The following is a 56,496-nucleotide window of genomic DNA, read 5'->3' on the forward strand; positions in this document are numbered from 1 at the left end:
GTGGCCGACGCCCTCTTCCGCGGTATCGAGGAGGACCGCTTCCTGATCCTTCCGCACCCCGAGGTCGCCGAGTACTACCGCACCCGCGCCACCGAACCGGACCGCTGGCTGACCGGCATGAACCGCCTCCAGCAGCAGTGGGAGGCCACCCGGTGACCGCCTCCCGCTACGCCGGCCAGCCCTGGCTGAGGGGCTGGTCGTCGAGCAGGGCCGGCCTCCGCGTCGTCGCCCGCGAGAAGGACATGATCAACGCGTCCGCCGGGGGTCTGGGGGTGTCCCCCAGAGAACGCAGCAAGGCGTGGCCGCGCGAGGTCGAGGACGTCCTCCACACGCACCCGGCGGTGCGCGAGGCCGCCGTCGTCGGCGTCCCCGACGGCTACCGCGGGGAGACCGTCAAGGCCTTCATCGGCCTGCGCCCCGGCGCCGAGGCCGACCCGGACGCGCTCGCCGCCCACCGCAGGGAGAGACTGGCCGCCTACAAGTATCCGCGCCAGGTGGAGATCCTGCCGGAGCTGCCGAAGACGGCCAGTGGGAAGATCCTCCGGCGGGAACCGCGTTCCCCGGCCCAGGAGAACCAGCAGCGACACGGAAAGGCGGGTGGCGGAAGTGCCCAGGACGACGGACGGTGACGGGACTCCCGTGCCACAGCGGCTCCTGGCCGCCGCCACCCGGCTCTTCGCCGAGCAGGGTTACGACCGCACCTCGGTGCAGGAGATCGTCGAGGCGGCCGGCGTCACCAAAGGGGCCCTCTACCACTACTTCGGCTCCAAGGACGACCTGCTCCACGAGGTGTACGCGCGCGTGCTGCGCCTCCAGCAGGAACGCCTCGACCGGTACGCGGACGCCGACGAGCCGATCGAGAAGCGGCTGCGCGGCGCGGCGGCCGACGTCGTCGTCACCACGATCGAGAACCTCGACGACGCGTCGATCTTCTTCCGCTCCATGCACCACCTCGGCCCGGAGAAGAACAAGCAGGTACGCGCCGAACGCCGCCGCTACCACGAACGCTTCCGCGCGCTGATCGAGGAGGGCCAGCGCGAGGGCGTGTTCTCCACGGCGACCCCGGCCGACCTGGTGGTCGACTACCACTTCGGCTCCGTGCACCACCTGTCGACCTGGTACCGCCCCGACGGCCCGCTCAGCCCGCAGGAGGTCGCCGACCATCTGGCCGACCTGCTGCTGAGGGCCCTGCGTCCCTGACGCCCGCGGGACGGCCCGTCAGCCGGTCGAGCAGGGCCACCGCGGCCGGGTCGCGCGGCCCCGGCCCCGGCCGGCACCACCGTGCGCCCCGGCGGCCCCGCCCGCTCACCGATCGGCCGGGGCACGAACGCCACCCCGGGCGTCGGCCCAAACCGGCTCCACCAGCAGCCCCGCCTGCGTGACGTCACACGTGACGCGACGCCGCAGCCCGCAGTGCGCGGCCGGCCGCCGCACGGCCGTCTCCGGACCGGCTCCTCCGCCGGATCCGTGATCAGGGTCCGGCCGGCCGCGGCGAGCGGATCTCACATGGCCCTGTGGACCATGCCCACGCCCATGTCCCCGAGCTCCCACCGCGGCCGGCTGCCGGCCCGCAGTCCCCTGCCGCCTGTGCGCCTTCCCGCGGGCACCGGCGCCGACGGACCACGCACCGGTCCGGCGGCTACCGGAGCCCGGGCCTCACAGGTACTTCTTCAGCTCCCGCCGGGCCAGTGAGCGCTGGTGCACCTCGTCCGGGCCGTCGGCGATCATCAGCGTGCGCGCCCCGGCGTACAGCTCGGCCAGCGGGAAGTCCTGGCTGACCCCGCCCGCGCCGTACAGTTGGATCGCCCGGTCGAGGATGCCGACGACCGTACGCGGGGTCGCGATCTTGATCGACTGGATCTCCGTGTGGGCGCCCCGGTTGCCGACCGTGTCCATCATCCAGGCCGTCTTCAGCACCAGCAGCCGCAGCTGTTCGACCGCCACCCGCGCGTCCGCGATCCAGTTCTGCACCACGCCCTGCTGCGCCAGCGCCTTGCCGAACGCGTCACGCGCCACGGCGCGGCGGCACATCAGCTCGATGGCCCGTTCGGCCATGCCGATCAGCCGCATGCAGTGGTGGATCCGGCCGGGGCCGAGCCGGGCCTGCGCGATGGCGAAGCCGCCGCCCTCCTCGCCGATCAGGTTCGACACCGGCACGCGCGCGTGGTCGAAGACCACCTCCGCGTGACCGCCGTGGTAGTGGTCCTCGTAACCGAACACCCGCATGGCGCGCTCGATCGTGACACCCGGCGTGTCGCGCGGGACGAGCACCATGGACTGCTGCCGGCGGATGTCCGCCCCGTCCGGGTCGGTCTTCCCCATCACGATGAAAACGGCGCAGTCCGGGTGCATCGCCCCGGAGATGTACCACTTACGGCCCGTGATGACGTACTCGTCGCCGTCCCGCTCGATGCGCGTGGTGATGTTGGTGGCGTCCGAGGAGGCCACGTCCGGCTCCGTCATCGCGAACGCGGAGCGGATCTCACCGGCGAGCAGCGGCTCCAGCCACTGCTTGCGCTGCGTCTCGTCGCCGAACTGCGCCAGCACCTCCATGTTCCCGGTGTCCGGCGCCGCGCAGTTGGTGACGGTCGGGGCGATCTGCGGGGAGCGGCCCATGATCTCGGCGAGCGGCGCGTACTGGAGATTGGTGAGCCCGGCACCGTACCCGGATTCGGGCAGGAACAGGTTCCACAGCCCCTGCCGGCGTGCCTCGGCCTTCAGCTCCTCCACCACGGGCACGTTCTCCCACGGCGAGTCCAGCCCGGCCCGCTGTTCGTGGGCCACCGCCTCGGCCGGGTAGACGTACTCGTCCATGAAGGCGAGCAGCCTGCCGCGCAGTTCCTCGGTGCGCGCGTCGAACGCGAAGTCCATGTCCGTCAGCCTTCCTGAAGAGTGGTCAGACCGTGCTGGATGAAGACCGGGACCAGATCGCCGATGCGGTCGAAGCCGCGGCCGACCGTCTGGCCCAGCGTGTAGCGGTAGTGGATGCCCTCCAGGATCACGGCGAGCTTGAACCAGGCGAACGCCGTGTACCAGGACACCGCGGCGACATCGCGCCCCGACCGCGCGGCGTACCGCTCGATCAGCTCGGCCGGCGTGGGGTGCCCGGGCGCCTCGGCGGTCGTGGAGACGGGGGAGTCCGGCGTGCCCAGCGGCATGCTGTACATCACCAGCAGCCCCAGGTCCGTCAGCGGGTCCCCGAGCGTGGACATCTCCCAGTCGAGAACGGCCCTGATCCGGTCGTCCGGTCCGATCAGCGCGTTGTCGAGGCGGTAGTCGCCGTGCACCACGGCCGGCGCGGGGGAGTCCGGCAGCTCGCGGCCGAGCGCCGCGTGCAGCTCGTCGATCCCGGCCAGCTCACGGTTGCGGGAGGCGTCCAGCTGCTTGCCCCAGCGCCGCAGCTGCCGGTCCAGGAACCCCTCGGGCCGCCCGAAGTCCCCGAGCCCCACCTCGACGGGGTCGACGGCGTGCAGCTCGACGAGCGTGTCCACCAGGTTCAGCACCGCGTCCCGGGTGCGCCCGGCACCGAGCGGGGCGAGCTGGCCGGCCGTCCGGTACGGGGTGCCCTCCACGAACTCCATGACGTAGAACGGCGCCCCGAGCACCTCCTCGTCCTCGCACAGCAGCACCGTGCGCGGCACCGGCACGGCGGTGGGCTGCAGCGCGCTGATCACCCGGTGCTCGCGCCGCATGTCGTGCGCGGTCGCCAGCACATGGCCGAGCGGAGGCCGCCGTACGACCCACTTCGAGGTGCCGTCGGCGACCGCGTAGGTGAGGTTCGACCTGCCGCCCTCGATCAGCCGGCCGGTGAGCGGGCCGTCGACCAGGCCGGGCCGCTCCCGTTCAAGCAGGCCGCGCAGCCGGTCGAGATCGAGTCCGGGCGGGTGGTCGGGGCTCATCGTCGCTCCTACGGGCAGGCGAACAGTACCCGCCTATGATGCCGACCGGTCGGTATGCCGTCCAGAGCGGCAGCCCAACGTGATCGGGCCCACGATGCCACGCGAATGGCGTATCTCGAGCCGTTCGGCTTGCACCGGGGGCGCGCACCCCGGAGGGTCGGACCCATGAAGGCGATCAGCTACGCACGGTACGGCGGCCCCGAGGTGCTCGGACTCGGGGAGGTCGACGACCCGGCGGTCGGTCCGGACTCGGTGCTGGTGAAGGTGCGGGCGGCGGCCGTCAACCCGGTCGACTGGAAGTGCCGCGAGGGCTATCTCGACTCCGTACTCAAGCCGGTGTTCCCGGTGATCCCCGGCTGGGACGTCTCGGGCGTGGTCGTCCGGCCCGGGCCCGCCGTACCGGAGTTCGCGGCCGGCGACGAGGTCATCGGCTACGTACGCGAGGACATGCTCTCCCGGGGCACCTTCGCCGAGTACGTGGCCGCCCCGGTCCGCACCCTCGCCCGCAAGCCGCGCAGCCTGTCCTTCGAGGAGGCGGCCGGCCTTCCGCTGGCGGGACTCACCGCGTACCAGGTACTGCACCGTGTCCTCGACGTCAAGCGGGGTGAGACCGTCCTGGTGCACGCGGCGGCCGGAGGCGTCGGCTCCGTCGCCGTACAGCTCGCCGCCCACCTGGGCGCCCGTGTCATCGGCACGGCGAGCGAACACAACCACGACTTCGTGCGCGGGCTGGGCGGCGAGCCGGTGACATACGGCGAGGGCCTGGTCGAACGGGTGCGGGGACTGGCCCCCGAGGGCGTGGACGCGGTCTTCGACTCGGTGGGCGGGGACGCCCTGAAGTCCTCGGCGAACCTCCTGGCCCCCGAGGGCCGCCTGGCCTCGATCGCCGACCCCGAGGTGGTCACCTACGGCGGCCACTACTGGTTCGTCCGCCCCGACCCCCAGGACCTCCAGCACCTGGCGGACCTGGCCGACCAGGGCACGGTGAAGATCCACATCGCGGAGACCTTCCCCCTGGAGGAGGCGGCGGCGGCCCACCGCCTGAACGAGGAGGGCCGGACGAGGGGCAAGATCGTGGTGAGGGTGAGCTGATCTCAGCCTGTCCGGCGTTTGAGGACGAGGCCCGAAGGGCCGAACGGGGGGTCTGGGGGCGCAGCCCCCAGGGACGGGACGGGAAGGGGCGGCGGGGGCGAAAAGGACTTCACCCCTCCACCACGATCACCACCCCGCACACCACCATCGCCACCGTGCACAACACCGCCCCGGCGGCAGCCCGGGGTGCCATGACGACCGGCCCCCCACCACCCCCACCCCCACCCACCAGCCCCCGAATCCGCCGATGGGCGACCGCCAGAAACCCCAGCCACCCGAAACAGCACACCGCGCACGCGACAACCGCGCCCACGGACCCCCCACCCGCCAGCGCGGCCCTGCCCGCCAGCACAGCCACCACCGTCCCCGACAACGTCGTACGCCGCCAGGCCAGCCGAGTCCGCTCGGGCTGCAGCCCGGGATCCCGCTCCACCACCCCCCGCGGCAGCGCCCCGCTCACCCCTCCCATCCCACCAGCACCACCACGACCATCACACCCGCCACGACCGCCACCACCAGACTCAGCAGAGCCGGAAACCGCGACACCGGCAGATCCTCGCCCCGCCGCATCGCCCGCTCGCACCGCACCCAGTGGTTGACCGCCCGCAACGCGCACAACGCGCCCGCCGCCAGCAGCGCCAGCGCCAGCCCGACCCGCCACCCCCACCGCAGCTCCGGCAGGAACTGGTCCACGGCGAACCCGCCCCCGATCAGCGCGAGCGCGGTACGCAGCCACGCGAGGAACGTCCGCTCGTTCGCCAGGGAGAACCGGTAGTCGGGCGTGGCGCCCTCCCGGCGCACCTCGCCGGGCGCGAACCACAACCGGACGTTCCGCACAAAGTCGATCACCCCGCGACCCTACCGGGACCACTCCGGCACCACCCCGGCGGCCGGCAACCCACCCCTGCTCAGCCCGGGAACGAACCCCTGCTCAGCCCTCCGCCGACCGCCCCGCGCGATACGCCTTGAACCGCTCGTACGCCGCCACCCCGTCCGGAGTCCACTCCCACTCCCCGAGCCGCCGCTCCAGCTCCGCCTCGGACAGGAAGTCCCACCACGCGACCTCCTCGGCCTGTGGCCGCACGGCCCCGACGCACCGCACCTCGTACACCGCCGACCACCAACTCCGGCCCCCCTCCCCGTCGTACCGGAACGTGAAGGCGTACTCGGGGCGCGGCAGCCCGCTCACCCCCAGCTCCTCCTCCGCCTCCCGCAGCGCGGCCTCGTCGTAGCTCTCGCCGGCCCCGACGACACCGCCGACGAACATGTCGTACAGGGAGGGAAAGACCAGCTTCGTCGGCGTACGCCGATGGACGAAGATCCGCCCCTCCGCATCCCGCGCGAGGATGAAGGCGCAGCGGTGGCGCAGTCCGCGCTCGTAGGCCTCCCCGCGCGGGGACCGTCCGACGACCCGGTCGTTCTCGTCGACGATGTCGATGATTTCCTCGGCACTCATGCACCCATCCAACCAGCGGACGCCCCTCGCCCCCGCTGTCACAAGTAGCCCGTCCGTGACCGCAGTTGACGCGTGTAATACCGAGGGTGCCCTTGACGTCATCCGTTGGCTGACGGTTTGCTGTGAGTGATCAGCTCATGGCGTTCGGCAGCCGACCACTGCCATCACCGACCACCGGCCGTGAGCGGACGACCACAAGAAGAGTGCGTGAGGAAGTTCCGCGGTGCCCCCACCCCCGCCTCCCCTCGGCCGTGCCCGCAGAAGGGCGGCACATGCCTTCGACGAGGCCTTGGACGATGCCGAACTCGTCGCCGCGCGGACCGCGTTGGCGCAGGGCCGGTGGCAGAGCACCCGTTCACTGCTGGTCCGCACGGGGGAGGACTGGGACCGCAGGGGCCACCGGATCACGGTGCTGGCGGGGGAGCCGTACTGCGCCGCCTGGACCCGTGAGTGGCTGCTCGCCGAACCCGACTCCGCCGACGCGTCGGTGCTGCTCGCACTGGCCCAGGTGCGGCGTGCGCTGCGCGGCAAGGAGAAACCGGCCCGCGCCCGTGAGGCCTGCGTCGAAGCGGCGGAGCCGGTGCCGGCCGACCCCACCCCCTGGCTCGGACTGCTCCTGCTGGAGAGCGCCCAGGGCGCCGAGGGCGACGTGGTCCGGGTCTTCGAGCAGGTGCGCACCCGGTACGCCGATCACCACCACGCCCACCACCTCGTGGTCGCCTGGCTCGCGGAGCGCCGCGTGGAGGCGGGCCCCGACCCGCTGCACGAGGTGTACGACTTCGCCAACTGGGCCGCCGAACAGGCGCCCGCCGACTCCCCGCTGGCCATCCTCCCGGTCATCGCGCACGCCGAGCGCTACCGCACCCTGGCCGCCGCCGGGCACGAACCCGCCGACCCGGTCGCCTCCGGCCACTGGGTCGGCCGCCGGGCCCGGCAGGTGATGAAGGCCGCCTTCGACTGGTGGCTGGAGTGGGAGCACGAAGGCCACCCGCGCCGCCTGGTCGACCTCAACTTCCTCGCCCACGCCAAGGTCTGCGAGGGCCGCGGTGCCGAGGCCGCCGCCCTCTTCCACCGCATCGGGGACCACGCCACCCGCGACCCCTGGTCCTACCCGGCCCGTGACGCCCTGACCGCCTTCCGCACCGCCCGTGCCGCAGCCCTGGGCACGGCCTGACCCCGGCCCCATCCCCCACGTCCCTGTACGCCGACAACCGCAACCGACCAAGGACGGCCGTTCGATGACGACTGACAGTTCGAGCACGAGCAGAGCCACAGCCGACGGGATCAGCACCTTCAAGGGCCAGGAGCGCGCCCTGCGCGCCGACCGCCTCGGCACGGGGGGCCTGCTGCTCTCCGTCCTCGCCGCGACCGCCCCCCTCATGGTGGTCGCCGGTGTCATGCCCACCACATTTGCGGTGATGGGCATCGTCGGCCAGCCGCTCCTCTTCGTCGCCCTCGGCGTCGTACTGGTCCTGTTCAGCCTCGGCTACGCCGAGATGAGCCGGCACGTCCACAACGCCGGCGCTTTCTACGCCTACATCTCCCGGGGCCTCGGCGGCACCGCCGGAGCGGGCGCCGCCATGGTCGCCCTCGTCGCCTACAACTCCCTCCAGGTCGGCATCTACGGCATCTTCGGCTTCGAGGTCTCCGGTCTCTTCGCCACCTACGCCGACCTCGAGGTCGCCTGGTGGATTCCGGCGCTCGTGGCCGTGCTCGCCGTCGGCGCGCTGGGCTGGCTGAAGATCGACGTCAACGCGCGCGTGCTGGGCGTGCTGCTGGTCATCGAGGTGCTGCTGGTCGTCGTCTTCGACATCGCCGCCGTCGCCGACCCCGGCAAGGAGGGTCTGTCGCTGCACGCCTTCAACCCGGACACGCTCACCGGCGCCGGCGTCGGCACCGCCCTGTGCTTCTGCATCGCCGCCTTCCTCGGCTTCGAACAGGCCCCCGTCTACGCCGAGGAGACCAGCAGGCCGCACGAGGTCGTCCCCCGGGTGATGTTCCTCGCGGTCACCGGTGTCGCCGTCTTCTTCGCCTTCAGCAGCTGGGCCCTCACCGTCGCCACCGGCCCCTCCGGGATCGTCGGCGCCTCCCAGGAGCAGAGCGCGGGACTGCTGTTCTTCCTCACCGAGGACCGCCTCGGCTCCACCTTCACCGACGTGCTGCACATCCTCTTCGTGACCGGCATGTTCGCGGCCATGCTCAGCTTCCACAACGTCGTCGCCCGGTACGCCTTCGCCATGGGCCGCGAGAGCCTGCTGCCCGCCGCCTTCGGCCGTACCACCGGCACCAGTGGCGCCCCCGGCACCGGCTCGCTGCTGCAGACCGGCATCGCCGCCGCGCTGGTCCTCGCCTTCGCCCTCACCGACGACAAGCCCACCGGAGACCCGACCGCACCCGTGCTGCACCTGTTCACCTGGGGCGGCAACATCGGCGCGCTCGGCGTGATCGTGCTGATGGCGATCGCGTCCCTGTCCGTCGTCGTCTTCTTCGTCCGGCGCGGCGCCGCCGGCGCGCAGAGCTGGCGGCTGGTCACCTCCGCGCTCGCCGGCCTCGCCCTGGTCGTCATCGCCGGCTACACGGTCAAGGACTTCGACGTCCTGGTCGGCGCGGGCCCCGGCTCCGCCCTGCCCTGGCTGCTCCCCGGCATCATCGGGCTCGCCCTCGCCGTCGGCCTCGTCCAGGGCGCCGTCCTGCGCTCCCGCGACCCCGGCAAGCATGCCCGCATCGGGCTCGGCAACGAGGCGTTCCAGCTGGAGAGGGAGGCCGAGCGCACCTCGTAGCGCGGCGGCTTACGAAAGTCTGACGGGCACCCCCCGGTCCCTGGCCCACGGGGACGCGGGGTGCTCGAATGGAGGAGTGAACCCCGAACAGCCCCCGCGGGCCCCGGACGGCGACGGCCGGGACACGCGGGGCACACCCGTCGGCCGCCGCGTCTTCCTCGGCACCCTCGCACTGGGCGCCCTCGGTGTGGCCGCCGCGCCCACCCTCCAGCGCGGCCTGGAGTCCTTCCTCGCCGGAGCCTCCGACAAGGACCCCACCGGCCTGACCGGACTCCTGCCGAACGGCGGCGGCTTCCGCTACTACTCGGTCACCTCGTCCGTCCCGAAGAAGAACGCGGACACGTACCGCCTCACGGTCGACGGCCTCGTCGACCGCCCCACCACCTACACCCTGGCCGGACTGAAGGCCCTCCCGCAGACCCGCATGGTCCAGGACGTCCAGTGCGTCACCGGCTGGCGGGTACCGGACACGCCGTTCGAGGGGGTGCGACTGTCCCGGCTCCTCGACGCCGCGGGAGTGCGCTCCTCGGCCGGCGCGGTCCGCTTCACCTCCTTCGACGGCGCCTACTCGGAGAGCCTCACCCTCGACCAGGCCCGCCGCGCGGACGTCCTGGTCGCCCTGCGCATGCGGGACGAGGACATCGGCCATGCCCACGGCGGCCCCGTCCGCCTGTACGTGGCTCCCATGTACTTCTACAAGTCCGCCAAATGGCTCTCCGGCATCACCGTCACCGAGGACGTCGAACCCGGCTACTGGGAGGAGCGCGGCTACGACATCGACGCCTGGGTCGGCCGCTCGAACGGACGCGACGATGAGCCCACGAGCTGACACCCTGCCCGCCGCCACCGCCGTACGCCGCTTCGGCCGCGCGCAACGCGGGGTGCACCGCGCCACCGCCGTACTGATGGGCGTCTGCGTCTTCACCGCCGCCTGCCTCTACGTCCCCCAGCTCGCCCAGCTGGTCGGCCGCCGCGCTCTCGTCGTCACCCTCCACCAGTGGTCCGGGCTCGCCCTGCCCGTCCCGGTCCTCCTGGGCCTGGCCTCCCGCGCCTTCCGCTCGGACCTCGGCCGTCTGAACCGCTTCGGCCCGCACGACCGGACCTGGCTGCGGGCCGCCCTGCGCCGCGACAAACGGCCCTCGTCCCGCCCCGCCGGCAAGTTCAACGCCGGGCAGAAGGTCTACGCGGCCTGGATCGCGGGTGCCACGCTGGTGATGCTCGGTACCGGGCTGATGATGTGGTTCACCCACCTCACCCCGCTGGTGTGGCGCACCAGCGCGACCTTCGTCCACGACTGGCTGGCGCTGACCGTCGGCATCGTCCTCGCCGGGCACATCGGCATGGCCCTGGCGGACCCCGAGGCCCGGCGCGGCATGCGCACGGGCTCCGTCGACCGCGACTGGGCGGAGCGTGAGCACCCGCTGTGGCGCCCCTGAGACGACATACGGCCCACCCGCCCCCCGAAGAGGAACGGATGGGCCGTACGCGTACGGTCTCCCGCTAGATGATCAGCGACAGGAGCAGCACCAGACCACCGGCGACCACCGAGATGATCGTCTCCATGATCGACCAGGTCTTGATCGTCTGTCCGACGCTCAGCCCGAAGTACTCCTTCACCAGCCAGAACCCGGCGTCGTTGACATGGCTGAAGAACAGCGAACCCGCACCGATCGCCAGCACCAGCAGGGCGGCGTGCGTGGTCGACATGTCGGCCGCCAGCGGCGCCACCAGACCGGCCGCCGAGACGGTCGCCACCGTCGCCGAACCGGTCGCCAGCCGGATCGCCACCGCGATCAGCCAGGCCAGCAGCAGCGCCGGGATCGACCAGTCCTCGGAGATCTCCAGGATCATCCGGCCCACACCGGTGTCGATCAGCGTCTGCTTGAAGCCGCCGCCCGCGCCGACGATCAGCAGGATGCCCGCGATCGGCGCGAGCCCCTTCTCGACCAGCTGCTGCATCCGCTCCTTGCTGAACCCGGCGGGCATGCCGAGGGTGAAGAATCCGACCAGCACGGCCGCGAGCAGCGCGATCAGCGGGGAGCCGACCACGTCGAACACGCGCTGCACGCTGTTCTCGGGGTCGTCGATGACGATGTCCACCAGCGCCTTGGCGAGCATCAGCACGACCGGCAGCAGGATGGTGGCCAGCGTCGGGCCGAAGCCGGGACGCTTCTCCAGGTCCTCGGACGGCCGCTGCGGAATCATCCGCTCGGGCGCCGGTACGTCCACCCAGCGGGCCGCGTACTTCGAGAACAGCGGACCGGCGATGACGACCGTCGGAATCGCGACCAGCACACCCAGCGCCAGCGTCACACCGAGGTTGGCGCCGACGGCGTCGATCGCGACCAGCGGACCGGGGTGCGGCGGAACCAGACCGTGCATCACGGACAGACCGGCGAGCGCCGGGATGCCGATGCGCATCAGGGAGTAGTTGCCGCGCTTGGCGACCATCAGCACCACGGGGATCAGCAGCACCACGCCGACCTCGAAGAACAGCGGCAGACCGATCACCGAGGCGATCAGCACCATCGCCCACGGCATGGTGCGGCCCTTCGCCCTCGCGAGGATCGTGTCGACGATCTGGTCGGCGCCGCCGGAGTCGGCGAGCATTTTGCCGAGGATCGCGCCGAGCGCGATCAGCACGCCCACGCCGGCGACGGTGGAGCCGAGTCCGGCACTGAAGCTGATGATGACCTTGTCGAGCGGCGCGCCGGCGAACGCGCCGAGCGCGAGCGAGCCGATGGTCAGCGCCAGGAAGGCGTGCAGCTTGAACTTGGTGATGAGCAGGACGATGACGGCGATGCCCAGGAGCACGGCTATGCCCAGCTGGGCGTGGCCGGCCGAGGTGATCGGCTCGGGTACGTCCGCCGCCAGCATCTCAACGCTGAGTCTGGTCACGGTGGTTCCCTTGTTCTACGGGGGTTGGGGAGATGACCGGGGAGGTGGGGGCGCCCCGGAGACTGCGGGGTCCGGTCAGGGACCTACGGGGTCGGTTCGGAGAGGGCGTCCAGGGCGGCGGCCGCCCGTGCGCCGATCTCCTCGGGGCTTCCGGTCACGTCCACGGCGACCCCGGCCTCGTCGCGCTCCAGCGGCTGGAGCGTGGCGAACTGGGAGTCGAGCAGTGCCGTGGGCATGAAGTGGCCCTGCCGGTGCGACATCCGGTCCTCGATGAGCGCGCGGTCACCGGTGAGGTGCACGAAGACCACGCCGGGCGCGGCGGCCCGCAGCCGGTCGCGGTACGACCGCTTCAGCGCCGAGCAGCTGACCACCCCGCCGAGCCCGGCCCGGCCGTGCGCCCAGTCGCCTATGGCGTCCAGCCAGGGCCACCGGTCGTCGTCGGTGAGCGGGGTACCGGCCGACATCTTGGCGATGTTGGCCGGCGGGTGGAAGTCGTCGCCCTCGGCGTACGGGACGCCGTACCGGGCCGCGAGCAGGGGACCGATGGTGGTCTTGCCCGTGCCCGCGACGCCCATGACCACGACGACATGGGGGGTGTTCATCGCTGCCTCACTGTCTGCTGTCTTCGTCGACACGTGATGTCGACGCAACTGAAGCTCATTAGGTACGACGAATTCAAGACTCTGTGACATATAAGTCTGACTTTTTATTCCCGTGACCCGCCCCGTACTCTGAGTGCATGAGCACCACGGGCCGGGGGCTGCACGGCCGCGTACTGGACACCCTCGGCCCCGAGATCACCGCCGGCGACTACCCGCCCGGCAGTGTCCTGCGTACCGACGAGCTCGCCCAGCGCTTCGACGTGTCGCGTTCCGTGATGCGCGAGGTCGTCCGCGTCCTGGAGTCCATGCACCTGGTCCAGTCCCGCCGCCGCGTCGGCGTGACGGTCCTGCCGACCTGCGAGTGGAACGTGTACGACCCGCAGGTCATCCGCTGGCGCCTGGCCGGCGCGGACCGCCCCCGCCAGCTGCGCTCACTGACCGTGCTGCGCTCGGCGATCGAACCCGTCGCGGCCGGCCTCGCCGCCCGCAACGCCACCCCCGAGCAGTGCGCCGAACTCACCGAGTGCGCGCTCGGCATGGTCGCCAACGCCAGCGGTCACCGGCTGGAGGGCTACCTCTTCCACGACGTGGCCTTCCACCGCGTGATCCTGGCCGCCTCCGGCAACGAGATGTTCGCCCGCCTCGGCGACGTCGTCGCCGAGGTGCTGTCCGGCCGCACCCACCACGCCGTGATGTTCGAGGACCCCGACCCCGCCGCCGTCACCCTCCATGTCCAGCTCGCGGAGGCGGTCCGCGAACGCGACGCGGCCCGCGCGGAGAAGCTGACCCGCGAGATCACCGAGGGCGCCCTCCAGGAACTGGACATCCTGGCGCCCTGACGGCCGCCTCCCGGGACCTCAGCCCAGCAGCGCGAGCAGTCGCCCCACCGCCTCCGCCGCGGGCCGGCCCACCTCGCCGACGGTGGCCGCGATCTGCGCGAGGGACGCCAGGACGATGCCGCGCTCGCGCAGGGCGTCCCGGTCGGGAACGAGCTCGGGCAGCGCGTTCCCGACGGTCCGGTCCTGGTCCGGGGCGAGATGCGGGCGCAGGTCCCGCAGGAGGTCGGTGAGGTCCCTGAGGGCAGTGCGGAGCTCCATGTCCTGGGCTGAAGCGCCGTAGTTGATGCCGATGTTCTCGCGGCCGCCGTTCATGTTGACCACGGGCCCGTAGTAGTTCGATTCCCCGCTCACAGTTTGAACCCCGTGTTCTCCCGGCCGCCGGTCATGTTGACGACGGGTCCGTAGTTGTGCGTGTGCCGGCTGTTGAACTGCTGCACGATGGCGGTGAACTCGGCCGCCGGATTGTCGATCGCGTCCACGATCCGCCCGGCGATCGCCCGCAGCTCGTCCACCGTCGGCAAGGTCACGATCACGCGGGAGCCGCTGTTCATCTCCACGACGAGCACCGGCTTCTTCGAGGAGAACAACTCGATGAAGGTGACGACCAGTCCGATCACGAAGACGACGACCGCGGGACCGCCGCCGTCCCCGAGGCGCGCCTCGCCCTCGCTGACGTAGTAGATCGCGGCATAGACGACAAAGGCGCCGAACAGCCACTTCAGGAGGCGGAGGAAAGCCGCGCCCCAGTCGGGCTTGAGCCTGAAGGCGTCGACCCAGGCGATGTTGTGCAGTGGGACGGCGGCCGTCCCCACCCACAGGATGCGGCGGCTGACCCGGAGGACCAGAGGGCCCCCCTTGGGAGGAGCCGGCGGCGGCGGGGGAGGCTGGGACGGCGGCTGGGGCGGCGGTGCGCCGATGTTTCCCGTGTAGTTCATGGCCGCCCCCCGACTCGCCGTCACCCGGTCCCGCACCCGCGTATCGCGCGGGAGCACCATTAAGCGCCTGACGGGGGTGGTGAGGCAGACGAGAAACGGCCAATCTGCCCCGTGATGGCCGGTACGCGACCCGTCAGTCGAGGAACTCCCCGTCGACGTACACCCACGCCCCGTCGACCCGCTCGAACCGGCTGCGCTCGTGCAGGGAGCCGCCCCGGTAGGAGGCCCGGAAGGTCACCGTCCCGGTGGAGTGGAAGGCGGACCCGTCGCTCGTCTCCAGGATCTCCAGCCCGGTCCACCGCATCCGGGGATCGAGCTCGAGCCGCTCCGGGCGCGTCCGCGGATGCCAGGTCCGCAGCAGATACGCGACCTCCCCCCGCACGAACGCGCAGTACCGCGACCGCATCAGCCGCTCGGCGGTGGGCGCGGCGGCGGCCCCGCCGTGGAACCGGCCGCAGCACGCCTCGTACGGCTCGGGGAGCCCGCAGGGGCAGGAAGGTGTGGTCATGGGTCGGCCTCCGCGACAACGCCCGAGGGCCGCGACCTCGTGGTCGCGGCCCTCGCGCTTCATGTGTCCGAGGGGGGACTTGAACCCCCACGCCCGATAAAGGGCACTAGCACCTCAAGCTAGCGCGTCTGCCATTCCGCCACCCGGACAAGGTGTCTGTCGCGCGGGGTTTCCCCCGTGGCGACGACGTAAACATTACCAGGTGTTCCGGGGCGGCCGATCACCCCCGCCCGGCCGCGCCGAGGTGTGAACGGCGGATGACGGGCGGGGCCGGGTCTTGGGGCCCGCCCGCGGGGGAGGGAGGATGGGGGGACGACGACCCACCAGCGGGAACACCAGCAGCGGGAGGCAGCACGTGAGCGGGACCGACACGGCCAGGAGCGTCACCGGTGAGGACGAGGTCGTGGACCTCTGCCGCGAGCTGATCCGGATCGACACCAGCAACTACGGCGACCACTCGGGTCCCGGCGAGCGCAAGGCGGCCGAATACGTCGCCGAGAAGCTCGCCGAGGTGGGCCTGGAACCGCAGATCTTCGAGTCGCACCCGGGGCGCGCCTCCACGGTGGCCCGGATCGAGGGCGAGGACCCGTCCCGGCCCGCGCTGCTCATCCACGGCCACACCGACGTCGTACCGGCCAACGCGGACGACTGGACCCACCACCCCTTCTCCGGTGAGATCGCCGACGGCTGTGTCTGGGGGCGCGGCGCCGTCGACATGAAGGACATGGACGCGATGACCCTCGCGGTCGTCCGCGACCGGATGCGCAGCGGACGCAAGCCGCCCCGGGACATCGTGCTGGCGTTCCTCGCCGACGAGGAGGCCGGCGGCACGTACGGCGCCCGGCACCTGGTCGACAACCACCCGCACCTCTTCGAGGGCGTCACCGAGGCGATCAGCGAGGTGGGCGGCTTCTCGTTCACCGTCAGCGAGCAGCGCCGTCTGTATCTGATCCAGACGGCCGAGAAGGGCATGCACTGGATGAAACTGACCGTGGCCGGAACCGCCGGGCACGGTTCGATGATCCACCGCGACAATGCCATCACCGAGCTGTCGGAGGCCGTCGCCCGCCTCGGCCGCCACAAGTTCCCCGTCCGCGTCACGAAGACCACCCGGGCCTTCCTCGACGAACTGGGCGACGCCCTCGGCACCGAGCTCGACCCGGAGAACATGGAGGGCACCCTCGCCCGGCTCGGCGGCATCGCCAAGCTCATCGGCGCGACGCTCAGCAACACCGCCAACCCCACGCAGCTGGGCGCCGGCTACAAGGTCAACGTCATCCCGGGCGAGGCGACCGCGCACGTGGACGGCCGCTTCCTGCCCGGACACGAGGAGGAGTTCCTCGCCGACCTGGACCGGATCCTCGGCCCGAACGTGCGGCGCGAGGACGTCCACTCCGACAAGGCCGTCGAGACCACGTTCGACGGCGCCCTCGTGGACGCGATGCAGTCCGCGCTGGTGGCCGAGGACCCGGCCGCGAAGGCCGTCCCGTACATGCTCTCCGGCGGGACGGACGCCAAGTCCTTCGACGACCTCGGCATCCGGGGCTTCGGCTTCGCCCCGCTGAAGCTGCCCCCGGAGCTGGATTTCGCGGGCATGTTCCACGGGGTCGACGAGCGGGTGCCGGTGGACGGTCTGAAGTTCGGCGTACGGGTGCTCGACCGGTTCCTCGACGCGTCCTGACCCTGGTGCCGCAAGGGATCAACAATCGTGCAGACGTACGGAGTTGACCGATAAGAGTGAATGCGACGATAAGCTCGTAGCCTCATTACTCCCTCCTCGTTACCCGTGATGTGATCCGCGACTTTGGATCGCTTTGCCAACTAGGAGGAACAATGCTCAAGAAGGTCGTCGCCGTCGCCGCTGCCACCGGTGGTCTGGTTCTCGCGGGTGCGGGTCTGGCCGCCGCCGACTCCGGTGCCCAGGGTGCGGCGGTGCACTCCCCGGGTGTCCTTTCCGGCAACGTCGTGCAGGTCCCGGTTCACGTCCCCGTGAACGTCTGCGGCAACACGATCTCCGTCATCGGCCTGCTGAACCCCGCCTTCGGCAACGTCTGCATCAACAAGTGACGTTGTGCCTCGCCCTCTAGGGCACGCCCGCTGAGGGCTTGAGCCCGTCGGCCCCGGAGCGCGCGCCATGCGCTCCGGGGCCGACCGGTCTCACCGAACGTCGGAACACGGGGAATGCGGCGCAGCGCCCATTCCCGGCACCAGGTCGAAGGCAGGGATTTCAGCAATGCGACAGGTCACCCGCAAGGGCCTGATGACGATGGCGGCCGCCACGGGCGTGCTCGCCGCCGCCGGCGGGGCCGCCCACGCCGACTCCGGCGCGACGGGTCACGCCGCCGGCTCGCCCGGCGTGCTCTCCGGGAACACCGTGCAGGTGCCGGTGCACGTGCCGCTCAACGTCTGCGGCAACACCGTCAACGTCGTGGGCCTCCTCAACCCGGCCGTGGGGAACTCCTGCGCCAACCGGGGCGGCTCCTCCGCGGGCGGTTACGGCGACTCCGGCGGCCACGGCGGCGCGCACGCCGGCGGACACGCCACCGGCTCTCCCGGTGTGGCGTCCGGCAACCACGTCCAGGCACCGGTGCACATCCCGGTGAACGTCTGCGGCAACAGCGTCGACGTCGTCGGCGTGGGGAACGGCACGGCGGGCAACGACTGCGCGAACGGCGGCTCAGGACACCCCGGTCACCCGGGACACCCCGGCGATCCCGGTGACCCGGGGCAGCCCGGCGATCCTGGTGACCCGGGTGACCCCGGTGACCCCGGTGACCCTGGTGACCCTGGTGACCCCGGTGACCCTGGTGACCCTGGTGACCCTGGTGACCCGGGCAACCCTAGTGACCCCGGTGACCCTGGTGACCCGGGCAACCCTGGTGACCCGGGCAACCCTGGTGACCCGGGCAACCCTGGTGACCCGGGCGACCCGGGTAACCCCGGTAACCCTGGCAATCCCGGTGACCCGGGCGACCCCGGCAGCCCCGGACAGCCGGGCACCCCGGACCGCCCCTCCACCGGCGACGAGCCGGGCGGCACCCAGCCCCTGCCCGACACCCAGCTCGCGCAGACCGGCAGCGAGCTGCCGATGGGCCTCGTCCTGCCCGTCGGCGCGGGCGCGCTGCTCGCCGGCGCGGTCCTCTACCGCAAGGCACGGGCCGCCGCGTGACACCCCGCATACGGAGCGGACCCCGCGCTCGCGGGGTCCGCTCCGTATGTGATTCCGGTCGGGTGTCCCAGCCAGGGCCCGGACAGGCCCTGGATCACCAGGTGGCTCGCACCTGGCGGATGATCCGCCTCCGCAGCCGCACCCTGCGACTGCCGTCACGCATCAGCGTCAAGCGGTACAACTCCCAGTGACCGTACTCGGCATGGTCCGTCAGCAGGCGTGCCGTCTCCTTGCGGGAGACCCCGCGCGGTACGTACACGTCGGCAAATTCGTATTCCGGCATCGCATCTATTGTGCGGGCCGGGCCCCGGTACGGATAGCGTCTGCACTATGTCTGATGCTGCGCAGTCCACCGCTGCCGAGGTACGCGCCGCCGCCGAGGCGGTCAAGACCGCGCTCGACCGCCACCTGGCCGCGGTCGAACGCCGGTCGGGGGAGGACGACCCGGCCGTCTACGAGGCGTTCAACCAGCTGGCCGCGGCCGCGGAGACGTACGACGAACTGCTCTACGACCGCTACGACGAGGTCACCCCCTTCGAGATCCCCGGCGCCGAGGACACGCCGCCGTACACCGGTCCCGAGGAACCGGCGGCGGTCAGCGTGCTGATCCGCCGCGACTACGCCGTCGTGGAACCCCAGCGGCTGCGCGCCCACGCCCAGCGCATCGAGGCGGCGGACGACGACGAGAGCACGGAGGCGTCCGGGACCGTCCACGGTGCCCTCGGTCTGCTGTTCGGCGAGTTCGAGCCGGACGAGATCGCCTCCCGGCACAAGGAGTTCGGGCTGGAGGAGGGTGACTCCACGCTCTGGGTGGCGGCATCGGACGAACCCGCCGAACCCGGCGAGTGGCTTGAGTCGCCGTTCGAGCAGGTGGACCCGCAGCAGGTGGTGTGCCGCTTCGACGTCAGTGCGGTGTTCGACGACGACGACCTCGAGGACGAACCGGACCCGAGCGAGGACGAGGACCTGGATCCCCTCGAGGCCAACCGCCGCTGACCCCGACGGGACACCACTCGTGCCGGCAGACGCGCGGCGTCGCCGTCACCTCGGCACGGGTGCTCGCGCGGTGGCGGCACGGCCCGGTGCCGCCCCCCGCGTACGACGCCGCGGCTCAGGCCTCCGCCACCGGCGGCACCTGCGGGGCCAGCAGGAACGGCAGCCGCGTGGTGCGCGGCTTCGCCGTCACCTCGGCCACGGCGCGCGGCAGTGCCTGTTCCACCCCGTGCACCACGGACAGATGCCGGTCCGCCCGGCTGAACGCCGTATAGACCCATGGCCGGCTCAGGACCTGCGCGGCGTCACCGGGGAGCACCACGACCACCGCGGGCCACCGGCAGCCCACCGCCTGGTGCGCGGTCAGCGCCCAGCCGTGCCGCACGGCCGACTCCACCCGCTCCCTCGGCACGACGATCTCCTCGCCCCCGCACTCCAGGTGCAGACCCTCGGCGTCGGCCGAGGCCACACGGCCCGGCAGCGTACGGCCGGGAGCGGGGGAGTAGGCGATCCGGTCACCCGGATCGAACCCGCCGAAGCGTCCCGGTCCCGGATTCAGCCGCTCCTTCAGCGCGGCGTTCAACGCCCGGGTGCCCACGGCGCCCCCGTGCCCCGGCGTGATCACCTGTGTCTCCTTGACCGGCACACCGATGGCGCGCGGCACCGAGTCCACCACCAGCTGCACGGCCCGGTGCACGGCCTCTCCCGCGTCCCGCACCGGCACGATCACGACCTCCTTGCCGGGCGCCGCCACCTGGTTCAGCTCGCCGACACCGATCCCGGACACCAGCTCGCCCAGCGGCCCGGGATCCGGGCGCCGCGACGCGATCTGCGGGCAGACCCGCGCCGCCAGCAGATCGGCGAACACCCGCCCCGCCCCCACCGACCACAGCACACCCGGATCACCGGCCAGCACCAGCCGCGCCCCGTCCGGCAGCGACTCCGTCAGCAGCGCGGCGGTCTCGACGTCCAGCTGCGGGGCGTCGAGCACCACCAGCAGATCGAGGTCCAGCGCCCCGTCGGCGTCCCGCACGGGCCCCTCGGCACCGGACAGCAGCCCCGCCACGGTGACGGCGCCGGTGTCCTCGCCGCCCACGAGGGCCGCGAACCGCGCACGCCCGACCGGGCCATGGGCCACGGCCCACACCCGCAGCCCCACACCCCGTGCGGCGGCCACCAGCGCCGCCGGTTCGGCGAGCGAGGCCTCCCCGCCGGTGTGCAGCACCAGCCCGTGCCCCGCGACGGCCCGGATCAGCTCCCCGGCCGAACCCTCCGCCGAGGCGGCCGCCCGCTCCCACTCCGCGCCCTGCTCGGTCACGGAGCTGATCAGCCGCCCGAGCCCGTCGGCCAGACTCTCCTCGGCCAGGGCGTACCGCTCCAGGCCCACCAGCACCCGAACCGGCCGCTCCTCGTCCTCCTCGTCGTCCCCGGCCTCGCCGACGGCGTCCTGGAAAACGAGGACATCACCCTCGGAGATGGCGTTCTGCACGGCCTTCTCGGCCTCCGGCACTCCCTGCCGCTCCAGCGCGACGACCAGTGCGGTCATCTCCAGCGCGGTGTGCCCGGCGAGCGCCGCCTGCTCCAGCAGCCACACGGTGACCGCCCGCCCCCGCCGCTCGTCGTCCGGCCCGGCCCCGGCACCGAGCAGCGCCCGGGCGAACCCGTCCGCCTGCTCCGGCCGCACCCCGGGGACCCGCAGCAACTGCCAGGGATCCGCGCGCAGCACATCGGCGCCGACCTCGGCCGCCTGCCCGGCGATGCCCTCCGGCGCACCCCCCTGGAGGAGCACCTCGCGCACCTCCTCGACGGCTCCCGGGGCGGGCGCCACCGGCCCGGGAGTCACCGCCGGAGCCCGCCGTACGGGCTCGGGCGCGGGCCTGAGCGGCGCGGGCGCGGCCTCCGCGAACACGGTGGCGGCCGGCTTCTCACCACTCTCCACGGCCCGTACCGCGGCCAGCAGATCGGCGGCCGTGCCGCTCAGCTTGGCTCCGGCCTCGATCGGCTCCTGCCGCTCCGCCTTGCGCCGCTCGATCCGCTCCCGCTCCAGGCGCTGCGCGGCCAGCTCGGCCTCGGCCTCGGACACCTGCGCGCCCTCGGCGGGCGTCCCCGGCTTCTCGGCGTCCTCCGCGGTCTCGGGCGGCTCCGTGCTCACAGCGTGCTCCAGTCGTGATCGGGATAGCGGTGCACGGGCGCCGACACATCGTCGAGCGCCCGGCAGATCTCGTCAGGAAGACTAAGGGCCTCCACTGACAACGCCGCCGTGAGCTGCTGCGTGTGGCGCGCGCCGACGATGGGGGCGGCCACCCCGGGCCGGTCACGGATCCAGGCGAGGGCCACCTGCAGCGCGGTCACGGCCAGGCCGTCCGCGGCGGTGGTCACGGCGTCGACGATCCTGCCGGCCGTGTCGTCGAGGTACGGCGCGACGAAGGGGGCGAGATGCTCCGAGGCGCCGCGGGAGTCCCGCGGCGCGGAGTCGTTGCGGTACTTGCCGGTGAGCACGCCCCGGCCGAGCGGTGAGGACGGGAGCAAGCCGATACCGAGATCGAGGGCGGCGGGCAGGACCTCACGCTCCACGCCCCGCTGGAGCAGCGAGTACTCCATCTGTGTGCTCGCCAGCCGGGTGCGCGCGCCGGGCGCGGCGAGCTGCCAGGTCGCGGCCTTGGCGAGCTGCCAGCCGCAGAAGTTGGAGACACCGGCGTAGCGCACCCGGCCGCTGCCGACGGCGATGTCGAGCGCCTCGAGGGTCTCGTCGAGCGGGGTGGCGGGATCGTAGGCGTGGACGTGCCACACGTCGACGTGGTCGGTGCCGAGGCGGGCGAGGGAGGCGTCGAGGGCGGAGAGCAGATGGCCGCGTGAGCCGTCGAACCGGCGGTCCGGGTCGGCCACGCTGCCGGCCTTCGTCGAGATGACGAGGTCCCGGCGGGGTACGAGGCCGTCCATCAGCCTGCCGAGCAGATACTCGGACTCGCCGTCGCCGTACACATCGGCGGTGTCGACGAGGTTTCCGCCGGCTTCCCAGAACGTCTTCAAGAGGTCCGCGGCGTCGTGCTCGTCGGTGTCCCGACCCCAGGTCAGTGTCCCGAGCCCGATCCGGGACACACGCAGGCCGGTACGGCCGAGATGCCTCTGCTCCATGAACGCCGAGATTACTGGGCGGAGCGTTGGGTGTGACGGGCCTGTGGACAACGGATTCGCCCGGGACCGCTGTCCTACGGGTCGCCCCGCCACAGCCGCGCCCGCAGGGCGTCTGCCGTCGCGCCCACCCGTGCCGCCCAGCGGCACGATCGCCCGCGGCGTGCGGAGGGACCAACTCGCCACGCACGGCCGCTGCCCAAGCCTCACCGGAGGTATAGGGTCTCCGCACAAGCGACGTTACTCATCGGTAAGGGGAGACGGTCATGCAGCTAGGGATCAACCTCGGCTACTGGGGTGCCGGAATGGACGCGGACAACCTCGCCGTGGCCCAGGAAGCCGACCGCCTCGGATACGCCGTCTGCTGGGCGGCGGAGGCCTACGGCTCCGACGCCGCCACCGTACTCACCTGGGTCGCCGCCCAGACCCACCGTATCGACGTCGGCTCGGCGATCTTCCAGATCCCCGCCCGCCAGCCCGCGATGACCGCGATGACGGCGGCGACCCTCGACTCCCTCTCCCAGGGCCGCTTCCGCCTGGGCCTCGGCGTCTCCGGCCCCCAGGTCTCCGAGGGCTGGTACGGCGTCAAGTTCGACAAGCCCCTCGCCCGCACACGCGAGTACGTCGAGATCATCCGCAAGGCGATGACCCGCGAACGCCTCTCCTACGACGGCGACCACTGGACGCTCCCCCTACCCGGCGGCCCCGGCAAGCCCATCAAGCTCACCGTGCACCCCGAGCGCGAGCACATCCCCCTCTACATCGCCGCCATCGGCCCGAAGAACCTCGAACAGACCGGCGAGATCGCCGACGGCGCCCTGCTGATCTTCCCCTCCGCCGACCACCTCGAGGACACGGCCGTCAAACACCTCCGCGCGGGCCGCGAGAAGGCCGGCAGGACCCTCGACGGTTTCGACATCTGCCCCACCGTCCCCCTCGCCGTGGGCGACGACAAGGACGTGAGCACGCTCGCCGACACCTTCCGCCCGTACACCGCGCTGTACGTCGGCGGCATGGGCAGCCGCAAGCAGAACTTCTACAACCAGCTGGCGCAGCGCATGGGCTACGAGCGCGAGGCCGCCGAGATCCAGGACAAGTACCTGGCCGGCGACAAGCAGGGCGCGGCCGCGGCCGTACCGCACGACCTGATCGACAGGACCACCCTGCTCGGCTCCGTCGACCGCATCGCCGACCGGATGAAGGCGTACGCCGCCGCCGGGGTCACCACCCTCACCCTCGCCCCGGCCGGTTTCACGCTCGACGAACGCCTCGCCTCACTCCGCGCCGGCACCGAGGCCCTGGAACGCGCGGGCCTGGCGTAGATCACCGCGGCCGTGGTGGGGGTCCGGGGGCCCACCCCGCCACGGCCGTCCCCCGCACCAACGCCCCGCGTCCCACCCGGTTACGCCGCGCGACCCCCGCCCCGTACTCCGTTCGGCGGAGTTACCCGCCGCACCTGTTGCCGCCCCGCGCCCGAGGCACTTGACTCGTTCTTTGCAGAGTCCGCGTGGAGAGGCGGCCCACCATGCTTTCGGCCAAGACGCTGTTCCAGGAGATCGTCGACAACGACGACTCCTTCGCACTCTTCTGCTCCATCGCCGCGAGCGGGGAGTCCCAGGGCGGCTGGGAGAACGCCCGCATCGCCGCGCTGGTGCCCGAGACCCAGCGCGACCTCGCCCCCAAGATCACCAGGCACGGCGCCGACGAGGACAAGCACGGCCGCATCTTCAACGCCCTGATGAAGAAGCGCGGCCTCGAGCCCGTCCCGGTCCCCCGGGACACCGACTACACGATGCTCCTGGAGACCAACGGCATCGGCCTGGCCCACGACAAGCTCAAACGCGACGAGCCGCTCACGGTCCAGGACATCGTCACCTACCTCGCCCACAGCAGGGTCACCGAACAGCGCGCCTCCGAGCAGATGACCATGCTCCGCAAGCACTTCGCCGACCACCCGGACCTCGGCCGCGCGGTCAGGATGATCTCCGACGACGAGGACAACCACCTCGCCTACTGCCACGAGGAACTGCTGCGCTTCGCGTACGCCGGACACGGCCGCGCGATCCAGCGCACCCTGCGCGAGTGCGCGCTCGCGGAGATCCGTGTGTACCGGGACGTCAGCCTGGCGGTGATGGCCCACATGGGCCGCATCCTCGGCTGGCCCGGCCCCAAGGCGGCGGTCCTCGCGGCCGGCATCCACGCGGTGTACGCGTACGAACGCGCGGGCGGCTGGCGCCGCATGGTGTCGCTCAGGACGCCGGAACGACGTGACGCCCTGGGCGGCCCGGCGAGCCCGGAACCCGAAGCGGCCTGAGAGGGCGGGCCTCCCCGGGCCCCACGCCCGTCCGCTACATCCACCCCCGCCGCTTGAACAGCCGGAACACCAGCACCTCCAGCGCGACCATCGCCACGATCACCACCGGATACGACCACTCCCAGCGCAGCTCCGGCATGTGCTCGAAGTTCATCCCGTAGATCCCCGCGAGCATCGTCGGGATCGCCGCCATGGCCGCCCACGCGGAGATCTTCCGCATGTCGTCGTTCTGCCGCACGCTCATCTGCGCGAGATGCGCCGAGAGGATGTCGGAGACCAGCCGGTCCAGCCCCTCCACGGACTCGTTCACCCGCGTCAGATGGTCGTGCACATCACGGAAGAAGGGCCGCGCCCTGTCCTCCACGAACGGCACCCCGGCCCCGTACGAGCCCACGCCCGCCAGCCGTGCCATCGGCGGCGCCAGCGGCCCGGTCGCCCGCCGGAACTCCAGGATCTGCCGCTTGAAGTTGTAGATGCGGGAGGCGGTGTGCCGGGAGCCGCCCCCGTCGGGGGTGAAGACCTCCGCCTCCAGCTCCTCCAGATCGGTCCCCAGCTCGGTCGCCACGTCCAGATAGTGGTCGACGACGGCGTCGGCGACCGCGTACAGCACCGACGTCGGCCCCTCACCGAGCAGTTCGGGCTCCCGCTCGAGCCGCTGCCGTACGGCGGCGAGCGGCGCGCCCTCGCCGTGCCGTACGGTCACCGCGAAGGAGTCACCGAGGAAGATCATGACCTCGCCGGAGGAGACGGTGTCGCTCCGCGGCTCGTACTCGACCGGCTTGAGGACCACGAACAGCGAGTCGTCGTACACCTCCAGCTTGGGCCGCTGATGGGCCTTGAGGGCGTCCTCCACGGCCAGCGGATGCAGCCCGAACTCCCGCGCGACCAGGTCGAACTCGTCCGCCGTCGGCTCGTGCAGCCCGATCCAGACGAATCCCCCCGCCGCCCGCGCCCCGTCCAGCGCGTCGGAGAAGTCCCGGGGCCCCTCCGAGCGGTGCCCCTCCCGGTAGATGGCACAGTCGACGATCACGAACCGCACTCCCCTTCTCTTCGGCGGACACCACACACAGGCGTGCGCCTACCCTGGGCCGCATGCCCACATTGCTCCTGGTCCGGCACGGACGTTCCACCGCCAACACCGAGGGACTGCTCGCCGGGTGGACACCCGGTGTCGCCCTCGACGACCGCGGCGCCGCCCAGGCCGCCGCACTCCCCGGACGGCTCGCCGCGCTGCCGCTGGCCGAGATCGTCACCAGCCCGCTCCAGCGCTGTCAGGAAACGATTCAGCCGCTGCTGGACGAACGCCCCGGCCTCACCCCGCACACCGACGACCGGGTCGGCGAGTGCCACTACGGCGACTGGTCGGGCCGCAAACTCGCCGAGCTCAAGGACGAACCCCTGATGGAGGTCGTCCAGGCGCACCCGTCGGCGGCGGCCTTCCCCGGCGGGGAGTCCATGCGCGCGATGCAGACGCGCGCCGCCGAGGCGGTACGCGAGTGGAACGCGCGCGTGGAGCGCGATCACGGCGCCGACGCCGTGTACCTCATGTGCTCGCATGGCGACATCATCAAGTCTCTCGTCGCGGACGCACTCGGACTTCATCTCGACCTCTTCCAGCGGATCGCCGTTGAACCGTGTTCCATCACCGCGATCCGTTACACACGGTTGCGGCCCTTCCTCGTCCGCCTCGGCGACACCGGAGACCTCGCGTCCCTGGCGCCGCGCGAGGAACCGCCGGCCGGCGACGCCACGGTCGGAGGCGACGCGGGCGCACCGTGATCGTCGGGCGCAGTAGGGTGAAGCGGTCGCCGCAGTGCGGCCCGTGCACACGGCCGCCCGTACCCCCACGACTCTCAATGGAGACAGGACGTGTCCCGTCAGGTGTTCCTCTACGACCAACCGGAACGTTTCGTGGCCGGCACGGTCGGCCTGCCAGGGCGCCGTACGTTCTTCCTCCAGGCCTCCGCCGGCTCCCGGGTGACCAGCGTGGCCCTGGAGAAGACCCAGGTCGCCGCCCTTGCCGAGCGCATGGACGAACTGCTCGACGAGGTCGTGCGCCGCAGCGGCGGCAGCGCCTCGGTGCCGGCGATGGCGCCGACCGAGATCACCGACTCCGCCCCGCTGGACACCCCCGTGGAGGAGGAGTTCCGCGTCGGCACGATGGCGCTCGCCTGGGACGGTGAGGAGCAGCGCATGATCGTGGAGGCGCAGGCCCTCGTCGAGCTGGACGCCGACACGGACGAGGACCTGGCGGAGGCCGAGGAGCGGCTGCTCCAGGACGAGGAGAACGGGCCCCCGATGCTCCGCGTCCGGCTCACCGGCACGCAGGCCCGGGCCTTCGCCAAGCGGGCCCTCGACGTCGTCAACGCCGGGCGGCCGCCGTGCCCGCTGTGCAGTCTCCCGCTCGACCCGGAAGGACACGTATGTCCGCGCCAGAACGGATACCGCCGCGGAGCGTGAAGGCCGCCGACCCGGCCGCGGCCGTGCTGCTCGCCGAGGGCGAGCTGACCGTACGCGGACGCATCCGTGAGGCGTCGAACGCGGCGCTGTACTGCACCGTGACGTACGACGGCCGCGAGGCCGCGTGCGTCTACAAGCCGGTCGCGGGGGAGCGGCCCCTGTGGGACTTCCCCGACGGCACGCTGGCCGGGCGCGAGGTCGCGGCGTACGAGGTCTCCCGGGCGACCGGCTGGGGCCTTGTCCCGCCCACCGTGCTCCGCGACGGCCCGTACGGCGAGGGCATGTGCCAGCTGTGGATCGAGACGGCACCGGGCGCGGAACTCCTCGCCCTGGTGGACGGCGAGGAGCCGGAGCCGGGCTGGAAGGCGATCGGTTTCGCCGAGGTCGGCGAGGGCCGTACCGCGCTGCTCGTACACGCCGACGACGAGCGGCTGCGCCGGCTCGCGGTCCTCGACGCGGTGATCAACAACGCCGACCGCAAGGGCGGCCATCTGCTGCCCACCGCGGAGGGCCCGCTGTACGGCATCGACCACGGCGTCACCTTCAACGCCGAGGACAAACTCCGCACCCTGCTGTGGGGCTGGGCGGGCGAGCCCCTGACGGCCGAGGCCCTGAGCGTCCTGGAGGCCCTCGGCGCGGCCCTCGCCCCCACCGGCCCCCTCACCACCGCCCTGACCCCCCACATCACCCCCACGGAGATCGCGGCCACCCGCACCCGCGTCGACACCCTCCTCACCACCGCCGTCCACCCGCAGCCGGGCGGCGACTGGCCGGCCATCCCCTGGCCCCCGGTCTGAACAGAACCACCCCCTGCCGCAACCGGCGGCCCACCCGAGAACACCGGCAACACGCTGCACCCGCCCGGAACGGAAACGGCAGCCTGCCCCCGACCCGATCGGCATCGTGCCGTGCAGCCGCCCGGAACAAGGGCCCGCAGCCCTCCGGCGACGCGCCGCACCCCGCCCGGAACGGGAACGACAGCCTGCCTGAGCCGGGACCGGCTCCGGCAGCCTGCCCCGGACCGGACCGGACCGGACCGGACCGGACCGGCACGGCTCCGGGGCCGGACGGCCACGTGACCGGCACCACGTGCCCAGCGACGGCATACCGCCCCGGGGGCGGAGTCGACAGCTCGTCCGGGACCGGCGCCGGCATTCTGCCCCGGACCGGACCGGACCGGCACGGGTCCGGGGCCGGACCGTCACGTGACCGGCACCGCGCGGCCAGCGACGGCATACCGCCCCGGGGGCGGAGTCGACAGCCCGTCCGGGGCCGGACCGGCATTGTGTCGCCGGGAGCGTCGGGCCGGCGTCAGACCTGGGACAGGGCCGGCATCCGGCCCCGGGCAGCGCCGGCAGCCCGCCCGGACGTGAGCGACGGCATGGCGGAGCGCGTCGCGCAAGAGGGCCTCCCCGGTCATCCGGCCCGCTCCCGTTCGTTTTCCGAACCGCGGTCCGGTTAGGCTCATCCCATGCATGCCTGGCCCGCTTCCGAGGTCCCCGCCCTGCCTGGTCAGGGCCGCGACCTGAGGATCCACGACACCGCGACCGGCGGCCTGATCACCTCCGCTCCCGGTCCCGTCGCCCGTATCTACGTCTGCGGCATCACCCCCTACGACGCCACCCACATCGGACACGCGGCGACCTACAACGCGTTCGACCTGGTGCAGCGCGTGTGGCTCGATACCAAGCGGCAGGTTCACTACGTCCAGAACGTCACCGACGTCGACGACCCGCTGCTGGAGCGGGCCGAGCGGGACGGCGTCGACTGGGCCGAGCTCGCCGAGCGCGAGACCTCGCTGTTCCGTGAGGACATGACGGCGCTGCGGATGCTGCCCCCGCGGGAGTACATAGGCGCCGTGGAGGCGATACCCGGCATCGTCCCGCTCGTCGAACGGCTGCGCGACCTCGGCGCGACCTACGAGCTGGACGGCGACATCTACTTCTCCGTGGAAGCGGACCCGCACTTCGGCAAGGTCTCCCACCTCGACGCCGCCGCGATGCGGCTGCTGTCCGCCGAGCGCGGCGGCGACCCGGAGCGTCCGGGCAAGAAGAACCCCGTCGACCCGATGCTGTGGATGGCCGCCCGCGAGGGCGAGCCGAGCTGGGACGGCGGCTCGCTCGGCCGGGGCCGCCCCGGCTGGCACATCGAGTGCGTGGCCATCGCCCTCGACCACCTCGGCATGGGCTTCGACGTCCAGGGCGGCGGCTCCGACCTGGTCTTCCCCCACCACGAGATGGGCGCCTCGCACGCCCAGGCGCTCACCGGCGAGTTCCCGATGGCCACGGCGTACGTCCATGCCGGCATGGTCGCCCTGCACGGCGAGAAGATGTCCAAGTCCAAGGGGAACCTGGTCTTCGTCTCCCGACTGCGCCGCGACGGCGTGGACCCGGCGGCGATCCGGCTGGCGCTGCTCGCCCACCACTACCGCGCCGACTGGGAGTGGACCGACCAGGTCCTCCAGGACGCGGTGACCCGTCTCGGCCACTGGCGCGCGGCGGTCTCCCGCCCCGACGGCCCGCCCGCCGAGCCACTGGTCGAGGAGATCCGCGAGGCCCTGTCGAACGACCTGAACGCCCCGGCCGCCCTGGCCGCCGTGGACCGCTGGGCCGTCCTCCAGGAGGAAACCGGCGGCACGGACCCCGGCGCCCCCGGCGTCGTCTCCCGCGCGGTGGACGCCCTGCTCGGCGTGGCCCTGTAACGGGCGGCCGCACACCCGGCGCAGCGTCCCGCACGGCGGACACACGACGGACCGCCCCGTTCGGCAGCGGAGCGGTCCCGGTCGCCGTAGCGGCCCGCGACGGTGGGCGGCCCCGAACCGAGACCGCTGGACGGTGTTCCGGTGTCGCCGCCCGCGCGGCACCGCAGCCGGCCACGACGACAAAAGGGGCGCCCCGTCAGCAACGGGGCGCCCCTTCTCGATCAGTCCTCCGACGACTCCTCGCCGCCCGTGTCGGAGTCCGGTTCCGGATCCGGCTTCGGGGGACGATGCGGACGAGGGCGTCCGGACGGACCCTCGCGTCGGTACGACGTACCGTCCGAGCCGTCCGCCGTCGCATGCCCGCCGGGCGGACCCGACGCACCGTCACGGCGCCGCAGATAGCGCTCGAACTCGCGGGCGATCGCCTCGCCCGTCGCCTCCGGCAGCTCCGCGGTGTCCCGCGCCTCCTCCAGCGACTGGACGTACTCGGCGACCTCGCTGTCCTCCGCGGCCAGCTGGTCCACGCCCACCTGCCAGGCACGCGCGTCCTCGGGCAGCTCGCCCAGCGGGATCCGCACGTCGATCAGGTCCTCCAGCCGGTTCAGGAGGGCCAGCGTGGCCTTCGGGTTGGGCGGCTGCGAGACGTAGTGCGGCACCGCCGCCCACAGCGACACGGCCGGCACGCCCGCGTGCGTGCACGCCTCCTGGAGGATGCCGACGATGCCCGTGGGACCCTCGTACTTGGTCTCCTCCAGATCCATCCGGCGGGCCAGGTCCGGGTCGGACGTGGTCCCGCTGATCGGGACCGGCCGGGTGTGCGGGGTGTCACCGAGCAGCGCGCCCAGCACGACCACCAGCTCCACACCGAGTTCGTGCGCGAAACCGAGGATCTCGTTGCAGAACGAACGCCAGCGCATGGACGGTTCGATCCCGCGGACCAGCACCAGGTCACGCGGCTTGTCCCCGCCGACCCGGACCACCGAGAGCCGCGTCGTCGGCCAGGTGACCTTGCGCACCCCGCCGTCCATGAACACCGTGGGGCGGTTCACCTGGAAGTCGTAGTAGTCCTCGGCGTCCAGCGCCGCGAACACCTCGCCCTTCCACTCCCGCTCCAGATGCGCGACCGCGGTGGAGGCGGCGTCACCGGCATCGTTCCAGCCCTCGAACGCGGCCACCATGACCGGGTCGATCAGCTCGGGTACCCCCTCGAGCTCGATCACCCAGCGCCTCCTTCCGACGTGCCCTCGCGTACGCCCCAACCTTACGGCGTGCCCAGGGGGCGCCCGCAGCCCCCTTCACAAGGGGAGTGCCCCCATCACTGCCCCGCCGGGCACACGGAAACACCCGTCACAGCGTCGACCGCAGCCACTGCTCCACACTCGCGATGTGCACCGTCGCCCAGGACCTCGCCGCCTCCGCGTCCCGGTCCCGCAGGGCGGCGAGGATGGCCCGGTGCTCGCGCAGGGTGCGCCCGACGGCGTCCTCCTGGGTGAGCCCGCGCCAGATCCGCGCCCGGGTGGTGGGCCCGGACAGACCGTCGAGCAGGGAGCAGAGCACCGAGTTGCCCGAGCCGCGCACGATGGCCCGGTGGAACTCCAGATCGGCGGCGACCAGGTCCTCCAGCGACGGCTCGTCACCGAGTTTGTCCAACTGCTCCGTCAGCTCGTCCAGCTGCTCCTCGCCGAGCCGCCCGGCCGCCAGGGCCGTCGCGGCCGGCTCCAGGATGCGGCGCACGGCGAGGAACTCCAGGACCGTGTCGTCCCGGTGGAAGTCGACGACGAAACTCAGCGCCTCCAGCAGGAGTTGCGGGTCCAGACTCGTGACGTACGTGCCGTCGCCCTGCCGTACGTCCAGGATGCGGATCAGCGAGAGGGCACGCACCGCCTCGCGCAGCGAGTTGCGGGACAGCCCCAGCTCGGCCGCGAGCTCACTCTCCTTGGGCAGCCGGGCGCCGGGACGCAGCGCACCCGAGACGATCATTGACTTGATCTTCTCGATCGCCTCGTCGGTCACTGCCATACCGCGCCTCCCTGCGGGCCAGACCTCCGATGTATCCGGCCCATTATGTACGGGCCGGGGGCGGCCCCGTCGGCGCGGAGCCGCCCCCGGCGGCGTACACCCGGCTCCCGCGCGGGGGAGCCGGAGGAACTGCGGCTACTTCTTGTCGAGCAGCTCCTGCACATCCGCGCGGACCTCGTCCGTGGCCAGGCCCCGGATCGTCAGCGTCGTACGGCGGCGCAGCACGTCGTCCGCGGTCTCGGCCCACTCGTGGTCCCGGGCCCAGACGACCTGCGCCCGGATCTCCGGGGCGTCCGGGTGCACGCGCCGGGCGAGCTCCGGGTCCTCGTTGGCGAGACGCGCGATGTCGAAGGCCAGCGAACCGTAGTGGGTGGCCAGGTGCCTGGCGGTGTCCGCCGCCATGCGCGGGCCGGGCGCCGGACCGTCCACCAGCAGCCGGTGGGCGACCGCGCGGGGGTTGGCCACACCCGGCAGCGGCAGCTTCTTCGGCAGCGCGGCGACCGGCTCGAAGTCGTCGCCCAGCGGGTGGCCGGGCAGCGCCTGGAGCTTCTGCATCACCGTACGGCCGATGTGGCGGAAGGTGGTCCACTTGCCGCCCGCGACGGACAGCATCCCGCCCCGGCCCTCGGTGACGACGGTCTCCCGCTTCGCCTTGGCCGTGTCCCCGGGACCGCCGGGCAGCACCCGCAGACCCGCGAACGAGTACGTGATCAGATCACGGTCGAGCTGCTGGTCGCGGATGGAGAACGCGGCCTCGTCCAGTATCTGCGCGGTGTCCTTCTCGGTGACCGCGACGTCCGCCGGGTCGCCCTCGAACTCCTCGTCGGTGGTGCCGAGCAACAGCATGTCCTCCCAGGGGAGGGCGAAGGTGATCCGGTACTTGTCGATCGGCGTGGCCAGCGCGGCCTTCCACGGCGAGGTCCGCTTCAGGACCAGGTGGGCGCCCTTCGACAGACGGATGGAGGGCGCGGCGTCCGGGTCCTCCATCCGGCGCAGGTGATCGACCCACGGGCCGGTCGCGTTGAGCACCAGCCGGGCGTTCACCCCGAACTCGTCGCCCGAGAGCCGGTCGCGCAGCTCGGCGCCGGTGACCCGGCCCCGGGTGAAGCGCAGGCCCGTCACCTCGGCGTGGTTGAGGACGACCGCGCCGGACTCGGCCGCCGCGCGGACCGTCATCAGCGCCATGCGCGCGTCGTTCATCTGGTCGTCGCCGTACACGGCCACGGCCTTGAGGTTGTCGGTACGCAGCTCCGGCACGTCCCGCGCGGCCTTGGCCGGCGAGAGCAGATGCCCGACGCCGTCGCCGAAGGCGGACAGCGCCGAGTACGCGAAGACACCGGCGCCGAGCTTCGCCGCGCCGTGCGGCCCGCCCTTGTACACGGGGAGGTAGAACGTGAGCGGGTTCGCCAGGTGGGGGGCCACCTCGCGGGAGACCGCACGGCGCTCGAAGTGGTTCTCCGCCACCAGCTTCACCGCACCGGTCTGCAGATAGCGCAGACCGCCGTGGAGCAGCTTGGAGGAGGCGGAGGAGGTGGCGCCGGCGAAGTCACCGGCGTCCACCAGAGCCACCCTGAGGCCGGACTGCGCGGCGTGCCAGGCGGTGGAGATGCCCAGGATGCCGCCGCCGATCACGAGAAGGTCGTACGACGCCTTGGAGAGCTGCTCCCGGGTCTCGGCGCGGCTCGGGTTCGAGCCGGACGCCGGGCGCGTCCCCAGGGCAGGCACGGACTGCAGGGTGGACTGGGTGGTCATGGCGGTTCTTACTCCTCGTCAGTCTTCGTCGGCGATCCAGCCCATGGTCCGCTCGACGGCCTTGAGCCAGCTCTTGTACTCACGGTCGCGGGTCTCCGCGTCCATGCGGGGGGTCCACTCGGCGGCCCGCCGCCAGTTGGCGCGCAGGTCGTCGGTGCTGTTCCAGAAACCGACGGCGAGACCGGCGGCGTAGGCGGCGCCGAGGCAGGTGGTCTCGGCGACCATGGGGCGCACCACGGGCGCGTCCAGGAAGTCCGAGAGGGTCTGCATCAGCAGGTTGTTGGAGGTCATGCCGCCGTCGACCTTGAGCGCGGTCAGCTCCACGCCGGAGTCCTTCGTCATGGCGTCGGCGATCTCCCGCGTCTGCCAGGCGGTGGCCTCCAGGACGGCACGCGCGAGGTGTGCCTTGGTGACGTACCGGGTGAGGCCGGCGATCACACCGCGGGCGTCGGAGCGCCAGTACGGGGCGAACAGACCGGAGAAGGCCGGCACGAAGTAGGCGCCGCCGTTGTCCTCGACGGACAGTGCGAGGGTCTCGATCTCGGCGGCGGTGGAGATCAGGCCCATCTGGTCGCGCATCCACTGCACCAGCGAACCGGTGACGGCGATCGAGCCCTCCAGGGCGTAGACCGTGTCCTGGTCGCCGATCTTGTAGCCGACGGTGGTCAGCAGCCCGCTGTAGGAGTTGATGATCTTGTCGCCGGTGTTCATCACCATGAAGGTGCCGGTGCCGTACGTCGACTTGGTCTCGCCCTCGGCGAAACAGGTCTGGCCGAACAGGGCCGCCTGCTGGTCGCCCAGCGCGGAGGCGACGGGGATGCCGCCGAGCAGCTCGCCCAGCCGGCCGCCGGTGATCTCGCCGTAGACCTCGGCGGAGGAGCGGATCTCCGGCAGCATCGCCAGGGGGACGCCGATGGACTCGGCGATCTTCTCGTCCCACTGCATGGTGTGCAGGTTCATCAGCATCGTGCGGGACGCGTTGGTGACGTCCGTGACGTGGTGGCCGCCGTTCGCGCCACCGGTCAGGTTCCAGATGACCCATGTGTCCATGGTGCCGAAGAGGATGTCGCCCGCCTCCGCGCGCTCCTTGAGACCGTCGACGTTGTCGAGCAGCCAGCGGGCCTTGGGACCGGCGAAGTAGGAGGCGAGGGGCAGGCCGGTCTCGCGGCGGAAGCGGTCCTGGCCCACGTTGCGCCCCAGCTCGCGGCAGAGGGCGTCGGTGCGGGTGTCCTGCCAGACGATGGCGTTGTGGACCGGCTCACCGGTGTTCCGGTCCCACAGCACGGTGGTCTCGCGCTGGTTGGTGATGCCGATGGCCTTGATGTCGTCGCGGGTGATGCCGGCCTTGTCGATGGCACCGGCGACGACCTCCTGGACGTTGGTCCAGATCTCGTTGGCGTCGTGCTCGACCCAGCCCGGCTTGGGGAAGATCTGCTCGTGCTCCTTCTGGTCGACGGAGACGATGCGCCCGTCGCGGTCGAAGACGATGCACCGGGAGGAGGTGGTGCCCTGGTCGATGGCGGCGATGAACGGGCCGGCGGTGTGGGCGTCGGTCACTGTGTGCTCCTGGGAGTTCCTTGGGTACGGGGCAGTACGTACGGCGCTGTCGGGGATGCGGGGGCTACGCGAAGGCGACGTTGTAGAGGCCTGCCGCGAGGGCACCGCCGATCAGCGGACCGACCACCGGGACCCAGGCGTAGGACCAGTCGGAGCCGCCCTTGTTCGGCAGCGGCAGCAGGGCGTGCACGATGCGCGGGCCGAGGTCGCGGGCCGGGTTGATGGCGTAACCGGTCGGGCCGCCCAGCGACAGACCGATGGAGACGACGACGAGCGCCGTGATCAGGCCGCCCAGTACGCCGAGTCCGTTGCCCGCGTCGTTCAGACCCTGGGTGAGGATGGCGAGCAGCAGGACGAAGGTGCCGATGATCTCCGTGGCGAGGTTCTGCACCGTGTGCCGGATCTCGGGACCCGTGGAGAAGATGCCGAGCACCGGGCCCGCGCCCTTCTCCTGCGCCTCGACGGCCTTGGCGGCCGTGGTCTGCGCACCCGGCCCGCCGACGATCTCCCGGTCGGTGAGGTGGGCGAGGAACTGGCCGTAGTAGGCGAGCCAGACCAGGGTCGCGCCGATCATCGCGCCGAGGAACTCTCCGGCGAAGTAGACCGGAACGTTGTTCCACTCGCCGTCCTTGACGGCGAGGGCCACGGTGACGGCCGGGTTGAGGTGGGCGCCGGAGAGCGGTCCGGCTATGTATACCGCCGTCATGACGGCGAAGCCCCACCCGAAGGCGATGGCGAGCCAGCCGGCGTTACGGGCCTTGGAGGCCTTCAGCGTCACGGCGGCACAGACGCCGCCACCGAGCAGGATGAGTATGGCGGTACCGATGGTCTCGCCGATGAAGATGTCGGAGCTGGACACCCGCGACTCCTTTGTCCTTCGTCCAGGGAAGCCGACCCCCGGGTCCCACCGGGGATTGGCGCCCTCAGGGGTGAGAGCGATGCCGGCCCTTGGCATTGTCCTACTCTAGCGCGTATTGCCGGTAGGTGTTCGACAATGCCGACCGATGGACGGGAGTCTTTCCCGGCGCCCGGCACCCGTCAAGGGTTTGGTTATCGAAAACGCGATCGTTACTGATCGCCCCGGGTTATCGATCTCTGCCCAGGGTCCGGCCCCGGAACGCCCGCATCGGGACATGCCTTCGACCGGAACGCCGTACGGCGCCCCGGTCCCGTCCGTGATGTGCTCAGAAGCGTCCGGCGCCCAGGTCCCGCGACACCGCGCGGGCGCAGTCCCGTACCGCCGCGATGAGCTCGGAGCGCAGCTCGCCGTCCCGGCGCAGCCGCTCCACCGCCCCGGTGATGCCCACCGCGCCCACCGGCATACGGCGCCGGTCGTGGATGGGGGCGGCGACGGCGGCGACGCCCTCCCAGGTCTCCTCCACGTCGGCCGCGTACCCCCGCGCGCGCGTGAGGTCGAGGATGTGCTCGAAGGCGTCCGGGTCGCACACCGTACGGTCGGTGAACGCCTTGCGGTCGGCCTCCAGGGCCTCGCTGTGGGCCACCGGGTCGTAGGCCGACAGAACTTTGCCCAGCGCCGTCGAGTGCAGCGGCTGCATGGCCCCTATCTCCAGGACCTGCCGGCTGTCGTCCGGCCGGAAGACGTGGTGCACGATCAGCACGCCCTGCTGGTGCAGCACGCCGAGGTAGACGCTCTCGCCGCTGGAACGGGCCAGGTCGTCCGTCCACACCAGGGCGCGCGCCCGCAGCTCGTGCACATCGAGATAGGTGGTGCCCAGGCGCAGCAGCTCGGCACCCAGCTGATAGCGCCCGGAGGCGTCGTCCTGCTCGACGAACCCCTCCTGCGCGAGGGTGCGCAGGATGCCGTGCGCGGTGCCCTTGGCGAGGCCCAGCGACGAGGCGATGTCCGACAGGCCGAGCCGCCGCTCGCCACCCGCGAGCAGCCGCAGCATCGCCGCCGCCCGTTCGAGCGACTGGATGTTCCGTGCCATCGCCGTACTGCCTCCGTCCCCTTCGGCCGTCGACCCGCGACGGCCGCTGCCACTGTTCGGCAATGCCGAACACTACCGGTCGATGCCGACCTCTCGCCAACGATCGGACGTGATCGGTCCCCCGACTCGTACTCCGAACGGCGGACACCGGCCATCATCGTCCGCCCCGTGGACGCCCTGAACATCAGGGCGTGGTCCCGGATACCCTGGCGAGGTGCGCCCAGCCGGGGACGCTCCGTGAGGGGATCCCGGGCAGCCGCAAAGCCGACAGCCGTCGCATCTAGGGAGCCCCGTACATGGCCTCGTCGCCGCTGACCCCTTCCGCCGACAGCCGGACCCGTGTGTCCGCCCTCCGTGAGGCGCTCGCCACCCGCGTGGTGGTCGCCGACGGAGCGATGGGCACCATGCTCCAGGCACAGGACCCCACGCTCGAGGACTTCGAGAACCTCGAGGGCTGCAACGAGATCCTGAACCTGACGCGCCCGGACATCGTCCGTTCGGTCCACTCCGCGTACTTCGACGCCGGAGTCGACTGCGTCGAGACCAACACCTTCGGCGCCAACCTCACCGCGCTCGGCGAGTACGACATCCCCGAGCGCGTCACCGAACTGTCCGAGGCCGGCGCGCGCATCGCCCGCGAGGCCGCCGACGGGTTCACCGCGCGGGACGGCCGCCCCCGCTGGGTCCTGGGCTCGATGGGCCCCGGCACCAAGCTGCCCACCCTCGGCCACACCACCTTCGGCGTCATCCGTGATGCCTATCAGCAGAACGCCGAAGGTCTCCTCGCGGGCGGCGCGGACGCGCTCCTGGTGGAGACGACCCAGGACCTGCTGCAGACCAAGGCCTCCGTCATCGCCGCCCGCCGTGCGATGGAGACCGCCGGGTTCGAGGTCCCGCTGATCGTGTCGGTCACCGTCGAGACCACCGGCACCATGCTGCTGGGCTCCGAGATCGGTGCCGCGCTCACCGCGCTGGAACCGCTGGGCATCGACATGATCGGCCTGAACTGCGCCACCGGCCCGGCCGAGATGAGCGAACACCTGCGCCACCTGGCCCGCCACTCCCGCGTCCAGCTCTCCTGCATGCCCAACGCCGGCCTGCCGGAACTCACCAAGGACGGCGCCCGCTACCCGCTCTCCCCGGGAGAGCTGGCCGACGCCCAGGAGAACTTCGTCCGCGACTACGGCCTCTCCCTGGTGGGCGGCTGCTGCGGTACGACGCCCGAGCATCTGCGGCAGCTCGTGGAGCGCGTGCACGGCCTCCCCCCGGCCGAGCGCGACCCGCGCCCGGAGCCCGGAGCCGCCTCCCTGTACCAGAGCGTCCCCTTCCGTCAGGACACCGCCTACCTGGCGATCGGCGAGCGGACGAACGCCAACGGGTCGAAGAAGTTCCGCGAGGCCATGCTCGAAGGCCGCTGGGACAACTGCGTGGAGCTGGCCCGCGAGCAGATCCGCGAGGGCGCGCACATGCTCGACCTGTGCGTGGACTACGTGGGCCGCGACGGCGTCGCCGACATGAAGGAACTGGCCGGCCGCTTCGCCACCGCCTCCACCCTCCCCATCGTCCTGGACTCCACCGAGGTCGACGTCATCCGGGCCGGTCTGGAGAAGCTCGGCGGCCGCGCGGTCATCAACTCGGTGAACTACGAGGACGGCTCCGGCCCCGAATCCCGCTTCGCCCGCGTCACCCGGCTGGCCCAGGAGCACGGTGCCGCGCTGATCGCGCTCACCATCGACGAGGAGGGCCAGGCCCGTACGGCCGAGAAGAAGGTCGAGATCGCCGAACGGCTGATCGACGACCTCACCGGCAACTGGGGCATCCGTGAGGAGGACATCCTCGTCGACTGTCTGACCTTCACCATCTGCACCGGCCAGGAGGAGTCCCGCAAGGACGGCCTGGCCACGATCGAGGGCATCCGGCTGCTGAAGGAACGCCACCCGCGGGTGCAGACCACCCTCGGCCTGTCGAACATCTCCTTCGGCCTCAACCCGGCCGCCCGCATCCTGCTGAACTCGGTCTTCCTCGACGAGTGCGTCAGGGCCGGCCTGGACTCGGCGATCGTCCACGCGTCGAAGATCCTGCCCATCGCCCGCTTCAGCGAGGAGGAGGTCCGCACCGCCCTCGACCTCATCCACGACCGCCGCGCCGAGGGCTACGACCCGCTGCAGAAGCTGATGCAGCTCTTCGAGGGCGCCACCGCCAAGTCCCTCAAGGCCGGCAAGGCCGAGGAACTGGCAGCACTGCCGCTGGAGGAGCGGCTGAAGCGGCGCATCATCGACGGCGAGAAGAACGGCCTGGAACAGGACCTCGACGACGCCCTCCGGGAGCGGCCCGCCCTCGCCATCGTCAACGACACCCTCCTGGACGGCATGAAGGTCGTCGGCGAGCTCTTCGGCTCCGGCCAGATGCAGCTGCCGTTCGTCCTCCAGTCCGCCGAGGTCATGAAGACCGCGGTGGCCCATCTCGAGCCGCACATGGAGAAGACCGACGAGGCCGGCAAGGGCACCATCGTGCTCGCCACCGTGCGCGGCGACGTGCACGACATCGGCAAGAACCTCGTCGACATCATCCTGACCAACAACGGCTACAACGTCGTCAACCTGGGCATCAAGCAGCCTGTCTCCGCGATCCTGGACGCCGCCGACGAGCACAAGGCCGACGTCATCGGCATGTCGGGGCTGCTGGTGAAGTCCACGGTGATCATGAAGGAGAACCTGGAGGAGCTGAACCAGCGCGGCCTCGCCGCCGACTATCCGGTGATCCTCGGCGGTGCCGCCCTCACCCGCGCCTACGTCGAGCAGGACCTGCACGAGATCTACCAGGGCGAGGTCCGCTACGCCCGCGACGCCTTCGAGGGCCTGCGCCTGATGGACGCCCTCATCGGCGTCAAGCGCGGAGTGCCCGGCGCCCAGCTGCCGGAACTGCGCCAGCGCCGGGTCCGCGCGGCCACCGTGGAGATCGAGGAGCGCCCCGAGGAGGGGCACGTCCGCTCCGACGTCGCCACCGACAACCCCGTCCCCACTCCGCCCTTCCGGGGCACCCGCGTGGTCAAGGGCATCCAGCTCAAGGAGTACGCGAGCTGGCTCGACGAGGGCGCCCTCTTCAAGGGCCAGTGGGGCCTCAAGCAGGCCCGCACCGGCGACGGGCCGACGTACGAGGAACTGGCCGAGACCGAGGGCCGCCCCAGACTGCGCGGACTGCTCGACCGGCTGCAGACCGAGAACCTGCTGGAGGCCGCCGTGGTGTACGGCTACTTCCCGTGCGTCTCCAAGGACGACGACCTGATCATCCTGGACGAGCAGGGCAACGAGCGCACCCGCTTCACCTTCCCGCGCCAGCGCCGCGGCCGCCGGCTGTGCCTGGCGGACTTCTTCCGTCCGGAGGAGTCCGGTGAGAGGGACGTCGTCGGTCTCCAGGTCGTCACCGTCGGCTCCCGCATCGGCGAGGAGACCGCCCGGATGTTCGAGGCCAACGCCTACCGCGACTACCTGGAGCTGCACGGGCTCTCCGTACAGCTTGCGGAGGCCCTCGCCGAGTACTGGCACGCCCGGGTGCGCTCCGAACTCGGCTTCGCGGGCGAGGACCCGGCCGGGATGGAGGACATGTTCGCCCTGAAGTACCGGGGCGCCCGCTTCTCCCTCGGCTACGGTGCCTGCCCCGACCTGGAGGACCGCGCCAAGATCGCCGCCCTGCTCGAACCCGAGCGCATCGGCGTCCAGCTGTCCGAGGAGTTCCAGCTGCACCCCGAGCAGTCCACGGACGCCATCGTCATCCACCACCCGGAGGCCAAGTACTTCAACGCCCGCTGAGGCCGCGGGCGCCACACCGGGCGTTCGCGTCCCGCACGACGTACACTGGTCGGTCCACCGCAGGCCGGTTCCCCCCGTGGGAACCGGCCTGATCGTCCCTGTGAAGGAGGTACGCGGATGACCAGTACGGTTCCCGCGCTCGGAACCCGGACGGCCGAGGGGTCGGCCCTGCAGGCCGTGCTCCTCGACATGGACGGCACCCTGGTCGACACCGAGGGTTTCTGGTGGGACGTCGAGGTCGAGGTCTTCGCCTCCCTCGGCCACACCCTCGACGACTCCTGGCGCCATGTCGTGGTCGGCGGCCCCATGACCCGCAGTGCGGGCTTCCTCATCGAGGCCACCGGCGCCGACATCGCCCTCGCCGAACTCACGGTCCTGCTCAACGACGGTTTCGAGGACCGTATCGACCTCGCCCTGCCGCTGATGCCGGGCGCCGCGCGGCTGCTCGCCGAACTGTCCGAGTACGAGATCCCCACGGCGCTCGTCTCCGCCTCCCACCGGCGGATCATCGACCGGGTGCTGACCACACTGGGCCCCCAGCACTTCGCGCTGTCGGTCGCCGGCGACGAGGTGCCGCGCACCAAGCCGTTCCCCGACCCCTATCTCGCGGCCGCCGCGGGACTCGGTGTCGACCCGGTGCGCTGCGCCGTCGTCGAGGACACCGTGACCGGTGTCACCGCCGCCGAGGCGGCGGGCTGCCGTGTCGTCGCCGTGCCCTCCGTGGGCCCGATCACCCCGGCCGCCCGGCGGACCGTCGTTCCGTCCCTGGAAGTCGTGGACCTGTCATTCCTGCACGGTGTGATGACGGACATGCGCTAGGCGTTCACCCGGCGCGGCGGTGTTACCGCCGGAATGCCCGCGCTCCGGCTCCGGAGACTCCCGGGTGCACGTCCCCGAAAGGATTCGACGTGTTGCCGGCGGCCGCATCGCGGTGCCGCCGAGCACGTTTTCACATGTGAGGTTCACCACATGAAGGGGGGTCGACAACGATGTCCTCATGTGCCTTCCGCCCCCTTTCGGTAGTCGGTGGTGCGCCCTTGTGTCCCGATTCATAAGAAGCTGCACCAATCGTGCCCCGGTCGCCTTTACCGGTGTGTTCACACCCGGTCTCACTGCGTGATGAGCCCTCAACTCCAGCGGCTGCGAACCGTCCTGCGGGCGCGGACTAATGTCATCGCGAGAACCTCGCCCCCATCCTGTGGTCCGCCGCGACACCCCCGCATGCCGGATACACGGAGTCGACAGTCCTGGAGAAACTCGAGCATGAACCGCAAGACTTTGGTGCTGGCGGCCGCGATGGGCCTGCTCGCGCCGGTGCTCGCCGCCTGCGGCGACACCGAGGGCGGGAGCGGAGACGGCGACGCGATCGTCGTGGGCACCACGGACCGGTTCACCGCATCCAAGGAGGACGGCCCCGCGCCCCTCGACCCGGCCTGGGCCTACGACGTCGGTACCTGGAACATCCTGCGGCAGACCGTGCAGACCCTGATGGTCCAGCCCCGCGGTGACGGTGAGCCGGTGCCCGAGGCCGCCGAGTCGTGCGGATTCACCGACGCCGGCAACGAGCGCTACAGCTGCACCCTGCGTGACGGCCTGAAGTTCTCGAACGGCGACGGGATCACCGCGGAGGACGTGAAGTTCTCCATCGAGCGCGCCCTCGAGATCAAGGGCGACAGTGGTGTGTTCGCGCTGCTGTCCACCATCGACACCGTCGAGACGCAGGGCGACCGCGAGGTGATCTTCCACCTCAAGAGCGCCGACGCCACCTTCCCGTACAAGCTGTCCACTCCGGTCGCCGGCATCGTCAACCCGGACGACTACGAGAAGAACAAGCTGCGCGAAGGCTTCGAGATCGACGCCTCCGGCCCGTACACGCTGAAGAGCAAGGTCGAGGACGGCACGATGGTCAGTGCCACCTTCACCAAGAACCCCTCCTACAAGGGCGCTCTGGAGGTGAACAACGACAAGGTCGAGATGGTCTCCTACGACAGTGCCGAAGACATGGGCGACGCGCTGCAGAAGGGCGACGTCGACGTCATGACCCGCACCATGTCGCCGGAGCAGATCCAGGAGCTCGGCACCGCCACCGACGACGAGATCGAGCTGGTCGAGTCGCCCGGTCTGGAGATCCGCTACCTGGCCTTCAACACCGAGGCCCCCTCCGTGAAGGACAAGGCCGTCCGCCAGGCGATGGCCCAGCTCATCAACCGCAGCGAGCTGGTCGGCAACGTCTACGGCTCCCAGGCCCAGCCGCTGTTCTCGCTCGTCCCCGCCGGTGTCACCGGTCACTCCAACGCGTTCTTCAACGTGTACGGCGACCCGAGCGTGGCCAAGGCCCGCGGGCTGATGGAGGAAGCCGGCGTCAGCCTCCCGGTGAAGCTGACCCTGCACTACACGCACGACCACTACGGCCCCGCCGCCAAGACGGAGTTCGAGCAGCTGAGCAAGCAGCTCAACGACAGCGGTCTGTTCGAGACCGACATCAAGAGCGAGACCTGGAACAAGTACAAGACAGCCGCCCAGAACGAGAAGTACGACGTCTACGGCATGGGCTGGTTCCCCGACTTCCCGGACGCGGACGCCTTCACGGCCCCGTTCCTGGACAAGGACAACTTCCTCAGCTCGCCCTACGCCAACACCAAGATCATCAAGGAACTGATCCCCGAGTCGCGCCGCCAGGCCGACCGGCTGTCCGCCTCCGACAGCCTCACGGAGATCCAGAACATCGTCGCCAACGACGTCCCGGTGCTCCCGCTGTGGCAGGGCAAGCAGTACGTCGCCGCCCGCGACGGCATCACCGGCACCGCCTACGCGCTCAACTCGTCCTCCACGCTCCAGCTCTGGGAGCTCGGACGGGGCGTCAGCGGCTGATCCCGGCTGTTGGGTCGACACCGTAGCGACACGACGAGGGCGCCCTCCCGACCGGGAGGGCGCCCTCGTCGTTCGACCGCCGGGCCGGACTACTGCGCGCCGGGACGCACCAGCCCGCTCTCATAGGCGTACACCGCGGCCTGCACCCGGTCGCGCAGCCCCAGCTTGGTCAGCACATGGCCCACGTGCGTCTTGACCGTGGTCTCGCTGACGAACAGATCCGCGGCGATCTCCGCGTTCGACAGCCCGCGTGCCACCAGCTTCAGCACCTCGACCTCACGCTCGGTCAGCGTGTGCAGGGTGTCCGGCACCGGCTCGTCGCCGGACGGCAGATGCGTGGCGTACTTGTCCAGCAGCCGGCGCGTGATGCTCGGCGCGAGCATCGCCTCCCCGGCGGCCACCACACGGATCGCCTGTACCAACTCATGGGCGGGGGCGTCCTTCAGCAGGAAGCCGCTGGCCCCCGCCTTCAGTGCCTCCACCACGTACTCGTCGAGATCGAACGTCGTCAGCACCAGCACCTTCGCCGGCCCGTCCCGCTCGGGCCCCGTGATCTGCCGGGTCGCCTCCACCCCGTCCATCCGCGGCATGCGGATGTCCATCAGCACCACATCGGGCTGCAACGCCCGCACCTGGTCCAGGGCCTGGAGGCCGTCCCCGGCCTCGCCGACGACCGCGAGATCCTGCTCGGCCTCCAGAATCATCCGGAACCCGGTACGCAGCAGCGGCTGGTCGTCGACCAGTAGGACGCGGATGGCCACGTAAGTCTCCTTCGCTAGTCCGCACCCATTCTGCCCTCCGGGCCCCCGCCGGACTCGGGCGCCCTCACCGGCAGCGGATACGGCGGGGGAGTGCCCCCGAACTCCGGGCAGTGTGCCCGGTGATCGCACCAGCCGCACAGCTTGGTGGGACGCGGACGCCAGTCACCCGTCTCGGTCGCCAGCCGGATCGCGTCCCACAGTACGAGCAGCTTGCGTTCCACCCGCTCCAGATCCGCGAGCACCGGGTCGTACGTCACCACGTCACCACTGCCGAGATACACCAGCTGCAGCCGGCGCGGGACCACCTTCTTCAGCCGCCACACCACCAGGGCGTAGAACTTCATCTGGAACAGCGCGCCCTCGGCGTACTCCGGCCGGGGCGCCTTGCCCGTCTTGTAGTCGACGATCCGCACCTCGCCCGTCGGCGCGACGTCCACCCGGTCGATGATGCCGCGCAGCCGCAGCCCGGTCTCCAGCTCCGTCTCGACGAACAGCTCCCGCTCGGCGGGCTCCAGCCGGCTCGGATCCTCCAGCGAGAACCAACGCTCGACCAGCCGCTCCGCCTCCGCCAGCCAGCGCGCGAGCCGCTCGCCCTCCGGATCGTCGGCGAACAGCTCCACGACCTCCGGCCTGCTCTCCCGCAGCCGGTCCCACTGACCCGGGATCAGCGACTTGGCCCGCGGCGCGGTCCGGTCGGCGGCCGGCGCGTCGAAGAGCCGCTCGAGCACCGCGTGCACCAGCGTGCCCCTGGTCGCCGCCTCGCTCGGCTTCTCCGGCAGCTTGTCGATCACCCGGAACCGGTAGAGCAGCGGGCACTGCATGAAGTCGCTCGCACGCGAGGGCGACAGCGAGGAAGGCGCCATGGCGGTGGCCGTGTCCGCTCGTACACCCTCTGCGACCGGGCCGGCGCCGGCCCGCTCCCCACCCTCGATGCTCGTCTCCATGCCCCAGACCCTACGGCCCGCCACCGACAGCGCGTACGCGACCGGCCGCCACCACGAGCGCACAGCGGCGGGTGACAGGTGAGAGGGAAGGGGAAGGAGAGCAGAGACAGGGTGCCGGGGCGGAACACGCGGCACTGGCCGCATACCATCGACACGAGACCCTCCCGCCCGGCAGGCGCGGGAGACGCAGCGAGCGAGGGGACACCGGTGGACGTAAGCGGCGGGCGCGGACAGCCGCGGCCCGGCAACGACGAGTCGCCCGACCGGACGGGCACTCGACCCCCTGCCGAGCCCGGCCACCCCACCGACGAACGGCCCGCCGCCCCCGAGGAACCGCGGCCCCCGGCCACGGAACCGGACCCCCCTGTTCCGGATGCCGGTCCTGACGGCGAGGAGCGGGAGAAACCGCCGCCGCCCCCCGCCCAGACCGGCACGGGACGCCACCTCGCCCACTCCGGCACCGGCCGGACGCCACCGCCCCAGCGCCCGCAGGAGAAGCAGCGCGGCGGCCTGCTGATGGGCCGCCCCTTCGGCGTGCCCGTATACGTGGCGCCCAGCTGGTTCCTCGTCGCCATCCTCATCACCTGGGTGTTCGGCGGACAGATCGACCGCGTACTGCCCGAGCTCGGCGCCGTCAGCTATCTCGTCTCCCTCTTCTTCGCGGTCGCCTTCTACGCCTCCGTCCTCGTCCACGAGCTCGCCCACACCATCGCCGCCCTCCGCTTCAAACTCCCGGTGCGCCGTATCCAGCTCCAGTTCTTCGGCGGCGTCTCCGAGATCGAGAAGGAGGCCGAGACCCCCGGACGCGAGTTCGTGCTGGCCTTCGTCGGCCCCCTGCTCTCCCTCGTCCTGTCCGGCCTGTTCTACCTCGCGCTGCTCGCCGTCGACCCCAGCAGCGTCCCCGGCGTCCTGCTGGCCGGCCTGATGATCTCCAACCTCATCGTGGCCGTCTTCAACCTGCTGCCCGGCCTCCCGCTCGACGGCGGCCGGATGCTCCGCGCCGTCGTCTGGGCCATCAGCGGCAAACCCATGACCGGCACCATCGCCGCCGCCTGGGTCGGCCGCGCCCTCGCCGTCGCCGTCCTGATCGGCCTCCCGCTGCTCACCCAGTCCGGCGTCCTCGGCTCCGACGCCGTGGACAACGTGGGCATGGACACGGTCATGGACGCCCTGCTCGCCGCCATCCTCGCCGCGATCATCTGGACCGGCGCCGGCAACAGCCTGCGCATGGCCCGGCTCCGCGAGCACCTCCCGGAGCTGCGCGCCCGCAACCTCACCCGCCGCGCGGTGCCCGTCGAGACGGAAACCCCCCTCTCCGAGGCCCTGCGCCGCGCCAACGCGGCGGGCGCCCGCGCGCTCGTCGTCGTCGACCCCGACGGCGTCCCCCTCTCCCTGGTCCGCGAGGCCGCCATCGTCGGCGTACCCGAGCACCGACGCCCCTGGGTACCGGTCGGCGGACTCGCCCAGGACATCACCGACGGCATGCACGTCTCCGCCGAGCTCGCCGGAGAGGACCTCCTCGACGCCCTGCGGGCCACCCCCGCCACCGAGTACCTCGTGGTCGAGGACACCGGCGAGATCTACGGCGTCCTGTCCGCGGCCGACGTCGAGCGCGCCTTCGTGAAGGCCATGGCCAGGCCCAGCTGACCGGTTTGCCCGTGGTCGGCGGCCCGTCCGGGGACCGGTAGGCTGGTCACATGTCCGAACCGACCGGTGCCGCCCGCAGGCGCGGGCCCTTCAAGGTCGGGGACCAGGTTCAGCTGACCGACCCCAAGGGCCGCCACTACACGTTCACGCTCGAGGCCGGGAAGAACTTCCACACCCACAAGGGTTCCTTCCCCCACGACGAACTGATCGGTGCTCCCGAGGGCAGCGTCGTCCGCACCACCGGGAACGTCGCCTACCTCGCGCTGCGCCCCCTGCTCCCCGACTACGTCCTGTCCATGCCCCGCGGGGCAGCCGTCGTCTACCCGAAGGACGCGGGGCAGATCCTCGCCTTCGCCGACATCTTCCCCGGCGCACGCGTCGTCGAGGCCGGCGTCGGCTCCGGCTCGCTGAGCAGCTTCCTGCTGCGCGCCATCGGCGACCAGGGCATGCTGCACTCCTACGAGCGCCGCGAGGACTTCGCCGACATCGCCCGGCAGAACGTCGAGCGCTACTTCGGCGGCCCGCACCCCGCCTGGCAGCTCACCGTGGGAGACCTCCAGGACAACCTGTCCGACGGCGACGTCGACCGGGTCATCCTCGACATGCTCGCCCCCTGGGAGTGCCTGGAGGCCGTCTCCAAGGCACTCGTCCCGGGCGGCATCCTCTGCTGCTACGTCGCCACCACCACCCAGCTCGCCCGGACCGTGGAGTCCATCCGCGAGATCGGCTGCTTCAACGAGCCGACCTCCTGGGAGACGATGATCCGCAACTGGCACATCGAGGGCCTGGCCGTCCGCCCGGACCACCGGATGATCGGCCACACCGGCTTCCTGCTCACCGCCCGCCGCCTCGCCGACGGAGTCGAGCCGCCGATGCGCCGACGCCGCCCCGCCAAGGGCGCCTACGGCGAGGACTACTCGGGACCGAACGCCGACGCGGGCGCCGCCCGCTGACGCGGTCCGTCCCTTCCGGCAACGCACGGGCGCCGTGGCGCAGTTCCCGACCACCACCGGGAACTGCGCCACGGCGCCTTCACGTTGAACCGGCGGCACCCCGTGCTCCCGGCCCCCCGCACCGGTACCGCCCACCCCGCCGTTCCCTCTCCCCTGTGACGTGTGGCACGATGCTGGCCACCCCCACCGGCACAGCCCTCACAGGAGACACTCCTAGTGCAGCCTTCCGTTGTCCCGGAGCTCGCCCACACGCGCACCCGGCCCATCCACTGGGTCGCCACGGCCACGGCCCTCGCCGGTGTCGTGGCCTTCTCCTCGGTCCTCCAGCCCGACGCCGCCACCGCGGCCCCGCCGCCCGGACCGCAGACGAAGAGCGCCCCGGCGCACACCGCCCCCGACCCCGCGGCCGCCGAGTTCCCCCTCGACTGCGGCCGGCTGAAGACCGTCGTGAAGAAGAGGGCTTCCGGCGACCTCGACGGTGACGGCCGCCCGGAGACGGTGGCCGTCGTCCACTGCGACTCCCCGATGGGCACCCCGCCCGACGGCGTCTACGTCCTCACCCAGGGCGCGGACAGCGGCGAGACGCGCGTGGTGGCCACCCTCGTCGACCCCGCGGACCGCAACAACGTCGACGACTTCGCCGTACGCGACGGGGAGGTCATCGCGACCCTCTACGGCTACTCCGCGTCCGATGTGCCCAGTTGCTGCCCCGATGTGCACGAGAGCGTGAAGTGGCGCTGGGAGAACGGCGCGTTCGTACGCTCCGCCCCCTCCGCGGCGAAGAGCGTCTGACCGCCCGGGTGTGCGCGGGGCACGCACGTCCCGCGCACGGCGCGTGTGCCGCGTGTGAGAAATCAGACAGGCATGACGTACCGTGCGAAACCGGTCACCCGGCGTCCGGGCCGTACACCTCGACGCTGTCCGAAACCCGGCGGACGTGGATGCACTCGCCCGGGCACTCCTTCGCCGAGTCGACCACATCCGTGAGCAGCGGCAGCGGGACCGGCGTCGTCGCCCCCCTGTCCTGCAGCAACTCGTCCTGCGCGCTCTTCACATAGGCCAGACCGTCGATGTCCAGCTCGAACACCTCGGGCGCGTACTGGGCGCAGATGCCGTCACCGGTACACAGGTCCTGGTCGATCCAGACCTCCAGGGCCTCGCCGCCGACACCGGCCTCCTGCTGCACGCTCATCTCTCCTGCCGTCTCCTGTGTCGGGCCGGACGGGAATCCGGCCAGCTCCGACGGGTGTTGAACACTTCGACCCTACCTTCGCCGGGGTTCCGATCATCCTCGGTGGGTATTCCCCTGGCGTGAGGGAGAGCGCAAGGGTGAAGATCGGACACACCCCGACCGTCTTTGTGATCTAGGGGTTTCAATCGACACCCGCCCAGGTAGGGTCTGGAAGCGTCCAGCTCCCCTTGGAGGAGGTGAGGACCGTGGCAGCCCACGACGACGACATGAACCGCGGCATCCGCCCAGGACGCGGGTCCGACGACCCGGCCGGGCAGATTGCCTACCTTGAGCAGGAGATCGCCGTCCTGCGACGCAAGCTCGCCGACTCTCCGCGACACACGAGGATTCTCGAAGAGCGGATCGTCGAGCTGCAGACCAACCTGGCCGGCGTGTCCGCCCAGAATGAACGACTCGCGGGCACACTCCGTGAGGCCCGCGACCAGATCGTGGCACTCAAGGAGGAGGTCGACCGGCTCGCACAGCCACCGGCAGGCTTCGGAGTCTTCCTCACGGCGAACGAGGACGGCACGGCCGACATCTTCACCGGCGGCCGCAAACTGCGGGTGAACGTCAGCCCCGGCGTCGAGCTCGACGAGCTCCGGCGCGGCCAGGAAGTCATGCTCAACGAAGCGCTCAACGTGGTCGAGGCCATGGCCTTCGAGCGCGTCGGCGACATCGTGACCCTCAAGGAGATCCTCGAGGACGGCGAGCGGGCCCTCGTGCTCGGGCACACCGACGAGGAGCGGGTGGTGCGGCTTGCCGAGCCGCTGCTGGACGTCACCATCCGCCCCGGTGACGCCCTGCTCATGGAGCCCCGCTCGGGCTACGTCTACGAGGTCGTCCCCAAGAGCGAGGTCGAGGAACTCGTCCTCGAGGAAGTCCCCGACATCGGCTACGAGCAGATCGGCGGCCTCGGCGGCCAGATCGAGGCCATCCGCGACGCGGTCGAGCTGCCGTACCTCTACCCGGACCTGTTCAAGGAGCACGAACTGCGGCCGCCCAAGGGCGTGCTGCTCTACGGGCCTCCCGGATGCGGAAAGACGCTCATCGCCAAGGCCGTCGCGAACTCGCTGGCCAAGAAGGTCGCCGAGGTCACCGGCGTGGCCGCCGGCAAGAGCTTCTTCCTCAACATCAAGGGCCCCGAGCTGCTGAACAAGTACGTCGGCGAGACCGAGCGGCAGATCCGCCTGGTCTTCCAGCGGGCCCGGGAGAAGGCCAGCGAGGGCACCCCCGTCATCGTCTTCTTCGACGAGATGGAGTCCCTCTTCCGCACCCGCGGCTCCGGCGTCAGCTCGGACGTGGAGAACACCATCGTCCCCCAGCTGCTCGCCGAGATCGACGGTGTGGAGGGCCTGCAGAACGTGGTCGTGATCGGCGCCTCGAACCGTGAGGACATGATCGACCCCGCCATCCTGCGCCCCGGCCGGCTCGACGTGAAGATCAAGATCGAGCGTCCCGACGCCGAGGCCGCCCAGGACATCTTCGGCAAGTACCTCACCGAACGCCTCCCGCTGCACGGCGACGACCTCACCGAGCACGGCAGCGACCGGTCCATGACGGTCCAGAGCATGATCAGGACCGCCGTGGAACAGATGTACGCAGAATCCGAGGAAAACCGCTTCCTGGAAGTCACCTACGCCAATGGCGACAAGGAAGTCCTCTACTTCAAGGACTTCAATTCCGGCGCCATGATCGAGAACATCGTGGGCCGCGCCAAGAAGATGGCGATCAAGGACTTCCTGGAAAAGAACCAGAAGGGTCTCCGCGTCTCCCACCTGCTCCAGGCCTGCGTGGACGAGTTCAAGGAGAACGAGGACCTGCCCAACACCACCAACCCGGACGACTGGGCCCGCATCTCCGGAAAGAAGGGCGAACGGATCGTTTACATCCGTACGCTCATCACCGGAAAGCAGGGCGCGGACACCGGACGCTCCATCGACACGGTGGCGAACACCGGTCAGTACCTGTAAAAGCCAGGGCGGCTGCGGGTGCCCCCGACGGGTACCCGCAGCCGATTGCTTTTAGGGCCACCGTTGGAGCACAGCAATGACGCAAATGATCTCCCCACCAGCGCAAAGGCGTTCTAGGCTCTTCCGTATCGCCGAGTCGCGCAGTGCGGGGACGGGCACCGCACACGCACCGGAGCGCCGGCGGTACAGCAGCGTCCCCGACCGGGGACGCCGCCGGGCAAGGAGGGCCGCATGACCGTACGGCGAGTAATGGGCATCGAGACGGAGTACGGCATCTCCGTCCCCGGCCATCCCAACGCCAATGCCATGCTCACCTCGTCCCAGATCGTGAACGCCTACGCGGCGGCGATGCACCGGGCCCGCCGGGCCCGCTGGGACTTCGAGGAGGAGAATCCGCTGCGGGACGCGCGAGGCTTCGACCTCGCCCGTGACGCCGCCGACTCCAGCCAGCTCACCGACGAGGACATCGGCCTGGCCAACGTGATCCTCACCAACGGCGCACGGCTCTACGTGGACCACGCCCATCCGGAGTACAGCGCCCCCGAGGTCACCAACCCGCGCGACGCCGTCCTGTGGGACAAGGCCGGTGAGCGGATCATGGCCGAGGCGGCGGAACGGGCCGCCCAGCTCCCCGGCGCCCAGCCGATCCACCTGTACAAGAACAACACCGACAACAAGGGCGCGTCCTACGGCACGCACGAGAACTACCTGATGAAGCGGGAGACGCCCTTCTCGGACATCGTGCGCCACCTGACGCCGTTCTTCGTCTCCCGGCAGGTCTTCACCGGCGCCGGCCGCGTGGGTATCGGCCAGGACGGCCATGAGCACGGCTTCCAGCTCAGCCAGCGGGCGGACTACTTCGAGGTCGAGGTGGGCCTGGAGACGACCCTCAAGCGGCCCATCATCAACACGCGCGACGAACCGCACGCGGACGCCGAGAAGTACCGGCGGCTGCATGTGATCATCGGCGACGCGAATCTGTCCGAGATCTCGACGTATCTGAAGCTGGGCACGACCGCGCTGGTGCTGTCCATGATCGAGGACGGGTTCATCGCGGTGGACCTGGCCGTCGACCAGCCGGTGCGCACGCTGCACCAGGTCTCGCACGATCCCACGCTGAAGCGGCTCGTCACGCTGCGCAGCGGGCGGACGCTGACCGCCGTACAGCTCCAGATGGAGTACTACGAGCTGGCCCGCAAGTACGTGGAGGAGCGCTTCGGGGCCGACGCCGACGAGCAGACCAGGGACGTCCTCGGACGCTGGGAGGACACGCTCACGCGGCTGGAGAACGATCCGATGAGTCTGGCCGGTGAGCTGGACTGGGTCGCCAAGCGGGAGCTCATGGAGGGCTACCGGCGCAGGGACGGTCTGGACTGGGACGCCGCCCGGCTGCACCTCGTGGACCTGCAGTACGCCGACGTACGCCCGGAGAAGGGGCTGTACAACCGTCTGGTGGCCCGCGGGCGGATGAAGCGGCTGCTGGACGAGGACGACGTCGAGCGGGCGCGCACGGCGCCTCCGGAGGACACCCGCGCGTACTTCCGCGGGCGCTGTCTCGAGCAGTACGCGGACGACGTCGCGGCGGCCTCCTGGGACTCGGTGATCTTCGATCTGCCGGGCCGGGACTCGCTGCAGCGGGTCCCAACCCTGGAACCGCTTCGCGGAACGCGTAATCACGTCAAGGAGCTCCTGGACCGGTGCCGTACGGCGGAAGACCTGGTCAGGGTGTTGTCGGGGAACTGAGCGGGTACCGGGGGTACCCGGGAAGGGCCGGCCGGACAGGGTGGAAAGCACCGGGTCCGGGAATCATCGAGGTGGTCCCCGTACGTTGGAGCAACTGCGGGGGCGTTGTCGGACCCGGCGAGTAGGGTCTGATCTTGACCGAGCAAGTGTGTCGGGCGAACCGAGCGGGGTGAGGGTGATGGCGACCAAGGACACCGGCGGCGGACAGCAGAAGGCCACCCGGTCGACCGAGGAGGTCGAGGAGCAGGCGGCGGAGACGCAGGCCTCGGAGGACCTCAAGGAGCGGCAGGAGAAGCTGAACGAGGACGTCGACGACGTTCTGGACGAAATCGACGACGTACTCGAGGCTAACGCCGAGGATTTCGTTCGCTCATTCGTTCAAAAGGGCGGCCAGTAACCTTCGGACCGAAGGTTGCGGCGGCGTCCGGGGTGAGAGTCGAAGACGGCGTGGAGCGCTGTCCGTGGTGCGGGATCGGCCGGCCGCGGGCAGCGTTCGCGCTCCCGGGGGCGGGCCGCGAGAGCCGCCCGAAAGCCTTCGCCGTACATGTGGATCATTGCCGCAGGGCGGGTAGGGTCCGTGGCGTACTGTGCTTCAACTGCAATTCGGCCATCGGCAAGTTGGGAGACGATCCCGACGCTGTTCGTCGGGCAGCCGCCTACCTGGAAGGAACTTCGTGGAAGCGAACACTCGTAGCACCGGGCGTCTGCCGGCTGCCTTCCTGACGCCGGGGTCCTCCTCCTTCATGGACTTCCTCTCCGAGCAGCAGCCGGAACTGCTGCCGGGCAAGAGGTCGTTGCCGCCCGTGAAGGGTGTGATCGAGGCGCCGCACGGCACGACGATCGTCGGTGTGACGTTCCCCGGCGGGGTGGTTCTCGCCGGTGACCGGCGGGCCACCATGGGGAACGTCATCGCGCAGCGGGACATCGAGAAGGTGTTCCCGGCCGACGAGTACTCGGCGGTGGGGATCGCCGGTACGGCCGGTCTCGCCGTGGAGATGGTGAAGCTGTTCCAGCTGGAGCTGGAGCACTTCGAGAAGGTCGAGGGCGCGCAGCTGTCGCTGGAGGGCAAGGCGAACCGGCTGTCGACGATGATCCGCTCGAACCTGGGCATGGCGATGCAGGGGCTGGCCGTGGTGCCCCTGTTCGCCGGGTACGACGTGGACCGGGAGAAGGGACGGATCTTCTCCTACGACGTCACGGGCGGGCGTTCCGAGGAGCACGGGTACGCCGCGACCGGGTCCGGCTCGATCTTCGCGCGCGGTGCGATGAAGAAGCTGTTCCGGGACGATCTGAGTGAGGCCGAGGCCACCACACTGGTGGTGCAGGCGCTGTACGACGCGGCAGACGACGACTCGGCGACCGGTGGTCCCGATGTCGCCCGCCGGATCTATCCGATCGTCACCGTGATCACCGATGACGGCTTCCGCCGGCTCACCGAGGACGAGTCGTCCGACATCGCCCGGTCGGTGCTGGAGCGGCGGCTGGAGCAGCCGGACGGGCCGCGGGCCTCGCTGCTGTAGGCGGCGCGGGCGGGTTGTTCGGTTGATTGGTGGTCCAGTGACTTCGACAGAAAGGGACGGATAACCGGTGTCGACGCCGTTCTATGTCTCACCCCAGCAGGCGATGGCGGACCGGGCGGAGTACGCCCGTAAAGGCATCGCCCGTGGTCGCAGCCTTGTGGTGCTGCAGTACGCCGACGGGATCGTGTTCGTCGGTGAGAACCCGTCCCGCGCGCTGCACAAGTTCAGCGAGATCTATGACCGGATCGGGTTCGCCGCGGCCGGTAAGTACAACGAGTACGAGAACCTGCGGATCGGCGGCGTGCGGTACGCCGATCTGCGGGGTTACACCTACGACCGGGACGATGTGACCGCCCGGGGCCTGGCGAACGTGTACGCGCAGACCCTGGGGACGATCTTCTCGAGCGTGGGGGAGAAGCCGTACGAGGTGGAGCTGGTGGTGGCCGAGGTCGGGGAGACCCCGGAGTTCGACCAGATCTACCGGCTGCCGCACGACGGGTCCATCGTGGACGAGCACGGCTCGGTGGCGGTGGGCGGCAACGCGGAGCAGATCAGCGGGTACCTGGACCAGCGGCACCGGGACGGGATGACGCTGGCCCAGGCGCTGAGGCTGGCGGTGCAGGCGCTGTCGCGTGACACCAACGGGAGCGAGCGGGAGATTCCCGCGGAGCGGCTGGAGGTGGCGGTGCTGGACCGCACACGCCCGCAGAAGCGGAAGTTCCGGCGGATCAGCGGGGGGCCGCTGTCGCGGCTCCTGGAGGCCGGGGGCGCGGAGACGGTGTCCCCGACGGACGCGGACGCGGACGCGGACCCGGAGACGGACTCCGGCGGAGACGTCGAGTGACGGGTCCCGCCTGACGCCTGCGGCGCAGCTGCCGGTTGGGTGGGGGCTGGTGCAGCGCCTACGGGTGGTGGGTGGTGCGGTGCCGGGGCGGCGGTGTCCGTCCTCGGACTGGCGCGACTGTGCTGGTTGGTATCGGTGCGGGCGTGGACGCGCCAGCCACTGCGGGCGGCCACCCCCGCCCCGCCCACTGCCGCACACCCCGCCCAGCCGCGGGCAGTCGTGCCGCTGGGGCGGCACGGGTGGGCGCGACGGCACCCCGCAGGCGCCGGGCTGCGCGACACCCCCGCCCCGCCGCCATACCGGGCCACGGCCCGATCCCGTCGCACGGGTGGGCGCGACGGCACCCCGTTGGCGCCGGGCTGCGTGATCCGCCCCGCCCAGCAGGTGCGGCAACTGGGGCCCGGCGTGGGGGTCAAGGCAGCGGTGGGCCCGTGGAGGCGCGGAGGACCAGTTCGACCGGGATGTCGCCGGAGGCGGGCGCGCGGCCCTCCAGGACCGCCAGCAGCGCCTCCATCCCCCGCTCACCGAACAGCTCCGCGTCCAGCCGCACCGTCGTCAGCTCCGGATCGATCGCGCTCGCGAGAGCCAGATCGTCCAGCCCCGTGACGGACAGATCCTCCGGCACACGCAACCCCAGCCGCCGCGCCGCCTTGTACGTGCCGGCCGCCAGATGGTCGTCGTCGCACACCACGGCCGTGGGCCGGTCCGCGGCGACGGACAGCGCCGCCTCCGCCGCCGCCTCCGCCCCCTTGATCGAGAGAGGCGCCCGCGCCGTGCGCAACGACGCACCCGGCACATCCTCCAGCCGCGCCGCCAGCTCCCGCGCGCGCACCTCGAAGGTCCAGGACGCCACATCGGCCGCCAGATGCAGGAACCTGCGGTGCCCCAGGGCCAGCAGGTGATCCGTGACCTGGCGGACGCCGTCGGCGATGTCGAGATTGACCGTGGCCGCGCCCACACTGCCCGTGGGATCGCTGTCCAGCATCACCAGCGGCAGCGCCTCGCCGCGGATCGCGGTGAGCGCCTCCGCGGCCATGGAGGAGGCGATCACGCCGTCCAGGGCCGCCTGGGCGGACGCGAAGGGGTCGCGGGCGGGACCGATGCCCTCGGGGGAGGGATAGAGCACCACGCCGAAGCCGTGCCGG

53 protein-coding genes, 1 tRNA gene and 2 pseudogenes (2 of these 56 only partly in view) are annotated in these 56,496 nt (G+C 71.3%); 31 read left to right on the forward strand and 25 right to left on the reverse strand.

What is annotated here, in order from left to right:
• The 3 genes and pseudogenes from ACGFR9_RS15405 to ACGFR9_RS15415 all read left to right on the forward strand — a co-directional run.
• Window positions 1-156, forward strand: partial view of an SDR family oxidoreductase gene (locus ACGFR9_RS15405; RefSeq protein ID WP_393207814.1) — the end only. It extends 618 nt beyond the left edge of the window; the window shows 156 of its 774 coding nt (coding positions 619-774); the start codon falls outside the window, past its left edge; the stop codon is at window positions 154-156.
• A gap of 59 nt (window positions 157-215) precedes the next feature.
• Window positions 216-629: pseudogene (locus ACGFR9_RS15410) on the forward strand (hypothetical protein); the annotation flags it as partial.
• Complete coding sequence (locus ACGFR9_RS15415; protein WP_393207817.1) at window positions 607-1,200, forward strand: TetR/AcrR family transcriptional regulator; 594 nt, start codon at window positions 607-609, stop codon at window positions 1,198-1,200. The pseudogene ACGFR9_RS15410 and the gene ACGFR9_RS15415, both read left to right, overlap by 23 nt.
• Window positions 1,201-1,656: 456 nt before the next feature.
• On the opposite strand, the gene ACGFR9_RS15420 is transcribed toward ACGFR9_RS15415, so the two are convergent.
• Together ACGFR9_RS15420 and ACGFR9_RS15425 are read right to left on the reverse strand one after the other, a co-directional pair.
• Entirely contained in the window at window positions 1,657-2,871 is a 1,215-nt protein-coding gene (locus tag ACGFR9_RS15420) for an acyl-CoA dehydrogenase family protein (protein ID WP_393207820.1), read from the reverse strand.
• 5 nt (window positions 2,872-2,876) lie between these two features.
• Window positions 2,877-3,899: a phosphotransferase family protein gene (locus ACGFR9_RS15425; RefSeq protein ID WP_393207823.1), complete on the reverse strand. Its 1,023-nt coding sequence runs from the start codon at window positions 3,897-3,899 to the stop codon at window positions 2,877-2,879.
• A 165-nt stretch (window positions 3,900-4,064) separates the two neighbouring features.
• Here ACGFR9_RS15425 and ACGFR9_RS15430 point away from each other — a divergent pair, with 165 nt between their 5' ends.
• A complete protein-coding gene (locus tag ACGFR9_RS15430) occupies window positions 4,065-4,991 on the forward strand; it encodes an NADP-dependent oxidoreductase (protein ID WP_393207826.1) in 927 nt (308 codons plus the stop codon).
• A 109-nt stretch (window positions 4,992-5,100) separates the two neighbouring features.
• Here ACGFR9_RS15430 and ACGFR9_RS15435 read toward each other — a convergent pair whose 3' ends face one another.
• From ACGFR9_RS15435 to ACGFR9_RS15445, 3 genes are all read right to left on the reverse strand, one after another.
• The gene (locus tag ACGFR9_RS15435; protein ID WP_393207829.1) at window positions 5,101-5,460 is read right to left on the reverse strand and encodes a DUF202 domain-containing protein; all 360 of its coding nucleotides are present in this window, start codon (window positions 5,458-5,460) and stop codon (window positions 5,101-5,103) included.
• A complete protein-coding gene (locus tag ACGFR9_RS15440; RefSeq protein ID WP_393207832.1) occupies window positions 5,448-5,840 on the reverse strand; it encodes a YidH family protein in 393 nt (130 codons plus the stop codon). The genes ACGFR9_RS15435 and ACGFR9_RS15440 overlap by 13 nt, the downstream gene beginning before the upstream one ends.
• A gap of 82 nt (window positions 5,841-5,922) precedes the next feature.
• Window positions 5,923-6,447, reverse strand: a complete 525-nt coding sequence (locus ACGFR9_RS15445) for an NUDIX domain-containing protein (protein WP_393207835.1) — start codon at window positions 6,445-6,447, stop codon at window positions 5,923-5,925.
• 223 nt (window positions 6,448-6,670) lie between these two features.
• Here ACGFR9_RS15445 and ACGFR9_RS15450 point away from each other — a divergent pair, with 223 nt between their 5' ends.
• The 4 genes from ACGFR9_RS15450 (at window position 6,671) to ACGFR9_RS15465 (ending at window position 10,663) form a co-directional block, all read left to right on the forward strand.
• Window positions 6,671-7,621 carry a hypothetical protein gene (locus tag ACGFR9_RS15450; RefSeq protein ID WP_393207838.1) on the forward strand — a complete coding sequence of 317 codons (951 nt, stop codon included), beginning with the start codon at window positions 6,671-6,673 and terminating at the stop codon, window positions 7,619-7,621.
• Between the two features lie 64 nt (window positions 7,622-7,685).
• Window positions 7,686-9,227 carry an APC family permease gene (locus ACGFR9_RS15455; RefSeq protein WP_393207841.1) on the forward strand — a complete coding sequence of 514 codons (1,542 nt, stop codon included), beginning with the start codon at window positions 7,686-7,688 and terminating at the stop codon, window positions 9,225-9,227.
• 76 nt (window positions 9,228-9,303) lie between these two features.
• Entirely contained in the window at window positions 9,304-10,056 is a 753-nt protein-coding gene (locus tag ACGFR9_RS15460; protein WP_393207844.1) for a molybdopterin-dependent oxidoreductase, read from the forward strand.
• Complete coding sequence (locus ACGFR9_RS15465) at window positions 10,040-10,663, forward strand: cytochrome b/b6 domain-containing protein (protein ID WP_030225464.1); 624 nt, start codon at window positions 10,040-10,042, stop codon at window positions 10,661-10,663. Before ACGFR9_RS15460 ends, ACGFR9_RS15465 begins: the two co-directional genes overlap by 17 nt.
• Window positions 10,664-10,727: 64 nt before the next feature.
• Here the strand turns inward: ACGFR9_RS15465 and ACGFR9_RS15470 are convergent, their stop codons facing one another.
• A complete protein-coding gene (locus ACGFR9_RS15470; protein WP_393207848.1) occupies window positions 10,728-12,125 on the reverse strand; it encodes a gluconate:H+ symporter in 1,398 nt (465 codons plus the stop codon).
• Between the two features lie 83 nt (window positions 12,126-12,208).
• Window positions 12,209-12,727, reverse strand: a complete 519-nt coding sequence (locus ACGFR9_RS15475) for a gluconokinase (RefSeq protein ID WP_393207851.1) — start codon at window positions 12,725-12,727, stop codon at window positions 12,209-12,211.
• A 137-nt stretch (window positions 12,728-12,864) separates the two neighbouring features.
• Between ACGFR9_RS15475 and ACGFR9_RS15480 the strand changes: the two genes are divergently transcribed.
• Window positions 12,865-13,566: a FadR/GntR family transcriptional regulator gene (locus ACGFR9_RS15480; protein ID WP_393207854.1), complete on the forward strand. Its 702-nt coding sequence runs from the start codon at window positions 12,865-12,867 to the stop codon at window positions 13,564-13,566.
• 18 nt (window positions 13,567-13,584) lie between these two features.
• Here the strand turns inward: ACGFR9_RS15480 and ACGFR9_RS15485 are convergent, their stop codons facing one another.
• The 4 genes from ACGFR9_RS15485 to ACGFR9_RS15500 all read right to left on the reverse strand — a co-directional run bounded on the left by ACGFR9_RS15485 (window position 13,585) and on the right by ACGFR9_RS15500 (window position 15,158).
• The gene (locus ACGFR9_RS15485) at window positions 13,585-13,917 is read right to left on the reverse strand and encodes a hypothetical protein (protein ID WP_393207857.1); all 333 of its coding nucleotides are present in this window, start codon (window positions 13,915-13,917) and stop codon (window positions 13,585-13,587) included.
• Window positions 13,914-14,501, reverse strand: a complete 588-nt coding sequence (locus ACGFR9_RS15490) for a DUF6232 family protein (RefSeq protein WP_393207859.1) — start codon at window positions 14,499-14,501, stop codon at window positions 13,914-13,916. Before ACGFR9_RS15490 ends, ACGFR9_RS15485 begins: the two co-directional genes overlap by 4 nt.
• A gap of 133 nt (window positions 14,502-14,634) precedes the next feature.
• Window positions 14,635-15,009 (reverse strand): YchJ family protein, encoded by a 375-nt coding sequence (locus ACGFR9_RS15495; RefSeq protein ID WP_393207862.1) that lies wholly within the window; start codon window positions 15,007-15,009, stop codon window positions 14,635-14,637.
• A gap of 64 nt (window positions 15,010-15,073) precedes the next feature.
• A tRNA-Leu gene (locus ACGFR9_RS15500) sits at window positions 15,074-15,158 on the reverse strand.
• Between the two features lie 206 nt (window positions 15,159-15,364).
• Between ACGFR9_RS15500 and ACGFR9_RS15505 the strand changes: the two genes are divergently transcribed.
• The 3 genes from ACGFR9_RS15505 (at window position 15,365) to ACGFR9_RS15515 (ending at window position 18,178) form a co-directional block, all read left to right on the forward strand.
• A complete protein-coding gene (locus tag ACGFR9_RS15505) occupies window positions 15,365-16,690 on the forward strand; it encodes a M20/M25/M40 family metallo-hydrolase (protein WP_393207865.1) in 1,326 nt (441 codons plus the stop codon).
• A gap of 152 nt (window positions 16,691-16,842) precedes the next feature.
• Window positions 16,843-17,076 (forward strand): chaplin ChpH, encoded by a 234-nt coding sequence (gene chpH / locus ACGFR9_RS15510; RefSeq protein WP_030225445.1) that lies wholly within the window; start codon window positions 16,843-16,845, stop codon window positions 17,074-17,076.
• A gap of 166 nt (window positions 17,077-17,242) precedes the next feature.
• Entirely contained in the window at window positions 17,243-18,178 is a 936-nt protein-coding gene (locus tag ACGFR9_RS15515) for a chaplin (RefSeq protein ID WP_393207868.1), read from the forward strand.
• A 94-nt stretch (window positions 18,179-18,272) separates the two neighbouring features.
• Here the strand turns inward: ACGFR9_RS15515 and ACGFR9_RS15520 are convergent, their stop codons facing one another.
• Window positions 18,273-18,461 (reverse strand): DUF5703 family protein, encoded by a 189-nt coding sequence (locus ACGFR9_RS15520; RefSeq protein WP_030225438.1) that lies wholly within the window; start codon window positions 18,459-18,461, stop codon window positions 18,273-18,275.
• Between the two features lie 47 nt (window positions 18,462-18,508).
• On the opposite strand from ACGFR9_RS15520, the gene ACGFR9_RS15525 reads away from it, so the two are divergent.
• Window positions 18,509-19,174 carry a hypothetical protein gene (locus tag ACGFR9_RS15525; protein WP_393207871.1) on the forward strand — a complete coding sequence of 222 codons (666 nt, stop codon included), beginning with the start codon at window positions 18,509-18,511 and terminating at the stop codon, window positions 19,172-19,174.
• Between the two features lie 115 nt (window positions 19,175-19,289).
• Here ACGFR9_RS15525 and ACGFR9_RS15530 read toward each other — a convergent pair whose 3' ends face one another.
• Both ACGFR9_RS15530 and ACGFR9_RS15535 read right to left on the reverse strand, forming a co-directional pair.
• Complete coding sequence (locus ACGFR9_RS15530; protein ID WP_393207874.1) at window positions 19,290-21,323, reverse strand: ATP-binding domain-containing protein; 2,034 nt, start codon at window positions 21,321-21,323, stop codon at window positions 19,290-19,292.
• Window positions 21,320-22,306, reverse strand: a complete 987-nt coding sequence (locus tag ACGFR9_RS15535; protein ID WP_393207877.1) for an aldo/keto reductase — start codon at window positions 22,304-22,306, stop codon at window positions 21,320-21,322. The genes ACGFR9_RS15530 and ACGFR9_RS15535 overlap by 4 nt, the downstream gene beginning before the upstream one ends.
• A gap of 263 nt (window positions 22,307-22,569) precedes the next feature.
• Between ACGFR9_RS15535 and ACGFR9_RS15540 the strand changes: the two genes are divergently transcribed.
• Complete coding sequence (locus ACGFR9_RS15540) at window positions 22,570-23,625, forward strand: LLM class F420-dependent oxidoreductase (RefSeq protein WP_393207880.1); 1,056 nt, start codon at window positions 22,570-22,572, stop codon at window positions 23,623-23,625.
• A gap of 203 nt (window positions 23,626-23,828) precedes the next feature.
• On the forward strand, window positions 23,829-24,617 hold the full coding sequence (locus ACGFR9_RS15545) for a ferritin-like domain-containing protein (RefSeq protein WP_393207883.1): 789 nt from the start codon (window positions 23,829-23,831) through the stop codon (window positions 24,615-24,617).
• Window positions 24,618-24,651: 34 nt separating this feature from the next.
• Here ACGFR9_RS15545 and ACGFR9_RS15550 read toward each other — a convergent pair whose 3' ends face one another.
• Complete coding sequence (locus tag ACGFR9_RS15550; protein WP_393207886.1) at window positions 24,652-25,647, reverse strand: magnesium and cobalt transport protein CorA; 996 nt, start codon at window positions 25,645-25,647, stop codon at window positions 24,652-24,654.
• A gap of 62 nt (window positions 25,648-25,709) precedes the next feature.
• On the opposite strand from ACGFR9_RS15550, the gene ACGFR9_RS15555 reads away from it, so the two are divergent.
• The 4 genes from ACGFR9_RS15555 (at window position 25,710) to mshC (ending at window position 29,778) form a co-directional block, all read left to right on the forward strand.
• A complete protein-coding gene (locus ACGFR9_RS15555; protein ID WP_030225421.1) occupies window positions 25,710-26,396 on the forward strand; it encodes a histidine phosphatase family protein in 687 nt (228 codons plus the stop codon).
• 90 nt (window positions 26,397-26,486) lie between these two features.
• Complete coding sequence (locus ACGFR9_RS15560; protein WP_311645738.1) at window positions 26,487-27,077, forward strand: DUF3090 domain-containing protein; 591 nt, start codon at window positions 26,487-26,489, stop codon at window positions 27,075-27,077.
• Window positions 27,041-27,874 carry an SCO1664 family protein gene (locus ACGFR9_RS15565; RefSeq protein WP_393207890.1) on the forward strand — a complete coding sequence of 278 codons (834 nt, stop codon included), beginning with the start codon at window positions 27,041-27,043 and terminating at the stop codon, window positions 27,872-27,874. Before ACGFR9_RS15560 ends, ACGFR9_RS15565 begins: the two co-directional genes overlap by 37 nt.
• A gap of 674 nt (window positions 27,875-28,548) precedes the next feature.
• Window positions 28,549-29,778 (forward strand): cysteine--1-D-myo-inosityl 2-amino-2-deoxy-alpha-D-glucopyranoside ligase, encoded by a 1,230-nt coding sequence (gene mshC / locus ACGFR9_RS15570; protein WP_393207893.1) that lies wholly within the window; start codon window positions 28,549-28,551, stop codon window positions 29,776-29,778.
• A 221-nt stretch (window positions 29,779-29,999) separates the two neighbouring features.
• Here the strand turns inward: mshC and ACGFR9_RS15575 are convergent, their stop codons facing one another.
• The 6 genes from ACGFR9_RS15575 to ACGFR9_RS15600 form a co-directional block, all read right to left on the reverse strand.
• Window positions 30,000-30,998 (reverse strand): PAC2 family protein, encoded by a 999-nt coding sequence (locus ACGFR9_RS15575; RefSeq protein ID WP_393207896.1) that lies wholly within the window; start codon window positions 30,996-30,998, stop codon window positions 30,000-30,002.
• A 127-nt stretch (window positions 30,999-31,125) separates the two neighbouring features.
• Window positions 31,126-31,797, reverse strand: coding sequence for a FadR/GntR family transcriptional regulator (locus tag ACGFR9_RS15580; protein ID WP_393207899.1), 672 nt, complete (start codon window positions 31,795-31,797; stop codon window positions 31,126-31,128).
• Between the two features lie 135 nt (window positions 31,798-31,932).
• A complete protein-coding gene (locus tag ACGFR9_RS15585; RefSeq protein WP_393207902.1) occupies window positions 31,933-33,549 on the reverse strand; it encodes an FAD-dependent oxidoreductase in 1,617 nt (538 codons plus the stop codon).
• An 18-nt stretch (window positions 33,550-33,567) separates the two neighbouring features.
• Complete coding sequence (gene glpK / locus ACGFR9_RS15590; protein WP_393207905.1) at window positions 33,568-35,106, reverse strand: glycerol kinase GlpK; 1,539 nt, start codon at window positions 35,104-35,106, stop codon at window positions 33,568-33,570.
• A gap of 64 nt (window positions 35,107-35,170) precedes the next feature.
• Window positions 35,171-35,965, reverse strand: coding sequence for an MIP/aquaporin family protein (locus tag ACGFR9_RS15595; protein ID WP_393207908.1), 795 nt, complete (start codon window positions 35,963-35,965; stop codon window positions 35,171-35,173).
• A 325-nt stretch (window positions 35,966-36,290) separates the two neighbouring features.
• Complete coding sequence (locus ACGFR9_RS15600; protein WP_393207910.1) at window positions 36,291-37,055, reverse strand: IclR family transcriptional regulator; 765 nt, start codon at window positions 37,053-37,055, stop codon at window positions 36,291-36,293.
• Window positions 37,056-37,351: 296 nt separating this feature from the next.
• On the opposite strand from ACGFR9_RS15600, the gene metH reads away from it, so the two are divergent.
• The 3 genes from metH to ACGFR9_RS15615 all read left to right on the forward strand — a co-directional run bounded on the left by metH (window position 37,352) and on the right by ACGFR9_RS15615 (window position 43,735).
• Entirely contained in the window at window positions 37,352-40,864 is a 3,513-nt protein-coding gene (gene metH / locus ACGFR9_RS15605; RefSeq protein ID WP_393207913.1) for a methionine synthase, read from the forward strand.
• Between the two features lie 117 nt (window positions 40,865-40,981).
• A complete protein-coding gene (locus tag ACGFR9_RS15610; protein WP_393207916.1) occupies window positions 40,982-41,683 on the forward strand; it encodes an HAD family hydrolase in 702 nt (233 codons plus the stop codon).
• A 444-nt stretch (window positions 41,684-42,127) separates the two neighbouring features.
• Window positions 42,128-43,735, forward strand: a complete 1,608-nt coding sequence (locus ACGFR9_RS15615; RefSeq protein WP_393207919.1) for an ABC transporter substrate-binding protein — start codon at window positions 42,128-42,130, stop codon at window positions 43,733-43,735.
• Between the two features lie 89 nt (window positions 43,736-43,824).
• Here the strand turns inward: ACGFR9_RS15615 and ACGFR9_RS15620 are convergent, their stop codons facing one another.
• Both ACGFR9_RS15620 and ACGFR9_RS15625 read right to left on the reverse strand, forming a co-directional pair.
• A complete protein-coding gene (locus ACGFR9_RS15620) occupies window positions 43,825-44,496 on the reverse strand; it encodes a response regulator transcription factor (RefSeq protein WP_311645721.1) in 672 nt (223 codons plus the stop codon).
• Window positions 44,497-44,510: 14 nt separating this feature from the next.
• Window positions 44,511-45,440, reverse strand: coding sequence for a RecB family exonuclease (locus ACGFR9_RS15625; protein WP_393207922.1), 930 nt, complete (start codon window positions 45,438-45,440; stop codon window positions 44,511-44,513).
• 207 nt (window positions 45,441-45,647) lie between these two features.
• Between ACGFR9_RS15625 and ACGFR9_RS15630 the strand changes: the two genes are divergently transcribed.
• From ACGFR9_RS15630 to ACGFR9_RS15640, 3 genes are all read left to right on the forward strand, one after another.
• Window positions 45,648-47,087 (forward strand): site-2 protease family protein, encoded by a 1,440-nt coding sequence (locus ACGFR9_RS15630; RefSeq protein WP_393207925.1) that lies wholly within the window; start codon window positions 45,648-45,650, stop codon window positions 47,085-47,087.
• A gap of 50 nt (window positions 47,088-47,137) precedes the next feature.
• Window positions 47,138-48,040, forward strand: coding sequence for a tRNA (adenine-N1)-methyltransferase (locus ACGFR9_RS15635; protein WP_030225384.1), 903 nt, complete (start codon window positions 47,138-47,140; stop codon window positions 48,038-48,040).
• A gap of 216 nt (window positions 48,041-48,256) precedes the next feature.
• Window positions 48,257-48,832 carry a hypothetical protein gene (locus tag ACGFR9_RS15640; RefSeq protein ID WP_393207928.1) on the forward strand — a complete coding sequence of 192 codons (576 nt, stop codon included), beginning with the start codon at window positions 48,257-48,259 and terminating at the stop codon, window positions 48,830-48,832.
• Between the two features lie 94 nt (window positions 48,833-48,926).
• Here ACGFR9_RS15640 and ACGFR9_RS15645 read toward each other — a convergent pair whose 3' ends face one another.
• Window positions 48,927-49,232, reverse strand: coding sequence for a ferredoxin (locus tag ACGFR9_RS15645; protein ID WP_030225380.1), 306 nt, complete (start codon window positions 49,230-49,232; stop codon window positions 48,927-48,929).
• Between the two features lie 245 nt (window positions 49,233-49,477).
• Here ACGFR9_RS15645 and arc point away from each other — a divergent pair, with 245 nt between their 5' ends.
• The 6 genes and pseudogenes from arc to prcA all read left to right on the forward strand — a co-directional run bounded on the left by arc (window position 49,478) and on the right by prcA (window position 55,351).
• The gene (arc, locus tag ACGFR9_RS15650; RefSeq protein WP_030225377.1) at window positions 49,478-51,244 is read left to right on the forward strand and encodes a proteasome ATPase; all 1,767 of its coding nucleotides are present in this window, start codon (window positions 49,478-49,480) and stop codon (window positions 51,242-51,244) included.
• Between the two features lie 231 nt (window positions 51,245-51,475).
• Complete coding sequence (gene dop, locus ACGFR9_RS15655) at window positions 51,476-52,987, forward strand: depupylase/deamidase Dop (protein WP_393207932.1); 1,512 nt, start codon at window positions 51,476-51,478, stop codon at window positions 52,985-52,987.
• A 178-nt stretch (window positions 52,988-53,165) separates the two neighbouring features.
• Window positions 53,166-53,384, forward strand: a complete 219-nt coding sequence (locus tag ACGFR9_RS15660; protein WP_030225373.1) for a ubiquitin-like protein Pup — start codon at window positions 53,166-53,168, stop codon at window positions 53,382-53,384.
• A gap of 131 nt (window positions 53,385-53,515) precedes the next feature.
• Window positions 53,516-53,710 (forward strand): annotated as a pseudogene (locus ACGFR9_RS15665) (endonuclease domain-containing protein); the annotation flags it as partial.
• Window positions 53,662-54,507: a proteasome subunit beta gene (prcB, locus tag ACGFR9_RS15670; protein ID WP_393207935.1), complete on the forward strand. Its 846-nt coding sequence runs from the start codon at window positions 53,662-53,664 to the stop codon at window positions 54,505-54,507. The pseudogene ACGFR9_RS15665 and the gene prcB, both read left to right, overlap by 49 nt.
• A 67-nt stretch (window positions 54,508-54,574) precedes the next feature.
• Complete coding sequence (gene prcA / locus ACGFR9_RS15675) at window positions 54,575-55,351, forward strand: proteasome subunit alpha (RefSeq protein ID WP_393207938.1); 777 nt, start codon at window positions 54,575-54,577, stop codon at window positions 55,349-55,351.
• 412 nt (window positions 55,352-55,763) lie between these two features.
• Here the strand turns inward: prcA and ACGFR9_RS15680 are convergent, their stop codons facing one another.
• Window positions 55,764-56,496, reverse strand: partial view of a LacI family DNA-binding transcriptional regulator gene (locus tag ACGFR9_RS15680; protein ID WP_393207941.1) — the 3' portion only. The gene runs 281 nt beyond the window's last position; the window shows 733 of its 1,014 coding nt (coding positions 282-1,014); its start codon lies beyond the right edge, outside the window; the stop codon is at window positions 55,764-55,766.

It is taken from the genome of Streptomyces sp. NPDC048584, assembly GCF_043199595.1.
Lineage (GTDB): Bacteria > Actinomycetota > Actinomycetes > Streptomycetales > Streptomycetaceae > Streptomyces > Streptomyces edwardsiae.

Coding starts and splice junctions, on each gene's coding strand:
- chpH (WP_030225445.1), top strand. CDS start 16,843: ATGCTCAAGAAGGTCGTCGCCGTCGCCGCTGCCACCGGTGGTCTGGTT.
- ACGFR9_RS15545 (WP_393207883.1), top strand. CDS start 23,829: ATGCTTTCGGCCAAGACGCTGTTCCAGGAGATCGTCGACAACGACGAC.
- ACGFR9_RS15420 (WP_393207820.1), bottom strand. CDS start 2,871: ATGGACTTCGCGTTCGACGCGCGCACCGAGGAACTGCGCGGCAGGCTG.
- ACGFR9_RS15555 (WP_030225421.1), top strand. CDS start 25,710: ATGCCCACATTGCTCCTGGTCCGGCACGGACGTTCCACCGCCAACACC.
- ACGFR9_RS15535 (WP_393207877.1), bottom strand. CDS start 22,306: ATGGAGCAGAGGCATCTCGGCCGTACCGGCCTGCGTGTGTCCCGGATC.
- ACGFR9_RS15515 (WP_393207868.1), top strand. CDS start 17,243: ATGCGACAGGTCACCCGCAAGGGCCTGATGACGATGGCGGCCGCCACG.
- ACGFR9_RS15445 (WP_393207835.1), bottom strand. CDS start 6,447: ATGAGTGCCGAGGAAATCATCGACATCGTCGACGAGAACGACCGGGTC.
- ACGFR9_RS15425 (WP_393207823.1), bottom strand. CDS start 3,899: ATGAGCCCCGACCACCCGCCCGGACTCGATCTCGACCGGCTGCGCGGC.
- ACGFR9_RS15435 (WP_393207829.1), bottom strand. CDS start 5,460: ATGGGAGGGGTGAGCGGGGCGCTGCCGCGGGGGGTGGTGGAGCGGGAT.
- ACGFR9_RS15615 (WP_393207919.1), top strand. CDS start 42,128: ATGAACCGCAAGACTTTGGTGCTGGCGGCCGCGATGGGCCTGCTCGCG.
- ACGFR9_RS15645 (WP_030225380.1), bottom strand. CDS start 49,232: ATGAGCGTGCAGCAGGAGGCCGGTGTCGGCGGCGAGGCCCTGGAGGTC.
- ACGFR9_RS15610 (WP_393207916.1), top strand. CDS start 40,982: ATGACCAGTACGGTTCCCGCGCTCGGAACCCGGACGGCCGAGGGGTCG.
- ACGFR9_RS15580 (WP_393207899.1), bottom strand. CDS start 31,797: ATGGCAGTGACCGACGAGGCGATCGAGAAGATCAAGTCAATGATCGTC.
- ACGFR9_RS15480 (WP_393207854.1), top strand. CDS start 12,865: ATGAGCACCACGGGCCGGGGGCTGCACGGCCGCGTACTGGACACCCTC.
- ACGFR9_RS15585 (WP_393207902.1), bottom strand. CDS start 33,549: ATGACCACCCAGTCCACCCTGCAGTCCGTGCCTGCCCTGGGGACGCGC.
- ACGFR9_RS15660 (WP_030225373.1), top strand. CDS start 53,166: ATGGCGACCAAGGACACCGGCGGCGGACAGCAGAAGGCCACCCGGTCG.
- dop (WP_393207932.1), top strand. CDS start 51,476: ATGACCGTACGGCGAGTAATGGGCATCGAGACGGAGTACGGCATCTCC.
- metH (WP_393207913.1), top strand. CDS start 37,352: ATGGCCTCGTCGCCGCTGACCCCTTCCGCCGACAGCCGGACCCGTGTG.
- ACGFR9_RS15635 (WP_030225384.1), top strand. CDS start 47,138: ATGTCCGAACCGACCGGTGCCGCCCGCAGGCGCGGGCCCTTCAAGGTC.
- mshC (WP_393207893.1), top strand. CDS start 28,549: ATGCATGCCTGGCCCGCTTCCGAGGTCCCCGCCCTGCCTGGTCAGGGC.
- ACGFR9_RS15475 (WP_393207851.1), bottom strand. CDS start 12,727: ATGAACACCCCCCATGTCGTCGTGGTCATGGGCGTCGCGGGCACGGGC.
- ACGFR9_RS15465 (WP_030225464.1), top strand. CDS start 10,040: ATGAGCCCACGAGCTGACACCCTGCCCGCCGCCACCGCCGTACGCCGC.
- ACGFR9_RS15565 (WP_393207890.1), top strand. CDS start 27,041: ATGTCCGCGCCAGAACGGATACCGCCGCGGAGCGTGAAGGCCGCCGAC.
- ACGFR9_RS15625 (WP_393207922.1), bottom strand. CDS start 45,440: ATGGAGACGAGCATCGAGGGTGGGGAGCGGGCCGGCGCCGGCCCGGTC.
- ACGFR9_RS15525 (WP_393207871.1), top strand. CDS start 18,509: ATGTCTGATGCTGCGCAGTCCACCGCTGCCGAGGTACGCGCCGCCGCC.
- ACGFR9_RS15495 (WP_393207862.1), bottom strand. CDS start 15,009: ATGACCACACCTTCCTGCCCCTGCGGGCTCCCCGAGCCGTACGAGGCG.
- ACGFR9_RS15540 (WP_393207880.1), top strand. CDS start 22,570: ATGCAGCTAGGGATCAACCTCGGCTACTGGGGTGCCGGAATGGACGCG.
- ACGFR9_RS15520 (WP_030225438.1), bottom strand. CDS start 18,461: ATGCCGGAATACGAATTTGCCGACGTGTACGTACCGCGCGGGGTCTCC.
- ACGFR9_RS15455 (WP_393207841.1), top strand. CDS start 7,686: ATGACGACTGACAGTTCGAGCACGAGCAGAGCCACAGCCGACGGGATC.
- ACGFR9_RS15430 (WP_393207826.1), top strand. CDS start 4,065: ATGAAGGCGATCAGCTACGCACGGTACGGCGGCCCCGAGGTGCTCGGA.
- ACGFR9_RS15490 (WP_393207859.1), bottom strand. CDS start 14,501: ATGAACTACACGGGAAACATCGGCGCACCGCCGCCCCAGCCGCCGTCC.
- ACGFR9_RS15600 (WP_393207910.1), bottom strand. CDS start 37,055: ATGGCACGGAACATCCAGTCGCTCGAACGGGCGGCGGCGATGCTGCGG.